A 54427-nucleotide genomic window follows, 5' to 3' on the forward strand; every position below is an offset into this window, starting at 1 on the left:
CCGAGATACACAAGGTGAATTGCCGCATAGCGGCAAGAGAGGGTGGTCTGGACCATGCTCCCGGAATTTATGAATTTGCTTCGCAAATTCTATTTTATGCGTGCTGCCGCACGAAGCGTAAAAATTATAATAATACTTTTTTGACAGCCTCCAAAGGACGAACCGTTGGTTCGTCCTTTTTTCTTGACTTTACCGGATAAAGTGGGTATCCTTAACATAAGAGTAAAGGAGGAAAAACCCATGCAGGTATTGGAAAACGAACGCTTTCGCGTGGAAATTAACGAATTCGGTGCCGAACTGACCCGCTTTACGAGCAAAAAGGACGGCACGGAGTACGTCTGGAAGGGCGATCCGGCGGCATGGAAGCGCCATGCGCCCATTCTGTTCCCAATCGTGGGACGGCTCAAGGATAAGACCTATACGGTGGACGGTAAGCCGTATGAGATCACGCAGCACGGCTTCGGGCGCGATTTGGAGTGGCAGGCACAGAAAATCAGCGGCACCTGTGCGGAATTCACGCTCACGCCGAGCGAGTACACGAAAAAGATGTATCCGTGGGATTTTATCTGCACCGTGCGCTATACTTTGGACGGAAATGCGCTGAAAAAGGAGCATATCGTCAAGAATACGAGCGATTCCGTGATGTATTACGAGGTTGGCGGCCATGACGCCTACACGCTCTGCTGGGAGGACGGCGAGAAGATAACCGACTACTATGTGGAGTTTGAGGGCACGGATGCGCTCAGCCGCATTGCAACCGACGAGAACGTCATGCTGACCGCCGACCGCGTTTCCGTTCCGCTGACCGACGGCAGGCTGCCGATTTCCCGCGAGCTGTTTGCAAACGATGCGGTCATGACCGAGGGTCTGCCGTTCCGCACAGCGACCATTGCCAGCAGCAAAAATCACCGCCGTGTGACGATGGACTTCACCGACTTCGACTATTTCGCAGTGTGGAGCCCGTACAAGGATTTCGAGGTGCCGTTCGTCTGCCTCGAGCCGTGGAGCACCCTGCCGGACGGCAATCACCTTGACCATGCCATCGAGCACAAGCAGGGCATCCGCAAGCTGAATCCAAACGAGAGCGAAACTCTGACGTTCACCACCATCATCGACGAGTAATGCACAGCCTGTGCATAAAAAAGAGGACTGCGTTTGCAGTCCTCTGAGGCTGTCGAAAAACTATCGTTTTCCGAGCAGCCTCTCGCTCGAAACCACGCTTTCGAGCGAATACTGAAGAAAAACCGCGTCCTGCGGACACATTTTTTCTTCCCTTGTATAATTCCCGAGGTACATGCCCCCGGGAATTATGAATTTGCTGTGCAAATTCTATTTTATGCGTGCTGCCGCACGAAAAGTAAAAACGATAGCTTGACTTTATCGACAGACTGAGAGGACTGCGTTGCAGTCCTCTTTGCTTTTACTCTGCGCTCGAAAGCATGAGCTTGATTCGATTTTCCTGGTTAATTTTCGACGCGCCCGGGTCGTAATCCACCGCGACGATATTCGCCTGCGGGTACACCTCGCGGATCTTTCGGATCATGCCCTTGCCCGCGATGTGGTTGGGCAGGCAGCCGAACGGCTGGGTGCACACAATATTGGTCACGCCCTCGCTGATGAGTTCGACCATTTCGGCGGGCAGCAGCCAGCCTTCGCCCATCTTGACGCCCTGACCGATAATGGCGTGCGACTTTTTGCGTACCTCGTCAAACGGCATCGGCGGACGGAAATGACCGTCCTTCTTCATCATTTTGATGATGTCGGCCTGCTTGCCGAGCACAAACTGGTATACCATCTTGTAGACGGCGGCCGTCTTGCCGTTGCGGCTGTACAGCTCGTGGTCGATGACCGAGTTGTAGATGCAGTACAGGCAGAAGTCCATCAGACCGGGCAGCACCGGCTCGCAGCCCTCGCTGAGCAGGAATTCTTCCAGACGGTTGTTGCCGAGCGGCGAGAACTTGACGTAGATCTCACCGACAATGCCGACCAGCTTTTTCTTCTGCGTTTTATCCAGCTTCAGCTTGCCGAACACGGTCAGCACGAACTGGAACAGGTGCTTTACCTCGCCGTAGCGCACCATGCGCTCGCCGGTGAAGCGCCCCGTGACCGCGTCCATGCAGATCTCAATCGCCTTGTCGGTCGAGCCGGGCACGACCTCGTACGGACGGCACTGGTTGGCGACCATCATGATCAGATCACCGATCAAAAGTGCATACGCCACCTGCACGAGCATGGTCTTGGTCAGCTTGAAGCCGGGGTTGCTCTCCAGACCGGAAAAGTTCAGCGAAATGACCGGAATAAAGCCGTAGCCGTTCTTTTCCAGTGCCTTGCGGAGCAGATGGATATAGTTGGAGGCACGGCAGCCGCCGCCGGTCTGCGGCAGGATGAGCGCGATCTTGTGGATGTCGTATTTACCGGATTCGATCGCGTCCATCAGCTGACCGATGACCAGCAGGGCGGGGTAGCAGGTGTCGTTATGTACGTTGCGCAGACCCTGCTCCGCGATATTCGGACCCTCGGTGTGCAGCAGCTCCATGTCGTAGCCGTAGTTTTTCATCAGGCGGCAGATGAGTCCGAGCTGCACGGGCAGCATGTTCGGCACCAGAATCTTATAGGTTTTTCGCATTTCCTCCGTGAACTGCGGGTAGGAATATGCGGGCGTTGCCTCAGGCGTTTTGCTGTTCTGCAAGCTTGCGTCCCTCCTCTACGGCGGCCAGCATACTGCGGATGCGGATTTTTGCCGCACCGAGGTTGCTGATCTCGTCGATTTTCAGCTGTGTGTAAATTTTGCCGCCGTTTTCGCAGATGGCGCGCATCTCGTCGGTCGTGATGGCGTCAATGCCGCAGCCGAAGGACACCAGCTGGATAAGCTGGGCGTTCTCCTTCTGGGTGACGTACTTGGCCGCGCCGTACATGCGCGAGTGGTACGTCCACTGGTTGAGCACATGTACCTCGGGTGCATCGGTCAGCTGCCAGACCGCATCCTCGGACACGATGACCAGACCGAACGACGCGATCAGCTGGTCGATGCCGTGGTTGATCTCCGGGTCAACGTGATACGGACGGCCTGCAATAACGGCAACGTCAAGGTCGTGCTCGTCCGCGTAGCGGATGGCGCGCTGACCCTCGATGCGAACGTCAATGTAGTATTCGTCCTGCGCCATGTATGCGTCCTCGACAGCGGCGATGACCTGCTTTTTCTTAAGCTGCGGGTACTTGCCGCAGAAATACTTAACGGCGTGCTTCGTGAAGTGCTTTTTGTCTGCAAGCTCAAAGTACGGCATCATAAAGTCGAAGTCCGCGAGTGCGGAGACGTTCGCCTTCAAAAGCTCCGGATAGTAGGCAACGACCGGACAGTTATAGTGGTTGGTCGCGCGTTCCTCATCGAGGTTGTAGGTCATGCACGGATAGAAGATCGCGTCCACGCCCTTTTCAAGCAGGTTCTCGATGTGGCCGTGCATCAGCTTTGCCGGATAGCAAACCGTGTCGGACGGGATGGAATGCTGTCCCTGCATGTACATATCGCGGGTGGAAACGTCGCTGAGGACGGTCTCGAAGCCGAGTTTGCGCAGGAATGCCGTCCAGAACGGCAGCAGCTCGAAGTTGTTCAGACCGAACGGCAGACCGATTTTTGCAATCGGGTTTGCAATGCCGGACGGCTCGCCGTAGCTTTTCAGCTTTTCCAGCTTCCATTTATAAAGGTTGGGCAGGTCGGCCTTTTTCGTGCCGCCGAGCGGACGCTCGCAGCGGTTGCCCGAAATGAAGCGGCGGCCGCCGCCGAAGTCGTTAATCGTCAGATTGCAGTGATTTTCGCACAGACCGCAGCGCGTGGAGCGCACGTTGTGCTCGAAGCCTGCGAGAATATCCGTGCCGATGAGCGTGGTGGTGTCGCGGCGGTTGTCCTTGGCGTGCAGTGCTGCGCCGTATGCGCCCATCAGACCCGAGATAGCCGGACGGGTCACGTCGCGGCCGATTTCCTGCTCGAACGAGCGCAGGATGGCGTCATTGAGGAACGTGCCGCCCTGTACAACGATGTGCTGACCGAGGTCGTCCGGCGAGTGGGCGCGGATGACCTTGTACAGCGCGTTCTTGACAACGGATACCGACAGACCGGCGGAAATCGCGTCAATGCCCGCGCCGTCCTTCTGCGCCTGCTTGACGGACGAGTTCATGAACACCGTGCAGCGCGAACCGAGGTCGATGGGGTGCTTTGCGAACAGACCGAGCTTGCAGAATTCCTCGATGGAGTAACCCATCGAGCGGGCGAACGTCTCGATGAACGAGCCGCAGCCGGACGAGCACGCCTCGTTGAGCGAGATATTGTCGATGCACTTGTTGCGGATTTTGAAGCACTTGATGTCCTGACCGCCAATGTCGATGATGAAATCAACATCCGGGCAGAAATGGCGCGCCGCGCGGAAGTGCGCGACTGTCTCGACCAGACCGAAATCCACGCCGAAGGCATTCTGGATGAGCGCTTCGCCGTAGCCGGTGACCGCCGAGGACACGATATGTACGCGGTCGCCGCACAGCTCGTACAGGCGGGTGAGCTGCTCGCGGATAACGTCCGCCGGATTGCCCTTGTTGGACTGGTAGTGGTGGAACAAAATCTGATCGTCCTCACCGATGAGCACCAGCTTGGTGGTGGTGGAGCCGCAGTCGATGCCGAGATATGCGTCGCCCTCGTACATGGTAACGTTCTGCGTCATGACATCGTGCATGGCGTGACGGTGCTTGAATTCCTCGTACTGCTGCTCATCCTCGAACAGCGGCGGCAGGTAGTTGGCAACGACCGGAGCGTCTGCCGCCTTTTCGAGCGCCGCGAGCAGCGAATCGACCGTGTAGGTCTTCTGCGTGCCGCCTGCGTACTCCGCCGCGCCCGCCGCGATGGCATACGGCGCGAGAGCCGGAAAGTGCGCGTGCGCATCGTCCAGCTTCAGCGTCTCCTGAAAGCGCTTCTGCAGACCCTTGAAGAAGAACAGCGGACCGCCGAGAAACAGCACATCGCCCTTGACCTCACGGCCCTGCGCCAGACCGGCAATGGTCTGGTTGACGACGGCCTGAAAGATGGACGCGGCTACGTCCTCCTTGCGGGCGCCCTCGTTGAGCAGCGGCTGAATATCCGACTTGGCAAATACGCCGCAGCGGGACGCGATAGTGTAGATGCGCTCCGCGCCCTGTGACAGTTCATCGAGCTCGGACGGCGTAACGTCCAGCAGGACCGCCATCTGGTCGATGAACGCGCCGGTGCCGCCCGCGCAGGAGCCGTTCATGCGCTCCTCCAGCTGACCGGTGAGGAAGACGATCTTCGCGTCCTCGCCGCCCAGCTCAATGACAACATCGGCCTGCGGAACGTGCACGCCTACCGCCTTGCGGGTGGCGAACACCTCCTGTACAAAATCAATATCTGCGGCTTTCGCCACGCCTAAACCGGCCGAGCCGGTGATGGAACAGCGGAGGGGCGTGTCCGTGCCGATGAGCTCGCGCGCCGCGCGCACCAGCTCGACCGCCTTTTCACGCACCTTGGAAAAATGCCGTTCGTAGTGCTTGTGGATAATCTCTCCATCGCGGACAACGACGATCTTGACGGTCGTTGAGCCGATGTCGATTCCAACATTTACATTCATAATACCCTTGATCTCTCCCATAACAAAACAGAGCGCCGTTCAGGCAATAATAAGGTATCGCCCTGGCGCAAAGTGAATGCGGGTAAGTGCTGCCGTGCGTCAGCCTGAGAAGGCCATATGATGTGATAAATATGCAGGGCAAATTCTTACCTCTATTACTATAACGGTGCAAGCGGAAAATGTCAATGCGGCGATTTTCTCCTTGGCCGCCGAAAATTCCCCTTGACAAAGCCGGAATTTTTATATAAAATATACGGCGTAAGTGAATACATATCCTTATCGAGAGCGGTGGAGGGAACGGCCCTGTGAAACCCGGCAACCTGCGTTGTTTTGCAACGTAAGGTGCCAAATCCGGCGTAAGAATACGAAAGATGAGGGAGCAAAACGAACTTTTCGCTCCCGCTGAGGAGCGTTTTTTAATGCTCTGAAAATGAACTGGAGAAAGGAACTGATACTTAATGGCACATCATTTTTTCACCTCGGAATCGGTTACGGAAGGCCATCCCGATAAAATCTGCGACCAGATCTCGGACGCGATTCTTAACGAGATTTTAACGCAGGATCCGTATGCCCGCGTAGCCTGTGAGACCACCTGCACCACCGGTATGGTTCAGGTAATGGGCGAGATTTCCACTTCCTGCTATGTGGATATCCCGAAGGTTGTCCGCGACACGGTTCGTGAGATCGGCTACGACCGCGCGAAGTACGGCTTTGACTGCGACACCTGCGCTGTCCTGACCGCCATCGACGAGCAGTCCGCCGACATTGCACTCGGCGTTGACAACTCCCTCGAGAGCAAGGAGGGCGCCTCTGAGGCTGACCTCGCCATCGGCGCGGGCGATCAGGGCATGATGTTCGGCTATGCGTGCGACGAGACCAAGGAGCTGATGCCGCTGCCGATCTCTCTGGCGCACAAGCTGGCAAAGCGTCTGACCGACGTTCGCAAGAACGGCACGTTCGACTATCTGCGTCCGGACGGCAAGAGCCAGGTTACCGTAGAGTATGACGAGGACAATCAGCCCGTCCGTGTGGATACGGTTGTTATTTCCACTCAGCACAGCCCGGAGGTGTCCCTCGCGCAGATCCGCGAGGACATGATCGAGCAGGTGGTAAAGAAGGTCATTCCGTCCCATCTGCTGGATGAGAATACCAAGTATTTCATCAACCCGACCGGCCGTTTCGTCATCGGCGGCCCGCACGGCGACTCCGGTCTGACCGGCCGTAAGATCATCGTGGACACCTACGGCGGCATCGGCCGTCACGGCGGCGGCGCGTTTTCCGGCAAGGACCCGACCAAGGTGGACCGCTCGGGCGCGTATGCGGCTCGCTGGGTTGCGAAGAACATTGTTGCGGCAGGTCTGGCAAAGCGCTGCGAGATTCAGCTGGCGTATGCCATCGGCGTTGCCGAGCCGGTTTCCATCATGGTAGAGACCTTCGGCACCGGCGTTGTTGGCGACGATGTGCTTGAGAAGGCCGTAGAGAAGGTGTTCGACCTGCGTCCGGCGGCGATTATCGAGCAGCTTGACCTGCGCAAGCCGATCTACAAGCAGCTGGCAGCCTACGGCCATATGGGCCGCGAGGAGCTTGGCGTCAAGTGGGAGAATACCGATAAGGTTGAGGCGCTGAAGGCAGCGGTGAACGGTTAATTTGCGCTGAAATTGCATAGAGAAAGGCTCTGGAGCATATCCGGAGCCTTTTTTGTATCTCAAATTTCGCGGCAGTTCGCGCACCCCGGAGAGTCGGTGCAGAAAAATTGGCTCACATATCGCGCGTGATTTGCTTGAATCGAATCAAAAACAGCGTTGTCGTCGTAGCTGCCGCCAGCAAATCCGCAACCGGCTCTGCGAGGAACACGGCGAACAGCTTATCCGCGAAAAAGTGCGGCAGGATGAGGATAAACGGTATCAGCAGGAAAACCTTGCGCTCAAGCGCAAGAAAAAGCGAGATTCTCGCCTCGCCGAGCGCCACAAACGACTGCTGAAATCCGGTCTGGAACGCATTGGTAAATCCGAGCGCAAAGTACACGCGCAGCGCCCAGACGGTGCGTTCGACCAGTTCCTCATCCGAGGTAAACAGGTGCACGACCGTGTGGGGGAACAGCTGCACAGCCGCCCAGATGGAGAACGCGAACACGAACGCCGCCGCGAGATTCAGCTGCACGACGCGCTTCATGCGGTCGGGCCGCTTCGCGCCGCAGGCGTAGCTGAGGATGGGCTGCGCGCCCTGCGCGAGTCCAGTCAGCGGCAGCTGCACCATTTGCGCCACCGAGGTCAGGATGGTCATTGCGCCGACCGCTGCATCGCCGCCGTACTTCTGCAGCGATACGTTGAACGCGATGGTGAGCAGGCTTTCTGTTGACTGCATGACAAACGGGGACGCGCCCAGACCGACTGCGGATGCCAGGACCGGTCGGTCAATACGGAAATACGCGCGTTTTAAGCGCAGAACCGTCTGCTTTCCGGTCAGAAACCGCAGAACCCATGCCGCAGACACCGCCTGCGAGATAATTGTCGCCACAGCCGCGCCGCGCACGCCCATTTTCAGCACGAAGATGAACAGCGGGTCAAGCACGGTGTTGAGCACCGCACCGATGACAACGGTTTTCATCGCAACCGACGAGCGGCCCTGCGCGGTGATGAAGCCGTTCAGACCCAATGACGTCATCACGAAAACCGTGCCGAGAACGTAGAGGTTGAGGTACTGCATCGCATACGGCAGGGTGTCGGCAGATGCGCCGAACAGTTTCAGTAATGGCGCCTGAAACAGCAGGAAAAGTGCTGTCAGCACGAGTGCAAGCGCCCAGAGCGCCGCCGTACACGTTCCGAGGATGCGTTCTGCGCGGTCGTGCTCCTTTGCGCCGAGCGCGATAGACGCCCGCGGTGCGCCGCCCATGCCGATGAGCGCCGCGAATGCGGAAATGAGCGTGATAACAGGGAAGGTGACGCCCATGCCGGTCAGCGCCAGCTTGCCCTCGAGCGGGATGCGTCCGATGTAAATACGGTCCACGATGCTGTACAGCAGATTGACCACCTGTGCCGTAATGGTCGGCAGCGCCAGCCGAAAGAGCAGCGGCCCTACGGGTGCTGTGCCGAGGGCCGCTGTCTGGTTATTCTGTTGTTCACTCATGCCTTGCTGTCCTCGCGGATGAGCACGCGGATGGCCTCCACGGCGGCCTTTACGCCGCGCTCGGTGGCGTCAGGCGGGATGGCGGGAGCGTCATCGTTGTCCGCGTTCCACAGCACGTTGAGCACCGCGCCGCACCGAACGTGCAGCACCTGCGCGACGATCATGAGCGCGGCTGTCTCCATCTCGCTGGTGAGCGCGCCTGCCGCCTTCCATGCCTTCCACTTGGCGGTCAGCTCGTCCGCGATGGGCATCTGAGCGGGACGGATCTCGCCGTAAAAGCTGTCCTTGGACTGGATTACGCCCGTGTGATACGGGTAGCCGAGCGCCTTGGCGGCTTCGTTCAGCGCGGAAACGACCGCGAAATCCGCAACAGCGGGGAACTCGATGGGGAGGTACTCGCGGCTCGTGCCCTCCTGCCGGATGGCGCCGGTGGCGATAACGATGTCGCCGCCCTTTACCTTGTCCACAATGCCGCCGGACGTGCCCACACGAATGAACGTGTCCGCGCCGCACTCGACCAGCTCCTCCATGGCAATGGCCGCCGACGGGCCGCCGATGCCGGTCGAGCACACGGCAACCGGAACGCCGTCCAGAGAGCCTGTCCACAGCGTGTACTCGCGGTTGTGCGCGATCTGCTTCGGGTCATCGAAATACTGCGCGATCTTCTCGCACCGCGCCGGGTCGCCGGGCAGAATGACGTACCGCCCGATATCGCCCTTTGTGATTTGAATGTGCATCTGCCTGCCGTCGATCAACATACGATTTCACCCTCCCGTTCTACGGTTCTGATGTTTTTCTCCGCCTTGCTGCGCGGCAGCATGACCTCATGCCCGCAGCCAAGGCATTTCAGCTTGAAATCCATACCGATACGCAGCACCTGCCACTGGTTGCAGCCGCACGGGTGCTGTTTTTTCATGGTAAGAATGTCGTTTACCTGTATATCCATTGGAATCACTTCCTCTACCTTTTTCTATCTAAACAGGGGATTGGGATTGTTAAATCCGCTCTAAAAGGCACACGCAGTGCGCGGCAATGCCTTGTTTGGAGCCGGTAAAGCCCAGTCCCTCCTCGGTGGTGGCCTTGACCGAAACCTGCTCGACCGCGCAGCCGATGGCGGCGGCAAGATTCTCGCGCATCTGCAGGATGTGCGGCGCGAGCTTGGGCGCCTGTGCGAGTACGGTCGCATCTAAATTGCCGAGCTGCCAGCCGCTTTCGCGCACGAGCGCGGCAACGTGCCGCAGCAGCGCGATGCTGTCCGCGCCCTTGTAGCGCGGGTCGGTATCCGGGAAATGCTTGCCGATGTCACCGAGCGCGAGTGCGCCGAGCAGGGAATCCATGACGGCGTGCGTGAGCACGTCCGCGTCCGAGTGCCCGTCCAGACCAAGCTCAAACGGAATGTTCACACCGCCGATGATGCACGGCCTGCCGGAGACCAGTCTGTGTACGTCGTAACCGTGTCCGATGCGCATATTACTTGTCCTCCCTTGTGAGGAGCGCTTCTGCAACGAGAATGTCCTCCGGCGTGGTGATTTTAATGTTCTGGTAGCTGCCGTGGGTCGCCTTGACGATGGTGCCGAGCGACTCGACAGCCGCGCAGTCATCGGTGAAGCTGTAGCCGCGCTCGGCAGCCGAGGTGAGCGCACGGCGGAGCAGGTCCTTGCGGAACACCTGTGGGGTCTGCACCGCGGCAAGCGTGTCGCGGGCGACATCGGCGGCGATATTGCCATCCTCGATGCGCTTGATGCTGTCCTTGACCGGAACGACCGGCGCGGCAGCGCCAAACTCAGCAGCGGTGGTAACCGCCTCGGTGATAACGGCCTCGGAGACGAGCGGGCGGGCGCCGTCGTGTACGGCAACGAGCACAGCGTTTTCCGGTGCGGCCGTGATGCCCGCGAGAACGGATTCCGTGCGGGTCTCGCCGCCGCGCGTTACCGTGCACAGCTTGTCAATGGAGAAGGCCTTCGCCAGCTCGGTGTAGGGCATAATGTCCTGCTCGCGGCAGACGAGCACGATATCGCGGATGGCGGCGCATTTCTGGAAGGCGGAAAGCGTGCGTGCGAGGACGGGTACGCCGTCAATCTCGAGCAGCAGCTTGTTTTCGCCGCCCATGCGGCGGGAGGAGCCTGCCGCAACGATTACAGCGCATACGGCGGGGAGATCAGGTTTTTTTCTGCGTTTTCCCAGCATAATTTTTCGGTCCTTTCTATAAAAGGCTCTGCCGAACAGCAAAGCCTTACAGTTGGTTTGAGCAGCAACAGCACAGGCTGTTTGTATGCTTCTATTTTACACGCTTTCGGCAGCTTTTACAAGAGGAACGCGGGTGGGAGAGGGTAACATTGTTGTCGGTGCAGCCGATTTTAGGTGTTGCGCGGCACTGTTATACTCCAGAGTACCTTCTCTTGCCCTTCGGGCAATTCACCTTGTGCCGCGCCTGCGCAGACTAAACCGCCTGTGTAGCAGTCAAGTAGCCGAAATGCGGAAAGGTGTTATACCGCGCGGAAGAAAAAATCCTCTGCCGTTCTCCTTTTCCGTGCTTACGCAGTCTACCATCTGCGCCCAAGGTAGGCTTACAAGGGAAAAGGGTGTTCAAAGAGGGTAGAAACCGCAGGTGTCTACCCTTTTTGCCCCCTGCCGTGGATACGGCAATTTCGTACCGCGATTGCCGCACTGACAAACGCCATCCACCCGCCGCCGCCTGCTCTCCACAGGAGGACACCGCCCGCAAGGAGGACGAGAACGGACACGCCCGCAATCCCGTTCAGCAGGCGTGTAAACCGTCCGTCCGCGAGGTGCCGGAGCGCCATGCCGCCGTCGAGCGGGGGCACGGGCAGCAGGTTGAACAGCCCGAGCAGCGCACTCGCGCCGGCAAGCCGGTACGCGCCGAGCGGGTTCGCCAGTGCGGTGAGCGCAAAGCTGGCCGCCGGTCCGGCGAGGCAGATGGCGGCGCGCGAAAACGGCGACGGCGGCAGGGAACATTTGAGCACAGCGCCGCAGGCGGTCAGGCACAGCCGGTGCACCGTGCCGCCGGACAGCCGAATGACGAAAAGGTGTCCGCACTCGTGTACAGCCGCCGCCAGCAGGAAAATGGGGAGCACGCCGCTCTCATCCGCGCACCAGAGCGCGGCCAGCAGCACAAGAAAGCCGTCGCGGACCTGAATCCGGCTCACAGCGCAAGATAGTCGGCAGGATCGAGCGCCGCGCCGTTGTGCCACAGCTCGAGGTGCAGGTGCGGACCGGTGGCGTTGCCGGTCTGGCCGACTTTGGCAATTTCCTGTCCGCAGGTGACGGTATCACCGACTTTGGCGGAAATGCTGCTGCAGTGCGCGTATAGGGTTGCAAAACCGTCCGCGTGGTCGACAATGATGTACAGGCCGTAGCCGGATTCACCGGTCTCGCGCACCGTGCCGTCCGCGAAGGCGGTGATGGGCGTGCCCTCGTCTGCGGCAAGGTCAAGCCCGTAGTGGAAGCCCGGCTGACCGGTGATGGGACTGAGCCTGCTGCCGAAAGAGGACGTCAGCGTGCCGGAAGTCGGCGTGGTGTGCTCGAACTCCAGCGGATAGACGGTCTGGTCAACCGTGTCGGGGAACAGGGTCTGGTCGCGGTCTAAAATATCGTCCGCACCGCCGGAGGATTCCGCGGGAACGGTATCTTCGGGCATGGCAGAGCCGCCGAATACCGCGAGAACATGGTCCGCGTTTGCCGCGCCGGAGAGGGCGGAAGCCGCCTTTTCGCGCACGGTCTGCGCGAAGGGGATGTCGGCGTACTTTATCACACCGGCAGCGAGAACCAGCGTTACGATGAATAGCAGTCCTTTTCCGTGGCGTTTTTCGGTCATGGGGTACCTCCTTGAAATGTTGCACAGATTGAATGAACACCGCAGGGCGAGGGCACCCCGCCCTACGAATATCTTATGAATAGCGAAGAAGGTCTATGATGTTCTCAGCGTGAGAAAAATTTTGCAGGCTCTCTCTGCAAAAACGGCGGCAAGATGGAAGTAATTTGCAGGAATCCTTGCAGGGCGGACAAGTGTTCTTGTGAGAAGATACAAAAAACGTAAAGTTACTCAAAAGATAATCAGTAGATTATCTGAAATTGTATTCTCAGCGCAAAAAAAGTGCGCCGAAATGCGGAAATGGTAGTATAATGTGAAGCATAATCCAAGACACCCGATAGGGTATGCCGATTCGGGGGAAACAAAGGAGAAGATTTCACCATGAAGAAAACACTCAGTATGCTTCTTGCCGGCGCTATGCTGGCTACGGCGCTGACCGGCTGCGGCGGTTCCGCTTCGAGCAGCTCCGATGCGCAGAACAGCGGCAACTCCGACAGCACCGCTTCCGGCACTGCCTTCAAGATTGGCGGCACCGGCCCGCTGACCGGCGCGGCTGCTATTTACGGCAACGCTGCAAAGAACGGCGCGCAGATCGCTGTTGACGAGATCAACGCTGAGGGCGGCGATATTCAGTTTGAGCTGAACTATCAGGACGATGAGCACGACGCCGAGAAGGCTGTCAACGCCTACAACACCCTGAAGGACTGGGGCATGCAGCTGTCTCTCGGCTCCGTAACCTCCAAGCCGTGCGAGGCTACCGCCGCTGAGAACTACAGCGACCGCATTTTCGCGCTGACCCCGTCCGCATCCTCCGTTGCAGTAACCGAGGGCAAGGACAACGTATTCCAGATGTGCTTTATGGACCCGAACCAGGGCACCGCATCCGCGCAGTACATTGCAGAGCAGAAGCTCGGCACCAAGATTGCGATCATCTGGAAGAACGATGACGTTTACTCCACCGGCATTCACGACAAGTTCGTAGAAGAGGCAAAGGCCAAGGGCCTCGAGGTCGTTTCCGACAAGACCTTCACCGATGCTTCCGCGAATGACTTCTCCGTTCAGCTGAACGATGCAAAGAGCAAGGGCGCTGACCTGGTATTCCTGCCGATGTACTATCAGCCGGCATCCCTGATCCTGACGCAGGCAAACAGCATGGGCTACAAGCCGAAGTTCTTCGGTGTAGACGGCATGGACGGCATTCTGACCATGGAAGGCTTTGATCCCAAGCTGGCTGAGGGCGTAATGCTGCTGACCCCGTTCAACGCAGACGCAACCGACGAAAAGACCGCTTCCTTCGTTAAGAAGTACAAGGAGCAGTTCGGTGAAACCCCGAACCAGTTCGCAGCCGACGCTTACGACTGTGTTTACGCTTACAAGCAGGCACTCGAGAATGCAGGCGCTACGCCGGATATGTCCGCTGAGGACCTGTGCGACAAGATGATCGAGCAGTTCACCTCCATGACCTTTGACGGTCTGACCGGCGAGGGCATGACCTGGGATGAGACCGGTGCCGTATCCAAGTCCCCGAAGGGCATGGTTATCGAGAACGGCGCTTACGTTGGTATGTAAGACCCTCTAAGGGGGACTCTGTCCCCCTTAGATACCAAAAAAGTTCCGTAGAAACTTTTTTGGATAACCCCCTCACCTTTGCACGGCAAAGGTGTCGCGCCGCGATGGCGCGGGCAGCGGTGTCCCGGACGGGCAAAGCTCGCCCGGGACATATTAAGAATGCAAGGGCGAGTGAAGGAGGTCTGGAAGCAGTCCTCCTTTACCGCTATTTATAAAAAGGTATACCTGTACCGCAGGGCGGGCTGTCCTGCGGAGAAGGTATCATCCACCGAAGGTTATGGGGTGGGGCGGTGGCTTGACCATTGCCGAACCACTGCCCCATTTCATAAACAAGAGAAACAAAGATTTGAGGTGTTCCAAACCATGAGCTTTTTGAATCATTTGATCAGCGGCATCAGTCTGGGCAGCATCTACGCCATCATCGCACTCGGCTACACGATGGTTTACGGCATTGCCAAAATGCTGAACTTCGCACACGGCGATGTTATCATGGTAGGCGGTTACATGTGCTTCTGCGCTACCACCTATCTCGGCTGGCCGGCGTGGATGGGCGTTGTGCTGGCAGTCATTGTCTGCACCGCGCTCGGTGTTGTTATTGAGAGACTTGCCTACAAGCCGCTGCGCATGGCGCCGTCGCTGGCGGTGCTGATCACGGCCATCGGCGTGTCGTACTTCCTGCAGAATGCGGCGCTGCTGATCTGGTCCTCCAACCCGAAGACCTTTACCTCGGTCGTTACCGGCGAGGCGCTCAGCCTGTTCGGCGGTCAGCTGCAGATCTCCAAGGTGACGCTCGTTGCCATTGCAGCCTGCCTTGTCATCATGGTCGCTCTGATGCTGTTCACCGGCAAGAGCAAGGTCGGCACGGCGATGCGTGCGGTTTCCGAGGACAAGGGCGCCGCGCAGCTGATGGGCATCAACGTCAACACGACCATTTCCATCACCTTTGCGATCGGCTCGGGTCTCGCAGCTATCGCGGGCGTGCTGCTGTGCTCCGCGTACCCGACCCTGATGCCGACCACCGGCTCTCTGCCGGGCATCAAGGCATTTACCGCTGCCGTATTCGGCGGCATCGGCTCGATTCCGGGCGCGTTCATCGGCGGCATTCTGCTCGGCATTATCGAGATCTTCGCCAAGGCGTACATTTCCACGCAGCTGTCGGACGCGATCGTGTTCGCAGTGCTCATCGTGGTGCTGCTGGTCAAGCCGGACGGCCTGCTCGGCAAGCATGTGAGCGAAAAGGTTTAAGGGGGCAGTCATATGAACAAGTTAAAATCCTATGCTGCGTCCAAGCGCGGACGTGACACGCTGCTGTGCTTCGGCATTGTCATCATTGCGTATATCATCGTGCAGTTTGCCATCGCAGGCGGCGGCATCTCCAGCCAGATCAAGGGTCTGCTCGTGCCGATCTGCTCGTATGTTGTCATGGCGATCTCGCTCAACCTGACCGTCGGCATCCTCGGCGAGCTGTCGCTCGGCCATGCGGGCTTTATGTCGGTCGGCGCGTTTGCGGGCATTGTCACCACCACCTGTCTGGCGGATGCGATTCCGCTTGCACCGCTGCGTCTGGCTGTTGCCATGGTCGTTGCCGGACTGTTTGCGGCGATTGCGGGTGTCATCGTCGGCGTGCCGGTACTGCGCCTCAAGGGCGACTACCTCGCCATCGTAACCCTCGCCTTCGGTGAGATCATCAAAAACATTGTAAACGTTATGTATCTCGGTCTGGATGATGCCGGTCTGCATTTCAGTCTGGTCAACCAGAATTTCCAGCTGGGCGACGGCGGCAAGATGATCATCAACGGCCCGATCGGCGTATCCGGCGTCACCAAGCTCTCCACCTTCACCTCGGGCGTTGTGCTCATCCTCGTTACGCTGTTCTTCGTGCTGAATTTTGTAAACAGCCGCACGGGACGTGCTGTCATGGCGGTCCGCGACAACAAGATCGCCGCTGACTCCATCGGCATCTCCACCTCGCACTACAAGCTGCTCGCGTTCGTGGTCTCCGCGGCGTTCGCAGGTATGGCGGGCACGCTGTACGCGATGAACTTCTCCACCGTTACGGCGGCAAAGTTTGACTTCAACACCTCCATTCTGGTGCTCGTATTCGTCGTTCTCGGCGGTCTGGGCAACATCTGGGGTTCGATTATCGCCGCAACGCTGCTGACGCTGCTGCCCGAGCTGCTGCGCGGCCTGAGCAACTACCGTATGCTCATCTACGCAATCCTGCTGATTGCAATGATGCTGTTCAACAACTCCTCCTTCAAGGTTCGCCTGCTGGAGAAGCGCGCAATGCGTCAGATGGAAAAGGCCGAAAAGGCCGGCGGCAAGAAGGAGGGTGCGTAAGCCATGGCAATGCTGGAAGTTACTTCGCTCGGCATTTCGTTCGGCGGTCTGCGTGCCGTTGACGAGCTGAGCATGAAAATCGAAAAGGGCGGTCTGGTCGGCCTCATCGGCCCGAACGGCGCAGGCAAGACCACCGCGTTCAATATGCTGACCGGCGTGTACCGCCCGACCGACGGCGGCATCCGTCTGGACGGACAGAACCTCATCGGCAAAAAGCCGCATGAAATCTGTAAACTGGGCGTTGCCCGCACGTTCCAGAACATCCGCCTGTTCTCGCAGCTGAGCGTGCTGGATAACGTAAAGACCGGTCTGCACAATCAGATCACCTACTCGTTCGCAGAGAGCATGTTCCACCTCGGCTCCTACCGCAAAAAGGAGAAGCAGATGGATGAAAAGGCGATGGAGCTGCTGCGCGTGTTCGATCTGGACGGTGTAGCCGACTACAAGGCGGCAAACCTGCCGTACGGCAAGCAGCGCAAGCTCGAGATCGCGCGTGCGCTCGCTACCAACCCCAAGCTGCTGCTGCTCGACGAGCCTGCCGCGGGCATGAACCCGAACGAGACCGAGGAGCTGATGGAGACGATCGAAATCGTCCGCAAGAGGTTCGGCGTAACCGTCCTGCTCATCGAGCATGACATGAAGCTGGTCTCCGGCATCTGCGAGTACCTGTATGTGCTCAACTTCGGCCGTCTGCTGGCTGAGGGCACGCCCAAGGAAGTGCTGAGCAATCCGGAAGTCGTTAAGGCATATCTGGGCGAATAAGAAAGGAGGAAACAAGTATGGCAATGTTGGAAGTAAAGGACATCAACGTGTATTACGGCCTTATCCATGCGCTGCGCGACGTTTCCTTCGAGGTAAACGAGGGTGAGGTCGTAGCGCTCATCGGCGCGAACGGCGCGGGCAAGACCACCACGCTGCACACCGTCACGGGTCTGCTGCCGTCGAAGGGCGGCACGGTGACGTTTGAGGGCAAGGACATTACGCACAAGCCGGGTCATGCCATCGTAAAGCTGGGCATGAGCCACGTTCCGGAGGGCCGCCGCGTGTTCGCGGGTCTGACGGTCGCGGAGAACCTGCGTATGGGCGCGTATACCCGCCCGAAGAATGAAATCCCGGAGTCGCTGAAAATGGTCTATGAGCGTTTTCCGCGTCTGGAGGAGCGTAAAAATCAGGCAGCCGGTACGCTGTCCGGCGGCGAGCAGCAAATGCTTGCGATGGGCCGCGCACTGATGAGCAAGCCGCGCATCCTGCTGCTCGATGAGCCGTCTATGGGTCTGTCGCCGCTGTTCGTAGGCGAGATCTTCAAGATCATCGAGGAAGTGTCCAAGGCAGGCACCACTGTCCTGCTGGTAGAGCAGAACGCAAAGAAGGCGCTGTCCATCGCGGACCGTGGCTACGTCCTCGAAACCGGCAAAATCGTCAAGACCGGCAAGGCGTCCGATCTGCTGAATGATGACTCTATTAAGAAGGCTTATCTGGGAGAATAAAGGTAATCCTTGCATCGCAGGGCGGGATGACCGCACCCCGCCCTGCGGAAAACGTGACCCATTGATAAAAGGGGGTAAAAACAATGAAACCATACGTTATCACCATCGCGCGCCAGTACGGTTCGGGCGGCAAGACGGTCGGCAAGATGCTGGCGGACAAGCTGGGCATTCCGTTCTACAACCGCGAGATCATCACCATGGCGAGTGAGGACAGCGGTGTAAACGCCATGCTGTTCTCGGACGAGCGTCTCAAGGGCGATTTCCTGACGCGCCTGCGCGCGCATTATCACGGCAACACGCCCGTGCCGAACGACTCGTCCAAGTCGTACCTCAAGGATGAGGCGCTGTTCGCCTATCAGGTGAAGATCATCCGCCGGCTGGCGGATCAGGGTCCGTGCGTTATGATCGGCCGCTGCGCCGACTATATTCTGGCAGGCCGACCGGATGTTGTGCGCGTGTTCGTCCATGCGGACAAGGATTTCTGTCTTGAGCAGGCCATGAAGGTAGACTCGCTGCCCGAGAACGAGGTCGAGAAGAAAATTGCCGAGATCGACGAGTACCGCGCCCGCTACTACAAGCACCACACCGGCCACGACTGGTATGATGCGCGGAATTATGATCTGTCGCTCAACAGCGGCGTGCTCGGCTTTGACGGCACGGTTGAAGAGATCATCAAGTATATGGAAGTGCGCGAGCAGTTTCAGAAGTAAATAGGGGAGAACCGTCTGTGAGAGCAGGCGGTTTTCTTTTTTGCGTTTGGCGGTTGAAAGGGGCTGCACAGGTTTAATCATTTTGAAAGGATTTACCGTAGGGTGCGCCAAGGTGAATTGCGGCAACGCCGCAAGAGAAGGTGCCCTGGGGTACGACTCGGCGCACCGCATGTAAATTCATTTTCGACGGATATCCCGTAGGGGAGCACATTGTGCTCCCACGCCACTGTTCAATGGGCGCGTGTGAATGGTAAATCCGCCGATGGTTCACACGCACGGACGCAACGGTAACGTCTGTTGTGGGCGAACACTGTTCGCCCCTACGGGATAACGTGTACAGACCGGATAGTAACGGTGCGCCGAGGTCGTACCCCAGGGCACCTTCTCTTGCCCTTTGGGCAATTCACCTTGTCGCACCCTACGGTTATATTTAATCGGTTCCGTTGTTGTTGGATTTGGACGCGCAATGCGCACCCTACGATGTCGTATGCCACGGCAGGAAAACGGTGCAGATTCGACCTGAAAAAACTTTTTCAAAAAAATTTGAAAAAAAGGGTTGACGAAACGGGGATTCTGTTATATACTAAACAAGTCGTCAGCGATGAGTCATCAAAAACGACAACAACTTAACAAGATGGAGAGTTGGCTGAGTGGTCGAAGGCGCACGATTGGAAATCGTGTAGGCGTGATGAGCGTCTCTAGGGTTCAAATCCCTAACTCTCCGCCAAAAGTGAGCTGAAATCGTACGGTTTCAGCTCTTTTTGTTTATCTGCGGCGTGGAAAAGTTGCAAGTAAATTTCTGACATACGCAGGGTAAAAATCGAAAATGGCACAAAAGTGGCACAACATTTATAGAGCATGTCCTCCGAATACGCGGAGGTTTTTTGATTTCCCGGAAAATATTTTTTTCGGAGTTGACCATTTGCGGTCAATTTTTTATCCGTTCCGGCGGTAGGGTAAAGGGAGGTGCTCACATGGGCAGAAACAGAAAAGTTGGATTGGACTGGTGGCCGCGCGACATCGGCCTGTACCGTGACCCGAAGCTGAGAGCCGCACGGCAGAAATTCGGCGTGCTCGGGCCGTATGTGTACGAATGCCTGCTCGACATTGCCTACGGCGACAAGGGCTACTACATCGCCTACAGCGGCGAGGGCCGCGAGGACACGCTGTGGCAGCTCCGCGAGTACACCGCCGGACTGGAAAACGTGACGATCGAAACACTGGCCGCCGTAGTCGATCAGCTGGTGGCAAGCGGCTTGTTCCATGCTGCATTATATGAACGCGGTTTTCTCACATCCAAAAGAATACAGATGGGGTATTTCATCGCAACCTTAGGACGAAATGCCCAGCAGATCAACTTTGACATTTGGCTGCTCTCCGAGGACGAAATGAGGGAGAAAAACCCAAGTGGCAAGGCTTTTATTCTGCGCTCCTTTATTTCTCGCCAAGAAAAGGGCATTTCTCGCCAAGAAATCGGTATTTCTCGCCAAGAAAGTACACAGAGCAGAGAAGAGCAGAGAACAGTAGAGCAGAGAACAGTAGAGGACAGTAGAGCAGAGCAGACCAGAGAAGAGAAAGCAGTTACGGCTGATTCTGGTCTGACGACCGAACTGGAAGAAAAACTGAATTGTAAGTTTGACCATAATTTCTGTCTGGAGCTGCGCAGGCTGCAGAACAAGGGGATGCAACGTGAGGTGTTCTTAGATACCGCCCGACAGACGGCTGAGAATGCACCGCGCAATCCGGCAGGGTATTTCCGCACGCTGCTGCAGAACTGCGAGCGTGACGGCATTCTCACCGCTGAGGATATGCAGAAACGGGCAAAGCCCGCACCGGCGCAGCCTGCAATCGGGCCGTCGAGCGAACAGCTGTCCGCGTTCGATCGGGAATGGTACGAGCGGGTCAAGCGGTACACAAGGGAGAAGGCGGTGCCGTCATAACCCTTTTCAACCGCGCCCGTGTCTGCTATAATGAGACAGACAAGAGAGGTGATTAGGATGGGCTACATTCGCCGTCCTGCGTATTACAAGGCATTCCGGTGCATCGGCTCGGACTGCACGGAAAACTGCTGTATCGGCTGGGAGATTGACGTAGACGAGGATTCCCTTGCGTACTACGAGACCGTTCCCGGCGATTTTGGCGAGCGTTTGCGCGCGAGCATTGCGCCTGCGGACGCGCAGACCGGGGAGCCGGCGCATTTTCGTCTGGACGCCGAGGAGCGGTGTCCGCTGCTGAACGACTGCAACCTGTGCGAAGTGCTGCTTCACTTAGGCGAGGACAAAATGGCGCAGATCTGCACCGACCACCCGCGGTATTACGAGTGGTTTTCGGATGGCCGCGAGGACGGTCTCGGCTTGTGCTGTGAGGCTGCCGCCGAATTGATACTCGCGCAGACCGGCGCACCGGCGTTTGACGTGACCGAGGCGGACGGCGTATCCGAAACCGGCACGGAGGCCGAAACCGAACTCGAGAACGTGCTGTTTTCCATGCGCGATGCGCTGTTCCGGCTGGCGTGCGAGGACGCGCCGTTCGATGACAAGGCCGACAGGCTCTACCGCACGGCAAAGGCGCAGCAGGAGCAGTACGACGACCTGCTGTTCCCGTTCCCCGAGGGGGAGGACGAGGATGCAGACGAGACGGACGAGGACACGGTTTCGTGGTCGCAGGCGTTCTGGCGGGAGAGCACGCTTACGAGCCTGCTCGAGCTGCTGCTCGGCTTTGAGATCAACAAGGACGACTGGCGCACGCTGCTGACCGGCGCAAAGGCGCGTCTGCCGGAGATTATCGCACGCAGAGAGGCGTTTTGGCAGGCGTATCAGGGCAAACGCCAGGAATACGATAACCTGCTGACGTACTTCCTGTACCGACACTTTATGAAGGCGCTCGGGGACGACGCCGTGCAGGACAAGGTGCAGCTGGCGCTCGTGAGCACGGCGGTCATTCAGCTGCTCGATGTGTACGAGTGGCTCACCAAGGGCGAGGTCACGCACTGGGCGCAGATCTGCATCTGCAAGGCGTACTCGCGCGAGATTGAGTATAACGAGGACAATACCGAGCAGCTTGCCGCGTTTTCCGTCCTTGACGAAATGGAATAAAACAGAACACCGCGGACTGGGGGGTCTGCGGTGTTTTTGTTTTTGCGGCGCTGAACCACAGCGGGGGAGTGCGGCACTTGCCACGGGGATGACGCCGTACCCACGGCAGTGGGCAAAAAGGAAGGGACACCTGCGGTTTCCCTTCCTCTTTGGACTCCTACCTTTCCCTAATATCACCCGTGAGCAGCTTGCCGCCATGCTGTACCGCTATGCCGGTGAGCCGGACGGCGCGGCGGACCTGTCTGCCTACACGGACGCAGGCTCGGTTTCCACGTATGCGGAAAAGGCGGTGCAGTGGTGCGTCAAGAACGGTATTCTGACCGGTAAAACGTCCTCGACACTCGCTCCCAAGGCTACGGCAACCCGCGCGGAGTGCGCGGAGTGCGCGGCAATGCTGCAGCGGTTCGCTGCACTCTGACTGTCGCGAAACTACAGTTTCGCCGACAAGTAGGAACGGACCGTGGGCCGTTCCAAAGTCGTCCGAAAGTTCCGCCCGTTGGTTGAAACTTTCTCCCTCCGGAAGTATAAAAATTTGCGCTATCCTTGCGCGGTTTCTTGACCGCGCTGCGCTGATACATGCTCCCCGTTTTTATGGATTGCAATGCAATCCTATTGAATGCGCGCTAACGCGCGAAGAGAACGAGAAAGCAACAGCCTGAACGAATGAAAGAGCACCGCAGTTTGCATTCTGCGGTGCTGTTTTTGTCCTTCAAAACATACGGAAGTCTACGCAGAACGGTAACAGTCGGTACACCGTTTCAACACACAGCAAATATAGTATAAGACTATACCACATAGCGGTATAGTCTCATATCAAAGGAAGGGAGGCGGCGGCATGCAGACGAGCATACAGGCAGTCCGCGCACGGACGGACGAGCCGTTTTTGGAGCGGTTCATTGAGGCACACGAGGCATTTGTTCTCCGGTGCGCGAGCAGGCATGCAGGCTTTGCGGTCACGCGAAGCGACGATGAATACTCGGTCGCGCTGCTGGCCTTCTACGAAGCCATCAAGGGCTACGACCCGGCAAGCGGGCCGTTCGGCGCGTATGCGTCGCTTGTGATTGGCAGACGCCTTGCCGACCATTACCGCAGTCAGCACCGGTTTGACGCGGAAACGCCGCTTGCCCCGCAGACGTTCGACGGCACGGTGGACTGCGAGAGCGCGGACGCCGCCATGCAGCAGGCGGTCGCGGAGCAGATGAGCGAAGCAAAGCCGGTCAGCGCACAGGACGAAATCGAGGCGGCAAACACGGTGTTTGAGAAGTATGGGTTCGCGTTTTATGATTTAGCGGCAAGCTCGCCCAAGTCGGACAAGACGCGCCGCAGCTGTGCCGTGGCGGTCGGCACGCTGCTGCATTCGCCGGTGCTGTTCGCGTCCATGCAGAGCGCGCACAGCCTGCCGATCAAGGCACTGGCGCAGCAGTGCGGCGTGTCCGCGCGGACGCTCACCCGTCACCGGGATTACATTGTAGCGGCGGCGCTGCTCATCGACGGCGATTACCCCATCCTCTGCACCTATCTGCAGACCATGCGCAAGGAGGCAGAGCAATGCGTGCGATAATTACGGATATTCGAGCGGGAAAGGCCGCCGCACTCGCGGAGGACGGCACGGTTCACCTTGTAGACGCGAAGAACAGAGCAGTCGGACAGGAGATTCGGATTCCGGCGAAGCACCGCAGACATTGGAAAAAGCCGCTGACCTGGGCGGCGTGTGTGGCTGTCCTGTGCGGCATGGCGACCACCGGCGTGTACGCCGCGTATGAGCCGTATGCCAGCGTCAGCGTCGTGGGCGGCACGGACAGCGTGGAGTACACGGTAAACCGGTTCGATCAGGTGCTCGGCACCCGCGTTTCCGGCAAGGAGCAGCCGCCGGACGGCAAAATTCCGCGGTTTGCACACATTGATAAGGCGGTGGAGCATACCGTCCGGCAGGAAGCAAAGGAAGGCGAGCGCGTCAGCATCACCGTGACCTCGCGCAGCAGCGGCCACGCCGAACGGCTCCGTGAGCATATTGACGATCGGTTTCGGCAGTCCGGCGATAAGAGAAACCCGCCTGAGGTGAGGGTGCAGCCGCCGCAGGACGCAGGGAACGCTCCGGGAGAGAGCCGGCAGAGTGAAAGCGCAGAGCAGGTATAAAAATGCTCCCGCGCTTGACTTTGCGCGGGAGTGTGGTATAATTTTATTAAAGGGAAACGCTGTGTACAGCGGTCAGACCTTACAACAAATCAAGGTTTTTTGGACGATGACCGTTTGGAGGCTACCCAAGCGGTCATCGCGCATTTATAAGGAACATGTACAGTACAATGACCGCACAGATAAAAAGCTCAAAGGCTTTCTTCCTCATGCGCAGCACCTTCTTCCGCCTACAGACCGTAGGGAAGAAGAAGATCTGACCGCCTGCAGTGATTGCTCACTGCGTGTGCAACAGCGTTTCCGTAAACTAAGTATATCACACAGGCGCAAAACCTGTCAATTTGCGGCTGACCTTACCCGGTCGGCCGCTTTTTGTGTGAAAATGCTTGCCTTTTGCATGGAAAATGCCGTATACTTGTATATACCGAATCCACACGCTAAGGAGCGAAACCTATGAATATCACCAAGGGCGATGTGCAGGAGCTGCGCCGCCGTTTGAAAAAGACCGAATGCACGTTCGGGCGTCTGTGCGGCTGCTACGTCAACAGCGGCAAGCAGATCGTGACAAAGTTCACCGAGCAGTTTTCCGAACTGGAAGAGGATGAATACTACAAGTACCTCGAGATCGCCAAAAAGACGTTCAGCGGCACGCTCGGCGCAAACCTGCTGGAACTGGAGTTTGACCGCAGCGACAGCGGCATCGAGCACCAGAAATACCTGCTGACGCTCAAGGACAGCAAGCTGGCGAACGAGGAGCTGCTTGACCGCCTGTACGAGCAGGTGATCGAGGAGTACAGCTACCCGGGCAACTACCTGATCGTGGTTTACCACGATGTGTACGACGTGCCGAGCAAGGCCACCTCGGGCGAGGACCAGGACGAGTCCACCGAGCTGTATGCGTACTGCGTGTGCGCGGTCTGCCCGGTCGAGCTGGCGAAGCCTGCGCTCGGCTATAAGGAGGACGAAAACCGCATCGGTGCGCGGGAGCGCGACTGGGTTGTCGGTCTGCCCGACCTCGGCTTTGTGTACCCGGCGTTTGCAAACCGCGGCAGCGATGTCAACGCCGTGATGTACTACGTCAAGACCGGCCGTCCCTCTCATCCGGAGTTCATCGAGAACGTGCTCGGCTGTGTCGCGCAGCGCACGGCTGCCGAGGACAAGCTGGCGTTCAAGAACGTGGTGCACGACGCCTTCGGTGAGGATGAGGAGCAGGCGGACGCGGCGTTCTTCCAGATGCAGAAGACCATCAGCGCGATGGTGGCCGAGCGGGAGGAGGACGAGAGTCTGCCGCCGGTCGAGCTGACCGCCGAGGCGGTTTCCGGTCTGGCGACCGAGGCCGAGGTGCCGGACGAGGTGCGCGCACAGATCGAGAAGTCGTATGAGCAGGTGTTCGGTGACCAGCCGCCGCAGGCGCATAACGTGCTGGACAGCCGTCTGGTCGAGGAGGGCACGGTCAAGGCGCATACCGCCGCCCTGGAGCAGAAGGTGGCAGTGCTGCAGCAGGAGCTGGCGCATCAGGCGGCAAACGCCGCCGACACGGACGAGGACGATGTTCCGTGGGAGACCGGCACGGTCATCGACGTGCGCATGCCGCAGGAGAGAGCCGTAAACGTCCATACCGAGGTCGTGGAAGGGCAGAAGTGCCTTGTCATTCCGCTTGCCGGGGATGAATCCGCGCGGATCAACGGCGTGGAAGTGGAGTAATTTATACATAGGGTGTACCGAAAGGTATGCCCTTTTCCTTTTACAGCACCGGCTGAGCGGGGGACGCGAACTGCGCAAGCGTGTTCGCCCTATCCGGGGCGGCTCCTTTTTAGCACAGACTGAGCGGGGTACTCGAACTGCGTTAGCGTGTTCGCCCCTGACGGGCGGGGAGTTTTTCGCTTGAAATCAAGCGAGGAGTTGCGCTCTGCGGAGCGCGGGGATTCGCCGCGCCCCGCGGCGGGGCAAGAGGGTAGACACCTACGGTTTCTACCCTCTTAACTCCCGTTTCCCTTTATTTCTTAGTCTGGCGCAGATTGCCGACATGTGACCGCTTCGAAATAGGGGAACGGCAGTCGGGTTACCACAGCATGTCTTTCTTCGCCTTTTCGCAGTTCACAGACAGTGTACTGCTACACAGACGGTTTCATCTGCGCAAGCGCGGCATGACAGTGCCGCGCAACTCTTTAACGTGTTATACCGCACGGCATCTACGGATTAGGCGTTTGATACTATTTATCCTCGCAGGTGCTGTCTATAATAACGCGCTAAAGGATCGCGCGGCACTGCTATGCCGCGCCTGCTGGAAGTAGCCGACCTGTGTAGCAGAACACTATCTGACCCTGCGAACAGGTTGCGAAAAACACGGAAGAAAAAATCCTCTGCCGTACTCCTTTTCGAAGCGGTCACATGTCGGCAATCTGCGCCAGACTATCCAAGGGAAAGGGGTGATTCACAAGAGGGTGGAAACCGTAGGTGTCTACCCTCTTGTGCCCCCGCCGGGTAGGCGCACTCCCCGCTGAGGTTCAGCGAAAAACTCCCCGCCCGGAAAGGGCGAACACGCTAACGCAGTTCGCGCACCCCGGCTTTCCGGTGCAGAAAAGGAGCCGCCCCGTCAGGGCGAACACGCTAACGCAGTTCGCGTGCCCCGGTCAGCCGATGCAGAAAAGGAGCCGCCCGTTAGGGGCGAACACGCTGACGCAGTTCGCGCACCCCGCTTAGCCGGTGCAGAAAAAGAGCCGCCCCGTCAGGGCGAACACGCTAACGCAGTTCGTGCACCCCGGTCAGTCGGTGCAGAAAATCCGGGAAATCCCGAAAAAATTTTCCCGCCCGAAAAGGCGGCAAAACGCCCATTCTCACGCTGAGAAAACGTCTATCCGAACGGTATAGTTAGCAAAACCTAACTGCCCGGGATTCAGCCGAAAATTTCTCTCGAAAAAGTGCTTGACATATTGGTTAGGATATGCTAACTTATATACATGGTTAGCCGAGGCTTACTGATACGCCCCGTTGACCGGCACGCTTCCTCACGGAACGGGAACGTGCTGAATAGTTATAAAAGAAACAGCTTCCTCTGTATTTTGCGCATCATTCCGAACAAAACCGTTAAGGTATTGCGCGGCTGAATGGCTAACCGCAGCCGCGCTGTTCGGGAAAAACGCATACCAAATGTACAGACCGGAAATACTGTAAACGGGAGGTGCATCAGCAATGCAAAATGGCTTGGATCGACTTTTAGCGACCTACTGCTCGCCCACGCTGGCGGGCATCAAACCGGCAAGTCTGGTGTCGTGCGACCGGAATTTATATCCCGATCTGCCGCAGCGATTAAAGGAATACCGCGATGCGTTCTCAGCGCGAGAAATTCACTTCGAGATCGTCTGCGCCTGCAGCGCACGCTTCCTCTTACTGGTATACAGCAAGCCGCAGCTTGAACGCCGCATGGCGGACCCGCAGGTGCAGCATGTGCTACGGCACTTTGCGTACCCGGTCGGTCAGCCGCTCGACGTACTGCTGCGCAATCTCAAGCGCCGCATCGCCATGTCCAAGGACTTTCCGCACGAGATCGGACTGTTCCTCGGATACCCGATTGAGGACGTTGTGGGCTTTATTCGATACGCCGGAAAGGGCTGCAAATTAAGCGGTCTCTGGAAGGTGTACGGCGATGCCGAAGCGGCATCCCGGCTGTTTGACCGCCTATCGCGGGTATGCCACGCCGTGACCAGACGCGTTGACAAGGGCGAAACCCTTTTCGAAGTGTTTGCAGCATAGCATAACTCGATAGAACTACAAATATAGAACAATACATGCGAAGGAGCAAAATCATCATGAGCAAAGCAGCAGTTATTTTCTGGAGCCAGACCGGCAACACCGAGCAGATGGCAAACGCGATTGCAGACGGCATCCGCGAGGGCGGCATGGAGGTTGACGTACTGAACGTTGCGGACACCACCCCGGCTGACGCTGTTAAGTACGCAAAGATCGCGCTCGGCTGCCCGGCTATGGGTGCCGAGGTTCTCGAGGAGACCGAGTTCGACCCGTTCTTCACCGAGCTGGAGAGCAAGATTTCCGGCCTGAAGGTTGCGCTGTTCGGCTCCTACGGCTGGGGCGACGGCCAGTGGATGCGTGACTGGGTACAGCGTACCAACGACGCAAACGCTGTCATCTACACCGATGAGGGCCTCATCATCAACGAAACCCCGGACGACGACGGCATCGCAAAGTGCAAGGAGTTCGGCAAGGGCTTCGCAGCATTCTAAATTAGATTTTCTCTTGCGGCGTGTGCATACCTGCGCGCAGCGCCGAAACAATTTCTTATGGTCGTAACCGATACGACGGTACCGGTTATGATACAAATATCCTTTCTTGTCCCGGGGGAAACCCCATGGCATACTGCCCGGTATGTCAAAACATAACATGAGCCCGCGGTCATCCGGAACAATGGCCGCGGGCTTCCTCCTATCTGCAGGATGCCCACAGTTAGCGACAGCATACTGCACAATTAGACACGGCAAACTCTGTGCAGATTAGTTAGCTTTGACAAACTTGCTTTTTCCGTATTGACACAAAAGGTTAGCTGGTGTAAACTTCAAATGATAAATAGGTTAGAGCGGTCTAACCTGATACAAAACACTTTTTTTCGCGCAGAGATTACAGAAAAGGAGAGGATTACCATTATGCCGCTTACGTTAATGGATGTTGGTGTAGAGACCACCGTAAAGACCATTCGAGGAAAAGACCAGACGAGAAAGTTCCTGCAGAATCTCGGCTTTGTCGAGGGCGCAAAGGTCACTGTTGTGTCTTCTCTGGCAGGCAACGTGATCGTAAACGTGAAGGATGCGCGCGTCGCAATCTCCGAGCAGATGGCTTCGCGCATTATGGTTTAATTGCAAAGGGGGCAAACGCAAATGAGCAATCTGAGAAACACGCCGGTCGGCTCCACCGTAACCGTCCGCAAGATTGAGGGCGAGGGTGCGACCCGCCGCCGCATCATGGATATGGGTATCACCCGCGGTGCGGAGATCTACGTCCGCAAGGTAGCGCCGCTGGGCGATCCGGTCGAGATTACCGTGCGCGGCTACGAGCTGTCGCTTCGCAAGGCAGACGCCGAGATGATTCTTGTAGACTAAAGCTGCTCATTTGCACCTTCCCTTGAGGAGAAAAACGGTGCGCCGGTGCTTGTCATAAGCGTCGGCGTACCGATATCCCCTGCAAAAAGGTGCAGAGCAAAAGCAAGTCACATAAACGCGTTAAAAATTTTTTTTACATAGGAGTTAGCGTTTGCTACTTCAAGAAAGGGGAAAAAACATGTCAATTCGTTTGGCACTTGCCGGCAACCCGAACTGCGGCAAGACCACGATGTTTAACGATCTGACCGGTGCGACCCAGTATGTCGGCAACTGGCCGGGTGTTACCGTGGAAAAGAAGGAAGGCAAGTTCAAGGGCGACAAGGAAGTCCTGATCACCGACCTGCCGGGTATCTACTCCCTCTCTCCGTACACGCTGGAGGAGGTCGTTGCGCGTGATTACCTCGTAAACGAGAAGCCGCAGGCCATCATGAACCTGGTGGACGCTTCCAACATCGAGCGCAACCTGTACCTGACCACCCAGCTGCTCGAGATGGGCATTCCGGTCGTTATCGCGCTGAACATGATGGATATCGTCAAGAAGCGCGGTGACGTGATCGACGTAAAGAAGCTGTCGCAGGAGCTCGGCGTGCCGGTCGTTGAGACCGCAGCCATCAAGGGCGAGGGCACCAAGGAGCTGGTCGAGGCTGCCAAGAAGGCGGCAAAGGCAGGCAATGCACCCGCAAAGCGTGCGTTCGAGGGTACCATCGAGAACGCTGTCACCGAGATCGAGAAGCTGATCGCGGATGTTACCGAGCCGGCGCAGCGCCGCTGGTTCGCTGTCAAGCTGTTCGAGCGCGACAGCAAGGTGCAGGCGCGCTTCACCCTCGGCAAGGACGTGCAGGACAAGATCGAGAAGCTCATCACCGCTGTTGAGGAGGAGCTTGACGATGACGCGGAGTCCATCATCACCGATGAACGCTATCAGTACATTGGCAAGCTGGTCAAGGACTGCGTAAAGAAGAAAAAGACCGGCCTGTCTACCTCGGATAAGATCGACCACATTGTTACCAACCGAATCCTCGCTCTGCCGATCTTCGCGCTGGTCATGTGGCTGGTCTACTACGTTTCCGTAACCACCGCGGGCGGCATCTTCACCGACTGGGCGAACGACGGTGTGTTCGGTGAGGGCTGGCATCTGTTCACCATCGGCGCTGCCGACTATGAGGAAGCAACCGCTGAGTACGACGACCAGATCACCCGCCGCGATGCATGGCTCGAGGCTGCTGACGAGGCCGGCATCGACACCGCTGCTCTGACCGAGGCGCTCGAGGCCGAGGAGGCTGACGAGACCGCCATCGCTGACGCAGCTGCTGCCATCGAGGCAGACCCGGCTGCTGCATCGGTTGTCGGCACTGCCGAGTTCGAGGACGAGGACTCCGGTGAGGTTACCACCGAGGACGTTACTCTTGCAACTTTCGAGGAGACCATGACCGCTGAGGAGCCGGACCCGGCTGATTTCGGTGTATGGGTGCCGGGTATTCCGGTGCTGCTGGAGAAGCTGTTCGCTTCCATGGGCGTTAACGAGGATGGCTGGGTTTACAGCCTGGTAATGGACGGTATCGTTGCCGGTGTCGGCGCGGTGCTGGGCTTCGTTCCGCAGATGCTCATCCTGTTCTTCTTCCTCGCTATCCTCGAGGACTGCGGTTACATGGCGCGTGTTGCATTCATCATGGACCGTATCTTCCGCAAGTTCGGTCTTTCGGGCAAGTCCTTCATCCCGATGCTGATCGGCTCCGGCTGCGGCGTACCGGCTGTCATGGCTTCCCGTACCATTGAGCAGGAGCGCGACCGCCGTATGACCATCATGACCACCTGCTTCGTACCGTGCGGCGCTAAGCTGCCGATCATCGCAATGTTCGCAGGTGCGTTCTTTGGCGGCTCCGGCACCATCGCATTCTCCGCTTACGTTCTGGGCGTGCTGTCCATCATCATCTCGGGCATCATGCTCAAGAAGTTCAAGATCTTCACCGGCGACCCGGCTCCGTTCGTCATGGAGCTGCCGAGCTACCACGTTCCGACCGCAGGCAACGTGTTCCGCTCCATGTGGGAGCGCGGCTCCTCCTTCATTAAGAAGGCAGGCACCGTTATCCTGCTGTCCACCATCTTTATGTGGTTCACCCTCGGCTACGGCTGGGAAGGCGGCGCGTTCTGCGCGGTATCCGATATCGACAACTCCATCATGGCGCGCATCGGCTCTGTAATCGCTCCGATCTTTACGCTGCCGGGCTTCGGTACCTGGAAATCCACCGTTGCCGCCATCTCCGGTCTGGTCGCAAAGGAGAATGTTGTCGCTACCTTCGGTCAGCTGTATCACTTCGTCGGCGAGGTTGCCGAGGACGGCTCCGAAATCTGGGGCGAGCTGGCTGCTGACTTCACGCAGGTCGGCGCGTATGCCTTCATGGCGTTCAACCTGCTGTGCGCACCGTGCTTCGCTGCAATGGGCGCCATCAAGCGTGAGATGAACAACGGCAAGTGGACCGCACTTGCAATCGGCTACATGTGTGCTTACGCTTACGTTGTATCCACCATCATTTATCAGATCGGCGGTCTGATCACCGGCGAGCTGACCTTCGGTGTCGGTACGGTCGTTGCCATCGCGTTCATCGCGCTGATCATCTTCCTGCTGTTCCGCAAGCCGGCCAAGGCTGACTCCACCGAGGGTCTGCGCCGCATGAGCGTGGACGCCAACTGATCCTTCCGTATTTGAAAGGAGGCTTTTACCATGAGTATTGGTGATGTAATTCTGGCTTTGATCGTAGTGGCTGTCGTGTTCTTTGCGGTTCGTTCGGTCTTCGTCAAGAAGTCCGGCGGCTGCGGCGGCGATTGCGCACATTGCGGCGGCAGCTGTCATCACACAGCGCCTCCGGACAAGAAAAAGTAAACACCTCTCTAAAACCGTCCCGCTTTGCGGGGCGGTTTTTTGCGTTAAGATCGTACGCTCGGACAGGGATTCGCAGGCAGAGCTTTTGCGGTGTGCCCGAACCGCGCAGGCGGTTCGCCGATTCTGGGCAAGGATTCCGCCGCTGCGGCGGCGGGAGCGTTTGCCGTACCCACGGCAGAGGGCAAAAAGGGTAGACACCTACGGTTTCTACCCTCTTTGAACACCCGTTTCCCTTGTAATCATAGCTTGGGTGCAGATGGTAGACTGCGTAAGCAGGAAAAGGGGAACGACAGAGGATTTTTACTACCGCGTGGTATAACACCTTTCCGCATTTCGGCTGCCGTACTGCTACATCCAATTTGGGTCTGCGCAGGCGCGGCATATCCGTGCCGCGCAACTCGTAAGTCTGGAGTTTGCGGACAGCACCTACGGATTAGGCGTTCGGTGCAATTTATCCTCGCAGGTCCTGTCCATCATAACGCGCTAACGAATTGCGCGGCACGGATATGCCGCGCCTGCGTGGAGTAAACCGCCTGTGTAGCAGTAACATAGCCGAAATGCAAATATGCGGATACCACGCGGAAGAAAAAATCCTCTGCCGTACTCCTTTTCCTGCTTACGAAGTCTACTATCTGCACCCAAGGTAGGCTTCCAAGGGAAACGGGTGTTCAAAGAGGGTAGAAACCGTAGGTGTCTACCCTTTTTGCCCACCGCCGTGGGTACGGCGCAAAACGCCCTTTGCCTTTCCCACTCGGCGTGCTATAATTGATACATAAAGGTGGCGAATGCGCGTGAAACAGCTGACCAAGAACCAACTGAAGATTCTCGCCATGGTGTGCATGACGCTCGATCATATCGGCGCGGCATTTTTTCCGCAGGCGGTGTGGCTGCGCGTAATCGGACGGCTGGCGTTTCCACTGTTCTCCTACTGCATTGCAGAGGGCTGCCGCTATACGCGGAACAAAGCCCGATACTTCGGCAGCGTGTTCGCGTGCGGCGCAGTGTGCGTTATCGCGTTCCTGTCGTTCGGCAGCTTCTACGGCAACGCGCTTATCACGCTGAGCCTGTCCATTCTGCTGCTGTACGGTATGGAGGCGTGGAAAAGCAGCGGAAAACTGCGCTTTCTGGCATTGACAGCCGCGCTTGCCGCCGTATTTTACCTGCTGTGCCGGACGGTCTACATCGACTACGGCTTCGCTGGCGTGCTGCTGCCGCTGTACGCGGAAATCGGGCGGCTATTCTGGGAGCGCGTGTTCGCCGGCATTCCGCCGGTCATCGGCGAGCGGCTCGGTTTTGCGATCGGTCTGCTGGCGCTTGCCGGTGTGATGGGCGGCTTGCAGCGCTTCTGCGTGCTGGCGATCTTCCCGATTTTGCTGCTCGGCAATGAGCGCGGTAAATGGAAAATGAAGCACTTTTTCTATATTTACTATCCCGCCCATCTGGCGCTCATCGGCGCGATGCGGATGGCGCTTGAAGCAGTGGCAGGATAAACGAAAATGTGGTATACTATATATAATGTATCAATGAGCGAGGAAAATACACATGAAAATCATGGTGATAGACGGCAACAGCATATTGAACCGCGCGTTCTACGGCATCCGGCAGCTGACCAACCACGAGGGACTGCCCACCAACGCGGTTTACGGCTTTCTGGCTACGCTGTTCAAACTGCAGGACGAGGAGCAGCCCGACCGCACCATCGTCTGCTTTGACGTGAAGGAGAAAACCTTCCGCCACCTCAAATTCGACACCTACAAGGCCACCCGCAAGGGCATGCCGGATGAACTGGCGGCGCAGCTGCCGATTACAAAGCAGGTGCTCGATGCCCTCGGTGTAACGCGCTGCGAAAAGGCGGGCTACGAGGCGGATGACCTGCTCGGCACGATCAGCCGCCGTGCGGACGAGCACGGCGACACCTGCGTGGTCGTAACCGGTGACCGAGACAGCCTGCAGCTGGTCGGCGGCGGCACGACCGTTATGCTGGTCTCCACCCGCATGGGGCAGACCACCTATCAGACCTACGACACCGCCGCTTTCCGCGAGAAATACGGCTTCGACCCGATTCGCCTGATTGATCTCAAGGCGCTCATGGGCGATTCGTCGGACAATATTCCGGGCGTGCCCGGTATCGGTGAAAAGACCGCCATGCAGCTGCTGCACGACTTCGGCACGCTCGAGGGCGTGTACGCGAATATCGACGACGAGCGCATCAAAAAGGGTGCGCGCACCAAGCTGCAGAACGGCGAGCAGTCCGCGAAGGACAGCTACTGGCTTGCCACCATCGACCGCAGCGTGCCGCTCGACCTCGATGTGGAGCACCTGCCCGCGCAGGACATCGACGAGACCGCGCTCTACGACCTGCTGACCCGGCTGGAGTTCAAGAACTTCATCAAGCGTTTTGACCTTTCGGGGGAGAGCGTGTCCGCACCGCGTCTGCCGGAGCTGAAAACAGAACGAGCCCAGAATGTGCTCGAAGCGTTCAACTTAATGGATTCGCTGACCGACTGCGACCGCGTGTACGCCATCGTGCCGGAAACCTTAGGTGCAGTTTGCCTGCTGGACGGCGACACGGCGCACATCCTGTTCGCGGAGGCGTTCGGTGACGCGTGGAACGACATTCTGTGCCGCCTGTTCGACGGCACGCTGTCCCTCGTGCTGCACGATGCGAAGGCCACCGTGCGGGCACTGCTGCAGCGCGGTATGGACCCGAAGGGCATCGTGTTTGACACCGCCATCGCAGCGTATCTGCTCGACCCGACCCAGTCCGGCTACGACCTGCCGCGCCTTGCGCTCGCGTACTGCAATGCCGAGCTGCCGGAGCTGGATCTGGACGATCCGGCGGCGGTTTCACTCCTCGGCGGTCAGGAGGACACCGAGAAGGCCGTGGCGCAGCATGTCGGTGCGCTGCGCGCCATTTACGCCGAGGCGGCTGACCGGATCGAGCAGTGCGGCATGAGAAAGCTGTACTATGAAATCGAGCTGCCGCTTCTGCGCGTGCTGGCTGAGATGGAAGCGGCGGGCTGTGCAGTTGAGCCGGACGAGCTGCGTGCCTTCGGTGACAAGCTGGACGTGCGTATCCGCGACCTGACCGAGCAGATTTATCATGACGCGGACGGCGAGTTCAACATCAACAGTCCCAAGCAGTTGGGTGAGGTGCTGTTCGAGAAACTCGGCCTGCACGCCCCGAAAAAGACAAAAACAGGCTATTCCACCAACGTTGAGGTGCTTGAGCGTATCGCGGAGGACCACCCGATCGTGCCGCGCATCCTTGAGTACCGCAAGCTGACCAAGCTGAAAAGCACCTACGTTGAGGGACTTCTCAAGGTCATCAGCCCGGTGGACGGACGCATTCACACGCATTTTCAGCAGACCGTGACCGCCACCGGACGTCTGTCCTCGACCGACCCGAACCTGCAGAATATTCCGGTCCGCACCGAGCTTGGCCGCGAACTGCGCCGCATGTTTGTCGCACCGGACGAAAATCACGTCCTGATCGACGCGGATTATTCGCAGATTGAGCTGCGCGTGCTCGCGCATATCTCGCAGGACGAGCACATGATCGAAGCCTTCAAGCACGGGCAGGATATTCACGCCGCGACGGCTGCCAAGGTCTACCATGTGCCGCTTGAGGAGGTCACGCCGCAGATGCGCTCCTCGTGCAAGGCGGTCAACTTCGGCATCGTGTACGGCATCTCGGATTTCTCGCTCGCGCAGGACATCGGCGTGACGCGCAAAGAGGCGGGCGAGTTTATCAAGACCTACCTTGACACCTATCCGGGCGTTAAAAAATATATGGAGGACATCAAGCAGACCGGCAGGGAGCAGGGCTACGTTACGACCCTGTTCGGCCGCCGCCGCGCGCTGCCCGAACTGAAGAGCAAGAACTTCAATATGCGCTCGTTCGGTGAGCGTGTTGCGATGAATACCCCGATTCAGGGCACCGCCGCGGATATCATCAAAATCGCCATGGTACGCGTCCGCGATCGCCTGCTGAGAGACGGTCTGCAGAGCCGATTGATTCTCCAGGTGCATGACGAACTCATCCTCGAGGCACCAAAGGACGAGCAGGAAACCGCTATGCACCTGCTCACCGAGGAGATGGAGAACGCATTCCGGATGGATGCTCCGCTCGTGGCAGAGGCCAAGGCGGGGCACAGCTGGTACGATGCGAAATAATTTGCTGCCCCGCCCTACGAAACAGATTCCGAATTAGAGAAGGGATAAAATGGACACCATAATTTTTCTTTGCACCGGCAACACCTGCCGTTCCCCGATGGCGGAAGGCTTATTCCGCGCACATAACGGCGAGGAAAAGACCGGTTTAACGGCGGCTTCTGCCGGATTATACACCGAAAACGGCCTTCCGGCTTCCGCGAACGCGGTTGCCGCAGCCGGAGAACGCGGCGCGGATATTTCGGCGCACCGTTCGCAGCAGCTGACCGCCGAGATGGCGCGCGGCGCGAAGTATCTGGTCTGCATGACCGGCTCGCACTACGACCGCCTGTGCGAACTGTTCCCGGACTGCGCGGACAAGATTTTCACACTGCTGCCCGAGGACATTTCCGACCCGTTCGGCGGCGATCTCGCCACCTACCGCCGGTCTGCCGCCGAGATCGACAAGGGCGTGCAGGCGGTCATCGAGAGCCTGAGCCGATGAACATTGTCGTGATGCAGGAGCGCCATCTCGCGGCGCTGGCGGAGATCGAGCGCGCGTGCTTTCACGCGCCGTGGAGCGAGAACATGCTGCGCGAGGAGCTGGGCAAGGGCATCTTTCTCGTAGCGGAGCAGGACGGCAGAACGGCGGGTTACGTCGGCTGCCAGACTGTGCTCGATGAGGGGTATATTACCAATGTTGCCGTGTCGCCCGACTTCCGGCGGCAGGGCATCGCGCGGGCGCTGATTGCCGAGCTGACAGCGAAAGCCGGAGAAAACAAGCTGGCGTTTGTGACGCTCGAGGTGCGCGAGAGCAATGCACCGGCGATAGCGCTCTACACCGGAGCCGGATTTGCGCCGGTCGGAAAACGGAAGAATTTTTACAGCAATCCCACAGAAAATGCGGTTTTAATGACGATTTCACTGGTTTGAAGGAGGATTTTGCCATGCTGGAGCTTCGCTTTGTTGACGCGGAAAACAGGGATTTTCACGACCTGACCGCCAAGCTGGACGAGTATTATTTCATGCTCGTCGGTGAGGTGGAGAAGCGCTACGCCAAGTACAACCTGCCGCATCTGTTTGACTGCCGCATCGTCGCGTACGAGGACGGCAAGCCCGCAGGCTGCGGCGCGTGGAAGAAGGTCGACGAGGGGATATTCGAGGTCAAGCGCATTTACATCGCGCCGGAGTTCCGCCGAAAGGGCGTTGCGGGCGCGGTCATTGCGGCGCTCGAGCAGGACGCGGCAAAGCACGGCTTCACCAAGGCCATCCTCGAGACCGCCCGCACGACCGAGGATTCGGCGGCGCTGTACACCAAGCTCGGCTATCGCGTCATTCCGTACTACGGCAGTCCGGCGGGCGCGGAAAACTGCCTGTGCTTTGAGAAAAATTTAGGAGATTAACCATGAAAATACTTGCAATCGAGTCCTCGTGCGATGAAACGGCGGCAGCCGTCATCGAGGACGGACGAAAAATCCTGTCGAGCGTGGTGGACACGCAGATTGCCACGCACGCGCTGTACGGCGGCGTTGTTCCGGAAATCGCGTCTCGGCGGCACATGGAGGCGGTCGTGCGCGTGACCGAGCAGGCGCTCAAGGACGCGGAAATGGACAAGCACGACGTGGACGCGGTTGCCGCGACCTGCGCGCCCGGACTGATCGGTGCGCTGCTCGTCGGCGCGAACTTCGGCAAGTCGCTGGCGTTTGCGATGAACAAGCCGTTCATTCCGGTGCACCACATCCGAGGACACATTGCGGCTACTTATCTGGCGTATCCGGAGCTGAAACCGCCGTTTTTGACACTGATCGCGTCCGGCGGTCACAGCGAGATCGTGATGGTGAAAAGCTACACCGAGTTTGAAATCCTCGGCGGCACACGCGACGATGCAGCAGGCGAGGCGTTCGATAAAGTTGCCCGCGTGCTCGGTGTCGGCTATCCGGGCGGCCCGAAGATCGACAAGCTGGCGCAGGACGCCGACCCGAAAATGTACAAGCTGCCGGATTCGCACATCAAGGATGCGCCGCTGGATTTCTCCTTCTCGGGACTCAAAACGGCGGTCATCAATCTGGCGCACAACGCCGAGCAGAAGGGCGAAACCATCGACCGGAACGGTCTTGCGGCCTCGTTCTGCGCGGCTGTCGTACATACGCTCGTGCCGCGGCTCGAGATGGCCGTCAAGCAGACGCATGCGCGGCGCGTTGTGTGTGCGGGCGGCGTGGCAGCCAATTCCTTCCTGCGGGCGGCCCTGCAGGAGATGGCAAAGCGTGAGCACGTCCAGCTGTTTATGCCGCCGCTGCAGCTGTGCGGCGATAACGCCGCCATGATCGGCAGTCAGGCGTATTATGAGTATCAGGCGGGCACCCGCGGCAAAACCCTGCAGAATGCGTACGCCACCGCGGATATCGGAAAGAATATCTGCGATTGAGATGAATTGAGAATGCACTTCGTCTGCATAGCAAAACCCCGGCCTTGTCGCTTGACAAAGCCGGGGCTGCTCGGGTATAATATACCCAAGAGGACACTGTTCAGCAGTCAGACCCTCGCACCATAATTAGATTATGATGACCGTTCGGGGTTCAGACGAGCGGTCATCGCGCTTTTATACAGAAGATGTACAGCAGGATTACTGCACATACGAAAAGCTGAAATGCCTTATCTGTTAATAAGCCGCCTTTTGGGGCGGTTTTTTGCATTTTATGACAGAAAAAAGACGGATACATGCGTCCGTCTCTTGCAGCAAAAAATAAAAACCGTCTGAAAAGACGGTTGGAGGCTGTCGAAAAACTATCGTTTTTCGAGCAGCCTCTCGATCGAAACCACGCTTTCGATCGAATGCTGAAGAAAAACCGCGTCCTCCGGACACATTTTTTCTTCTCTTGTATAAAAACCGAGGTACACGCCCCCGGTTTTTATGAATTTGCTGCGCAAATTCTATTTTATGCGTGCTGTCGCACGAAGCACAAAATAGAAATCTGACTTTTTCGACAAGCTGAAACCGCCTGAAAAGACGGTTGATTGACACAATATGACACACATGCTATAATCAAAGTGCAAACGGTGAAAAAAGGTTGTTCCTCCCTCGATAAAAAGGGAGGTGATCTGGATGTCAATTTCCGAAACGCTGCTGTTGTTTCAGTTGATCACCACGATCGTCTTTGGTATCTTAGGATACATAAAGAAATAACCGCCCCGTAACCGGAGCGGCGTTTCCTCAAACACTTAACTATGGGGAACGACCGCCCGTTACCAGCAGGCCGCCGTTTGTACTTAAGATTATAGCGCAGAGTCCCGGCTTTGTCAAGCGACAAGGCCGGGACTCTGTTGTTTACGCGTCATAGGAAATCAGTCCAAGCTGCATTTTCCAGTCGATGACGCGCACGGCGGAAGCGTGAATCTGCGACTCGGGAATCGTGCCGTCCTGTACGGCAGCAAGCACGGCGTTATACTGGGTCACGAAATCCGACGAGGTGAGCATATCATTGCCCGCCTGTACGGCAAGCACCGCCGCGTTTTCGCCGCCGGTGTAATCGCGGATGGCGTCCATGATCAGGTCGTCTGTCAGGATTACGCCGTCAAAGCCGAGTTCCTCGCGGAGAATGCGGTGCACCTCGGCTGAGAGCGACGCCGGCCGGTCGGCGTCCATGCAGTTTACCACATTGTGGCTGACGAGAACCGACTGCGCCCCGCTCTCAATGCCCGCCTGAAACGGCAGGAAATCCGACTGCCGGAAGGTGTCCATCGGCCGCTCGTCAATGGCGATGCCGGTGTGCGTGTCCGCGTTATTGCCGTAGCCGGGGAAGTGCTTGAGCACCATGCCGGTCTTGTCGCTGACCATTTGCGTGACCACTGTGCGGACGTATGCGCCGGTCTGCTCGGCGTCTTTGCCGAAGCTGCGCGCGTAAATGAAATCGCTCGGGTCGGTCGAAACGTCGCACACGGGCGCAAAATTAACATTGATACCCAAATCGCGCAGCAGCGCGTCCTTCTCGGCGGTGTCGCTCGTGATGCGGTCAAAGCCGCCCTCGCGGTACAGCGCCTGCGGTGACTGGAATTTCGTGCCGCGCAGATTCGGGTTGGAGCTGACGCGCACGACCGTGCCGCCTTCCTCGTCCGCGCCGATGAGCATGGGCGTTTTTGCGGCATTCTGGTAGGCTGCGATGGTATTTGCGACGGATTCTTTGGTCTGGCCGTCAAAATCGCGCGCAAACAGCAGATAACCGCCGATGTCGTACTGCGCCGTCAGCGCCGCCGCATCGGTCTCCGGACAGCGCACAAAGAACATCTGCGCGACCTGCTCCTCGAGCGTCAAGCCGTCCGCATACTGCTCCGCCGCCGTCCGGCGGACCTCCTCCGGCGTGGGTTCCGGCTCGGGCTGCTCGACGGTCGGCGCGGACGGCGTTTCGTCCTTTGCGGCGGTGTCCGTGCTGCCGCAGGCCGTCAGTCCGGTGCAGAGCAGACCCAGCAGCAGCGCAAGCATTCGTTTTTTCATGTGTATCACCTCGTTTGCCTACATTATACAAGAGAGCAGGGGAGTTGTAAAGCATAGGGTGAATGTGGTAATATTACAAGGTGGGAGTTTGAAGGCAGGAGGATGCGTGAGAGCGGAGAGCGTGTCACTCGTCAATTATCTGCACCTGTGCAGCCGCAGGGGCGAACCGTGTCCGCCCACAAAACGGAAATCCCTAATCCTGTCATTTGTTCTACACAAGAAAGGATGTTCACTATGAACATAACCATACTCTATCCGCACAAACGGAAAACCAAATCGTCCACCTACGGCATTGCACAGATGGTGATTGGCAAGCTGCTTTCGGGCGGCACGCTGCACGAATTTTATCTGCCGCAGGACATGCCGCATGTCTGCGCGGGCTGCTACGCATGCATGAACGGCCGCGAGGACAAGTGCGGCGGGCACGAATACATGCAGAAGCTCATCGCCGCGATTGCCGACTCCGAGCTGATCATTTTCTGTGCGCCGACCTACGTTTACCACATTCCGGGGCAGGTCAAGACCCTGCTCGACCACTTTGCGTACCGCTGGCTGGTGCACCGTCCCGACCTGTCGCTGATGCGCAGGCAGGCGCTCATCATCACGACCGCGGCGGGCGGCGGCATGAAATCCACCGTCCGGGATTTGCGCGACAGCATGAACTACTGGGGCGTTGGCCGCACGCACGTTATCACGCAGGCCGTCTGGGGCTATGACTGGAGCAGCATGCCCGAGAATTTCATGCGCAAAATCGAGCAAAAGGTGGAGAAAACGGTTTCTGCCATTCGGAAAAATGCCGGAAATGTCACGCCGTGCGCGAAGGTCAAGGGATTGTTTTATATGTACCGCCTGTTCCATAAAAAGCGCAAAATGAATCCCGTTGACGACGAATACTGGTATCAAAAAGGCTATGTGACGGGGAAACCGTGGAAAAGAGGACGATAATGGCAACCACAAAAGAATTTCTTGCGGAAATATTAGACCGTCTGTCCGGACTGGACGGCGTAACGCATCGAGCCATGATGGGGGAGTACATACTCTATTATAACGGCAAAATCGTCGGCGGAATTTATGATAACCGCCTGCTGGTCAAACCGGTCAAAGCTGCGATAAGCTGCCTTCCGGATGCGCCTTATGAATTTCCGTACGACGGCGCAAAACCCATGCTGCGGGTGACGAAAACCGACGATGCCGCCCTCCTGCAGAAGCTGCTGCGTGCCATGTATGACGAACTTCCGGCACCGAAATCCAAAAAGAAAAAGCAATAAGGAGTGAAAAACATGCACACCATCGGACGTTTTGCACCCAGTCCGAGCGGCCGCATGCATCTCGGCAACGTGCTGTGCGCGCTGCTGGCATGGCTGAGTGCGCGGCAGCAGAACGGCGAATTTCTGCTGCGGATTGAGGATCTGGACGAAATGCGCTGTCCGCGCAGCTTCGCGGAGCTTATCATCGACGACCTGCGGTGGCTGGAGTTGGACTGGGACGGCGAAATCCCGTATCAGTCCGAGCGCACGGCTGTTTATGAGAAATACGAGGCGATTCTGCGCGAAAAAGGTCTGCTGTACCCGTGCTTCTGCTCGAGAGCGGCCCTGCACGCCGCAAGCGCGCCGCACCTGTCGGACGGCAGGGTGGTCTACGCCGGAACCTGCCGCGATTTAACACCCGAGCAGGTGGCCGAAAAGCGCAGAAAGCGTGCGCCTGCAACGCGCGTGCGCGTGCCCGAGCGAACCATCACGTTCACGGACGGCGTGTACGGCGAGTACACCGAAACGCTCACCGAGGAGTGCGGCGACTTCATCATCCGGCGGTCGGACGGCGTGTTCGCGTACCAGCTGGCGGTCGTGGTGGATGACGGTCTGTCCGGCGTGACCGAGGTCGTGCGCGGGCACGATCTCATCGGCAGTACGCCGCGCCAGATCTGGCTGTATGAGCTGTTCGGCTTCACGCCGCCCAGGTTTATCCATATCCCGCTGCTGTGCGACCATGACGGACGCCGTCTGTCCAAGCGGGATGAGGACCTCGACCTCGGCCTTCTGCGGGAGAAATTCACACCCGAGCAGGTCATCGGCGCACTCGCCTGCGCCGCGGGACTGACCGACACCGCAGAGCCGGTCTCCGCGAAGGAGCTCGTCAAAGCGTTTTCGTGGGAGAAGATTCCGAAGCACGAGCTTTATTTGCCGAATGTGTTTCGAGATATCGAGAAGAATTGAGAATGGAAAATGGAGAATGGAAAATTACCGTAAGGGTTTTCCGTTCTCCATTTTTGGTTTATTGGGTGTTATTTCTTATATCCTTTGCACGATTTATGCCGTAGGGTGCGATAAGGTAAAGTCTAACATCAATTATAATTCGCAGGTGCTGTCCGTAACAACGCGCAAACGAGTTGCGCGACACAGACATGTCGCGCCTGCGGAGATGAAACCGCATGTGTAGCAGAACGGTATCTGACATTGCGAATAGGTTGCGAAAGACACGGAAGAAAAAATCCTCTGCCGTTTCCCATGTCGAAGCGGTCACATATAGGAAATCTGCGCCAGATTAGGAAGCAAGGGAAAGGTAGGAGTTCAAAGAGGAAGGGAAACCGCAGGTGTCCCTTCCTTTTTGCCCACCGCCGTGGGTACGGCGTCGTCCCCGCGGCGGGCGCCGCAACGTCTCCGCCGTCCGCAGACGGCGAATCCCCACCGCTGAATCTCAGCGAAAAACACCCCGCCCGTTAGGGGCGAACCCGCCTGCGGCAGTTCGTGTGCCCCGGTCAGCCGGTGCAGGAAAAGGAGCCGCCCATTAGGGCGAACCCGCCTGCGGCAGTTCGAGTGCCCCGGTCAGCCGGTGCAGGAAAAGGAGCCGCCCGTTAGGGGCGAACCCGCCTGCGGCAGTTCGCACACCCCGCAGGGGCGGTGCAGAAAAATTTCAGCAAAGGCTATTGACAAATCTGTATACTTGTATTATTATCATAATACAATAAAACGAAAGGAGAGAGCTTATGCAATGGGAATTGCGGGGGGATCGTCCGATCTATCAACAGCTTGTGGAAAAGCTGACCGAGCAGATCGTCAGCGGACAGCTTGCGGCGGGTGAAAAGGTACCACCGGTGCGCGAGCTGGCGGCTCAGGCGGGTGTCAACCCGAACACCATGCAGCGCGCGCTTGCGGAAATGGAGCGCGAGGGCCTGATGTTCACCAACCGCACGAGCGGACGCTATGTAACGGAGGACAGAGAAATGATTGGTAAGGTAAGAGAGCAGATCGCAGGAGAACGCATCACGGAGTTTCTGTCCGGCATGAGCCAGCTTGGCTTCACCGAGCAGGACATTGTGGCGCTTCTGGAGAAACGCAGTGGGGAGGAGAAAAACAATGGATAACAACGAACTGGTTATCTGTCAGGGATTGACAAAAAACTACGGTAAAAAGACCGCGCTCAATAATCTGAATCTGACGCTCGGCCGCGGACAGTTTATCGGTCTGCTCGGCCCGAACGGCTCAGGCAAAACAACGACTATCAAGCTGCTGAACGGTCTGCTGCAGCCGACAAGCGGCTCGGTGCTCATTGACGGTCAGGCGCCGGGCACCTACACGCACAGCATCATCAGCTATCTGCCCGACAAAAACTATCTCAACGATGCGATGAAGGTCAACGACCTGATTTCGTTCTTTGCGGATTTTTACACGGATTTTGACCGCGTAAAGGCAACCGATATGCTGGATTCGCTGCAGATCGACCCGCTGAACCGCCTGAAAACGCTCAGCAAGGGCAATCAGGAGAAGGTGCAGCTCATTCTCACCATGAGCCGAAAAGCGCAGCTGTATGTGCTCGATGAGCCGATCGCGGGTGTTGATCCGGCGGCGCGCGACTACATTCTGAGCACCATTCTCTCGAATTACAGCGAGGACGCGTCCGTTCTGCTGTCCACGCACCTCATCGCGGATGTGGAGCGTGTGCTCGATGAGGTCATTTTCCTCAAGGAAGGCGCGATGGTGCTGCACGATACGGTTGACCATATCCGCGAGGAACACGGAAAATCGGTTGACGCACTGTTCCGGGAGGTGTTTGCATGTTAAAGCTGCTGAAATATGAGTGGAAAGCCTGTGCGCGTATCTGTCTGCCGCTGTACGGCGTGCTGATTCTCATGTCGTTCGTCACGCACCTGCTGTACAGTATCCCGCAGAACAGCACGTTCGGCTTTATGCTGCCGGCCATCAGCTCCATGCTGTATATGGGCGTGATGATGGCGGCATTTGTGGTAACGGCTGTCATTCTCATCCAGCGTTTTTACAAAAACCTGCTCGGCAGTGAGGGCTACCTCATGTTCACCCTGCCGGTCACGGTTTCGCAGCACCTGTTCAGCAAGACTATCATCGCGGTGGTTATGATCGCGCTGAGCGGCATCGCGGCGTTCCTCAGCATCGGCATTTTTGCCGATATGTCCTTCGGCACCCTGTTTGTCGATATGATAAAGGGTGTGGCGCGGAGCGGCGGCCTGCTGTTCGGGCTGGAGCTGCTCGTGCTGGCGGTGCTCGGCATTGCAGACATGGCGCTGGACCTTTACCTGTGCATCGCGCTCGGCCATCTGGCGAGCAAGCACCGCCTGCTGATGTCGGTCGTGTGGTACGTTGTTCTTTCTACCGCCCTGCAGGTTCTCCTGCTTATGGTGATGATGGGCGCGGGCAATGCCATGCCGGAGGCGCTTGCCGATGCGATAGTACGCTGGCTTGACAGCACCATGCAGACCATCACGCCGATGGATGCGGCGCATCTGATGCTGCGGTGCTGCTGCGTGTTCGCACTCATCGGCGATGCGGTGTATTTCCTTGTGACACGCTGGATTCTCACGCACAAGCTCAATCTCGAATAACAGAAAAAGGATACACACTTGTGTATCCTTTTTCTCTTGCCTGAACGGTATATCTCTGGTATGATGGAGGTAGTAAAAGGGAGGTGTGTCCTGTGAAATGTCAGCACTGTGGTATCCATTTTGACGACGAGGAACGCGTATGTCCGATGTGCGGCGCACGCGCGGGCAGCAAGGGCCGCATGACGAGACCCGAGCCGAAATGGCGCGGCAAGCCGCGTGAGACCTATACCGAATATCATCCGACGATAGAGAACAGCAGCTCGGCGAAAACGGCTAAGAGCAAGTCGCGTCCCATCAAGGATAAGCCGAAGAAAAAACGCGCAAAGGGTGCGGTGATTGCGATAATTGTTATCGCTCTGCTGCAGTTTGTGCCGACGCTGATCGCGTTCGTGGTGGATGATCTGGTGCCGGAAATCGAGAGCAGCTTCGGAAATTCCCCCGCGCCGGATTACGGTTCGGATTACAGCTATGCGGCGCAGGATCTCAGCAGCATTCTCGGCACGGACAGCGGCATGGTGATCGATAACAGCGACACCTTCCGTCTGCACTACGACCAGTCGAATGATGAATGGGCGATTCTGTATACCTCGGCGGACGGCGGCACGTTCAAGAGCACAGCCGACGCGTGGTGTCTGTACGATGACCCCGACGAGTATTACTATCCGGAGGCGTATCCGTCCGATCAGTACGATATGTACACGGTTGCGTTCACGCTGTACGATACCGAGGCGGTAGGGAGCCTGCCGGACTGGTGTCAATCCATAGCTGATAGCGGCGATGATATTTGGCTGAATTTGTATGTCAGCAAAACCGACGATACACTGCTCATCGAGGATATGGATGGGATTGGCCTGTTCGGCACAGCAGACCCGGTTCCGTATTATCGGGCACAGAATATGTGATTTTGTAAAAAAGCGTGAAAAACAACAGCCCCGGTTCCGTCACTTGACAAAACCGGGGCGCCGCGCTATGATATAGCTACAAACGGCGGCTCACTGTACCGAGCCGCCGTTCCTAATAGCTGAAGTATTTGAGGAAATGCCGCTCCGGTCTACGGGGCGGTTTTTGTGTTTTACGGGAGAATTTTGTGCATATGCAAAAGAAAAGGGCAGACCCAATGAGCGAGATGATTCAGTGCCGGAGATGCGACCACAAATAAATTGAAATTGATGATGAAAAATAGAGAATTACCGCTTTCCGGAAATTCTCGCAATGGTTTCCGCCACATTTTCCTGATGCACTTTTGCCGGACGGAACCGCACGGCTGCAAAATTGAGGTTGATCAGCGGACCCAGTCCGACGGCGGAAATAATGGTGCCGACACCGACCGGACCGCCGAGAAAGAAGCCGATGACCGTTACGAGCACATCCACGACCGCGCGGCACGCACCGGCCGACCGCCCGAACTTACGCGCGAGCGCGACCATCAGCGCGTCACGGGGGCCGCTGCCGAGCGCGCTTTTCATGTACAGCCAGGTGCCGAGCGCAAGCAGCTCCAGACCGCCGATGAGCATGGCAATGCCGCTCACCAATCCGTGCATCTGCGGGATGAGGTGCGCCGCCTGAATCGCGTCGATTATGACCGCGCAGCCCGCAATGTTGATGATCGTGCCTAAGCCGAAGCTCTCACCGAAGAACACGGCCGTGAGGATGGCTGCCGCGCCTGCGATCGCAGACGCCGTGCCGTAGGTCATGCCGGTTCGCAGCGACATGCCCTGCTGCAGCACGCTCCACGGCTCGAGTCCGACATTCGCCTGCAGCATCATCGCAATGCCGATCGCACTGACCGCAACACCCAGGATCAGCCAGAACAACCGGTGGATGTACTCTCGAAACATAATGTATACCTCCTGTGAGCAATTTAGCAGATAAAAAAGTGAAACGGCAGAACCGCGAGCATTCCGCTCGGATTCTGCCGTTTTTGTCATTTGCATTGTGAAAATGTTATTCCGAAGCGGAATTGCTGTCGTCCTTTTTAATCTGGGAAAGATAGCGGTACACACTGGCCTGCGAGCAGTGCAGCGCGTCGGCCACATCCTTGACCGCGCCCTTGAGCAGGAAAATGCCGCCGCTTTCGAGCGAGGCGATGATCTGCATCCGTTCATCGGGCGTGAGACGGTCGGCGGTCACGCCGAGGCGGATGAGCTCACGGCCGACCGCATCGCCTGCCACCGCGTCGATCGAGTTGTGGAAACTCTCGGTGGTTGCCGGAACCGCTCGCGGGAACGGATCACCGGGCTCGGCCTGCTGCGGTGCGATATGGTCGTCGATAAAAATATCCGGATGACACAGCCGCAGCACGTTTTCGCTGGCGGCCAGATACCGGCTGTCGTCAAAGTTGATGCACAGCATGCCGACCAGCTTGCCGTTGTGCTTGATGAACATTGTGCTCGAGCGCAGCGTCTTGCCCTCGGCAGAAAGGCCGCAGTAGTGCAGACGGTAGTCCTGCGTTTCGTAGCTTTTGTCCATCAGGATTTTGAGCGCCACATTGGTAAGCGGTGCACCGATCTCTCGGCCGCTGATGTGATTGTTGGCGATGGCTACTATGGAGCGATTTTTGTCGGTCATATCATGCAGAGCAACCTCATAATCCGGTCCAAGTGCCTGTCCGAGAAATTCTGTCAGCTTGATGTAGTGCTGCAACAGCGGATTAGCCATTTGCCCACCCCGTTTCAAAGAATTTTCTTTGCAGTGCCTTTGATTGCATGGCATTGCCTTTTTATTGGTTTACTCTAATATTATTATAGCTTAACAATGATAAGTTTGTCAAAAAATAAACGCAGATAATTTCTCACAACAAAAATAAAAAGTTATTATGCAAAATAACTAAAATGAGGATAAAGTGCATAAAAAACGAATGAAAAACCAGTAAACCATACAAAACTTGTTAAAATAATTGACAAGGCATAAAAACTATGTTAAATTTATATCAAGGAATGAGACACAGACTGATAAAAAATTACAAAACTGCAGAAAGAGGAATGCAAAGAGATGAGGAGTAGAGAAAGGGAGACTGCCATGAATTCTGATTTTCGAGACAAGCTCTCCAACGCCGCAACAGCGGTTGAGATCACCCTTGGCATGGTGATCCTGATCGCGTGCATCGTGTCCGGTATCGGCATGGTCGCTATGACCGATATGAACAAGCTGTTCGGTGATCCGGCGTATCTGCAGGCGCGCATGAGCTCGGCCTGCCTGATCATCATCGGCATCGAGCTGATCAAGATGATCACCAGCTACACCATCGACTCGGTGGTTGACGTTATGCTCCTCGCCATCGCGCGTCAGATGATCGTCGAGCATACCTCGCCGATCGAGAACCTGATCGCCGTGCTGTCGATCGGCATCCTGTTCGTGATCCGGAAGTATCTGTATATTTCGCGTCTGGACCGCCGCCGCAGCAAGAAGGAGATCGAGGAGGACATCCGCGCAGAGGTTCTCGGCGTGGAAAACCGTAACGAGCCGAAAAAGCCGGAACCGCCCGAGATTGGCTCATTGATTTGACATAAGGAAAATGCATATCACCTGAAAACCGCAGCGCCCGAGAGGGCGCTGCGGTTTTTCGTTGGAAAGGCTGCAGATAAATTGCTTCAGTTATTCACAATATCAGAAAAAGCTTATAGGCTTGAACCCGCGTTTCACGCACACTTTCGCTATGTTGGCAGGCTTGCAAGCGATTTGCTGCGATTCACATAACAGCGTAAATAGTACGCATACTATACCGATAAATCGTTTTCTGAATGATATTACTGCTTCTTACGTTGCAAATTTGCCTTACGCCCCAAACCGCATCTGCAGCCGCAGTCTGTCGGCAATCATCGAGATAAATTCGCTATTGGTAGGTTTGCCCTTGACGCCCGAAACCGTGTAGCCGAAGTAATTCTGCAGGGTTTCGATGTCACCGCGGTCCCACGCGACCTCAATCGCGTGCCGGATGGCGCGCTCCACGCGGGAGGAGGTCGTCTTGAACTTTTTAGCAATCGACGGGTACAGCACCTTGGTGATGGCGCTGACCGATTCGATATCCTCGACCGCCATCATGATGGCCTCGCGCAGATACTGGTAGCCCTTGATGTGCGCCGGCACGCCCACCTGGTGAATCACCTCGGTCACGCGGAGCTCAAGCGCCATGCTTTCCTCGGCCTTGACCGCGCGCAGCTGACCGGTCCGCCACAGGCGAAGCCGCTCGCAGACCGCCTGCGGCTCCATCGGCTTGCGCAGGAACAGATCCACGCCGAGCGCCGCGCATTCCGCGCCGATCTGCGGGCTTGCAAACGCCGAGAATACCATCACCGCCGGATGCGGTCCGTCCTGCTCGTGCAGGCGGCTGAGCACGCTCATGCCGTCCATCACCGGCAGCATCAATTCAATGATAAGTACATCCGGACGCAGTTCATTGACTGCGGAAAGTGCCTTTTCACCGTTTTCCGCAATGCCGACCAGCTCAAAATCGTCCGCACTGTCCAGTACCGCCGACATACGCGCGCAAAATTCGGTGTCGTCGTCTGCAAGTAAAACTCTAATTTTCTCATCCATATGTCATAACCAGCTTTCCGATAAAGTTTATCTCTTTTTCTTGGCAATAGATTACCATATACTACCATAACTTGCAAGACCTTTTGTAAAAATATGGACAGAAAATTGCAGACAGAATTCGACAAAATCTGTCGATTTACCCGAAACGACCGGTCAGACCGACCGCTTTTGCAATTCCCGCATATTTTCAAAATTCCCCGGAAATAGACAAAATGCAAGCAAAACTGCGGTTTTCGACAACAAAACAGTGGCGATTAACCCAAAAAGAAAGGGCGCACAATGTGCGCCCCCAGTCTGTCGATAAAGTCAATCTATCGTTTTTACTTTTCGTGCGGCAGCACGCATAAAATAGAATTTGCACAGCAAATTCATAATTCCCGGGGGCGTGGCCCAGGCCACCCTCTCTTGCCGCTATGCGGCAATTCACCTTGTGTACCTCGGGAATTATACAAGGGACGAAAAATTGTGCCCGTAGGGCGCGGCTTTTCGTCAAGATTCGATTGAAAGCGTGGTTTCAATCGAGAGGCTGCTCGAAAAACGGAGTTTTTCGACAGCCTCAGGGCGCACAATGTGCGCCCCTGCGGAAATGGTAAGCCGTTGCAAAACGCCTGCCTGTGCGAATTCTCCGCTCTTTCTGTCAGCTTGCCGCCAGCATTTTCTCCATCGAAATGCCATACCCTTCCATCGGATTATCGACCAGCACATGCGTTACCGCGCCGATCAGCTTGCCGTTCTGCAGGATCGGACTGCCGCTCATGCCCTGCACGATGCCGCCGGTTTTCTCCGCAAGCTGCGAATCGGTCACGCGGAGCATCATGCTGCGCCCGTATTCGTCGTTCGCCGGATAGAGCTTGACGATCTGGACAGAATAACGCTGCACGCTGTCACCGTCCACGTTGGACAGGATTTCCGCGTCACCGACTTTGATTTCGTCTGCCGACGCGACCGGCACGCACTGCAGCTCGCTGTACAGCGAATCGTCCGTTATGGTGCCGAAAATGCCGCTTTCTGTGTTCTGCGCCACGGTTCCGAGCGGTTTTTCAGTCGAAAATTCGCCCTGCAGCGATCCCGGTTCACCCGCCTTGCCGCGCTGCACGCTGCTCACCGTCGAGTGAATGATCGTGCCCTCCTGCAGCGGCAGCAGCACGCCGGTCTCGCTGTCGCAGATGCCGTGACCGAGCGAGCCGAACGCGCCGGTCTGCGGGTCAACGTAGGTCAGCGTGCCGATTCCTGCCAGACTGTCGCGCGCGAGCACGCCGATGCGGTACGCACCGGCTTTGTCCCTGCACGGCGTCACCGTAACGCTTTTCTCCGCGTCTCCGCGCTCGAGCGTCAGCTTGATCGGCTGTCCCGCCGAGAGCGCGACCTGCTTCTGCAGATCATCGTTCGAGTGCAGCGCGGTCTCACCGGCCTTGCACAGCACATCGCCTTCCTGCACGCCTGCCTCCTTCGCAGGGGAGTGCGTGCCGTCTGCGCCCTGCACCTCGGTCAGCTGCACGATGAGCACGCCCTCCGCCTGCATTTTGATGCCGACCGTGTGCCCGATCGGGATGACCTCGGCGATTTTTGCCGCCTGCGCGGAAACTGTCACCGCAAACAGCAGGAACAGGGCAAGCGCCGTGCGTTTTGCGTGATTTTTTTGCATTTTTTCACCTCCGCTATTACTATGCCGCACGGAGCATGAAAACAACGCTGAGAACCTTTTCTATTCTTCCGGACATTTGGCGGCGCGGAAATTCTCTGGGTACGGAAAGGTTTTCCGGGAACGCAAAACGGCAGTTTCTCTGCGAAAAATGAGAGAAACTGCCGCAATTAGCAATCATTTATTCTGCTTTTGCAGGTGCACGATGACTGAGGAACGATGCTACCGCACGGGTGAGCACGCCGCCGACCGCACAGCCGACGATGATCTCGATCAGACCCTGTACGCCGACCAGTGCAACCACGAAGGACAGCGGGTTAGCCACGCCGAGAGAGGCAACGCGCTCCTGAATGTAGTCGGTCTTGTAGAACACCAGAACAATGTAACCCATGAAGAAAATGGTATTCAGCAGCGGCGCGGACATTGCACCGACGAAATAGCTCCAGCTCTTCTTGTGGTCCATGCGGCGCAGCACGCGGAACAGCAGGCCGACGCACCAGCCCATCAGCACGCGCATGACAACGCACAGAACGAAGGTGTTGATCGGGCTGATCTGGAAGAACATGCCGGTCATACCGCCGCCTGCAAGCGCATCCTTAAAGCTGACACAGCCGAACACGCCGCCGAGAATCGCACCGGCGGTCGGGCCCATGGTCATCGCGCCGACAGCGATCGGCACGGTCAGGAACGACATGTACAGCGGACCAACCGGCACGCTGCCCAGACCCATCAGCTTCATCACGACCTCGATCGCCGCAAGCAGCGCCAGCTGCGCGAGATACCGTACGTTGGTAGTTTTGTTATTCATTTGTAATTCCTCCTGCTGCCGTCCCGATAGAGTACAGCGCAATACAATTTGTGTTTGGTCAGCGAGATTTGTTCACTGCCAAATCTCTTTCAACCCCGATTTTTCTTCCAAATCAGGTGCAGACCATCGAGCACAAGGCTTTCATCGTACTCGAACGGGATACGCAGATAGGGAGTGACGAGCGGCGCAAGCTCTCCGGTGAGCACCACATACGGCGTTTCGCCGAGCGCCTCCGCAAAGCGTTCGACCATGCCGTCCACGAGCGACGCCGCGCCGTAAACCGCGCCGACGCGCATGGCATCGACCGTGTTCCGGGCGAGAATGCCCTCGTCCTTGGCGTCGATAGCGACTGCCGGAAGCTGCGCCGCCTGCTCGCGGAGCGCGAGCAGACTCAGCTGCACGCCCGCCGTGATGGCCGAGCCGACCAGTGCACCGGACCCATCGAGCGCGGTGAACGTGGTCGCGGTGCCGAGCGTAACCGCCACGCACGGCAGCTTTCCCTTGGCACGGGCGGCCACCGCAGCGGCTACGCGGTCCGAGCCGACCTGCCGCGGCTGCTCGGAGCGGATGTTGAGTCCGGTCTTGACGCCGCTTGATACCTCGATGACATCGCGGATGCCGAGCAGGCGCAGCGCACCCTCGAGCACGCCGACCATGCTCGGAACGACCGAGCTGACAATACCGCCGTGGATGCGGCGCACGTTCACGCCGTACAGCAAAAGCACCTGCTGCAGCTTGCAGGCGTAGTCATCGCGCGTCAGCTTGGGCTCGGTTGCGATGGAGGCAGAAAAAACCTGTCCGTCCTCCTCATAGCCGCCGAGCAAAACGCGGCTGTTTCCTGCATTGACTGCAATCAGCATGGTGTGTCTCCTTTTCTGCATAGTTTATCACTATTATAAGACATTGAAAACCGTATTGCAAGGGGAGAGGTACACATTTCTGTCTTATTTCGGCAGCATGATCGGTGCGGAGAGCAACGCCCACAGCGCCGCGTATTTCGGGCAGATCTGTCCTTGAACGTTGCCGAATTCATGCGAGTAATCCCACACGCGCAGCCGGAAATGCCGGTTGACCGTGCAGCCGACCACATATTCCGCGGCCGTGATGCACGCCGCGCCGCACAAGCAGCGGGAGAGCGGGTTTTCCTCGTGTACGCGCCGCCGCAGCTGCCGCAGACCGACCAGAACCGCACCGCCGGTCAGCGCCATCGTCCAGTGGGTGCGTCCGCGCCAGAGAAGCTCAAGCGCGGCGTAACCGACCGCACCCAGCGCAAAGACTGCGGGAGTTTGCAGTTTCATTTTCATCACCGCATTTATTTTGCCCGGAATGGCTGGATTTACGCAAGGGTGGAGTAATTGAGAATGGAGAATGAGCGTGGAGATTTGACATTTTCCATTCTCAATTTGGCATACGCGCAAAATAAAAAGGAGAGAGCACAGCGCTCTCTCCTTGAATACGGCAAAGGGATCAGTCCTCACTTTTACCTTTTGTGTTGATATAAGCCTATCCGCCAATCCCTCCGTCGATTTGACGGAACTTTAAGCATTGGAAAAGGAGCAAGGTGGGTTTTAACCTTGCTCCTATCGGTCAGAATATGCTATTCAGTTCAACAAACTGGAAGTTGTCTGATTAGCAATTATCTTTTGCAATTTATAACTGCATCAAAAAGAATACCAGTACACTCGAGAGTATTGTTACTGTCCCCATTATGATAAACATCATGGAAGTAAAACTTTTTGAAATTGGTCTATCAACATAACACTTTTTAGGATTGTTTGGATTATAATAAACTGTCATCTTACTGTTGATAGGCCACAACTGCTCCGCAAATTGACGCAAATTTGCAATAGCTCCAGTTTTTACATGTAGCCATCCTTTTTCATCTTCATAGACTTCTGATTTCATCGGTACAGGTACTCCTGATAGTTGCGTTGTTATAATTCCTCGAAATTTTTTCTTTGCTTTATAACAAGTTCCATTCACAAAGTACTCAACGATTGGGTACACTCTTCCATTTCCAGGAAACCCATATTGTTT

General features: G+C 57.2%; 53 protein-coding genes, 1 tRNA gene and 1 riboswitch. Of the genes, 36 read left to right on the top strand and 18 right to left on the bottom strand.

Annotated features, from left to right (window positions below):
• The coding region (locus tag ACWVX6_RS07130) for a hypothetical protein (protein ID WP_455152758.1) at positions 1-200 on the top strand (200 nt) is incomplete at its 5' end.
• 40 nt (positions 201-240) lie between these two features.
• Positions 241-1122, top strand: a complete 882-nt coding sequence (locus ACWVX6_RS07135; protein ID WP_455152759.1) for an aldose 1-epimerase family protein — start codon at positions 241-243, stop codon at positions 1120-1122.
• A gap of 298 nt (positions 1123-1420) precedes the next feature.
• Here the strand turns inward: ACWVX6_RS07135 and ACWVX6_RS07140 are convergent, their stop codons facing one another.
• Positions 1421-2689: a 2-hydroxyglutaryl-CoA dehydratase gene (locus ACWVX6_RS07140; protein ID WP_455152760.1), complete on the bottom strand. Its 1269-nt coding sequence runs from the start codon at positions 2687-2689 to the stop codon at positions 1421-1423.
• Entirely contained in the window at positions 2667-5627 is a 2961-nt protein-coding gene (locus tag ACWVX6_RS07145) for an acyl-CoA dehydratase activase (RefSeq protein ID WP_455152761.1), read from the bottom strand. The genes ACWVX6_RS07140 and ACWVX6_RS07145 overlap by 23 nt, the downstream gene beginning before the upstream one ends.
• Positions 5628-5900: 273 nt before the next feature.
• A riboswitch (SAM riboswitch) is annotated at positions 5901-6005 on the top strand.
• A gap of 80 nt (positions 6006-6085) precedes the next feature.
• Between ACWVX6_RS07145 and metK the strand changes: the two genes are divergently transcribed.
• Positions 6086-7273 (top strand): methionine adenosyltransferase, encoded by a 1188-nt coding sequence (metK, locus tag ACWVX6_RS07150; protein WP_386027641.1) that lies wholly within the window; start codon positions 6086-6088, stop codon positions 7271-7273.
• A 112-nt stretch (positions 7274-7385) separates the two neighbouring features.
• Here metK and ACWVX6_RS07155 read toward each other — a convergent pair whose 3' ends face one another.
• The 7 genes from ACWVX6_RS07155 to ACWVX6_RS07185 form a co-directional block, all read right to left on the bottom strand.
• Entirely contained in the window at positions 7386-8753 is a 1368-nt protein-coding gene (locus ACWVX6_RS07155) for an MATE family efflux transporter (RefSeq protein WP_455152762.1), read from the bottom strand.
• Positions 8750-9511 (bottom strand): uridine phosphorylase, encoded by a 762-nt coding sequence (gene udp, locus ACWVX6_RS07160; protein ID WP_455152763.1) that lies wholly within the window; start codon positions 9509-9511, stop codon positions 8750-8752. Before udp ends, ACWVX6_RS07155 begins: the two co-directional genes overlap by 4 nt.
• A complete protein-coding gene (locus ACWVX6_RS07165) occupies positions 9505-9699 on the bottom strand; it encodes a DUF951 domain-containing protein (protein ID WP_455152764.1) in 195 nt (64 codons plus the stop codon). The genes udp and ACWVX6_RS07165 overlap by 7 nt, the downstream gene beginning before the upstream one ends.
• Before the next feature lie 49 nt (positions 9700-9748).
• Entirely contained in the window at positions 9749-10222 is a 474-nt protein-coding gene (ispF, locus tag ACWVX6_RS07170; protein WP_117751979.1) for a 2-C-methyl-D-erythritol 2,4-cyclodiphosphate synthase, read from the bottom strand.
• A gap of 1 nt (position 10223) precedes the next feature.
• Positions 10224-10940 (bottom strand): 2-C-methyl-D-erythritol 4-phosphate cytidylyltransferase, encoded by a 717-nt coding sequence (gene ispD / locus ACWVX6_RS07175; protein WP_455152765.1) that lies wholly within the window; start codon positions 10938-10940, stop codon positions 10224-10226.
• 425 nt (positions 10941-11365) lie between these two features.
• The gene (locus ACWVX6_RS07180; RefSeq protein WP_455152766.1) at positions 11366-11920 is read right to left on the bottom strand and encodes a site-2 protease family protein; all 555 of its coding nucleotides are present in this window, start codon (positions 11918-11920) and stop codon (positions 11366-11368) included.
• Positions 11917-12588, bottom strand: a complete 672-nt coding sequence (locus ACWVX6_RS07185) for a M23 family metallopeptidase (RefSeq protein ID WP_455152767.1) — start codon at positions 12586-12588, stop codon at positions 11917-11919. The genes ACWVX6_RS07180 and ACWVX6_RS07185 overlap by 4 nt, the downstream gene beginning before the upstream one ends.
• Before the next feature lie 378 nt (positions 12589-12966).
• Between ACWVX6_RS07185 and ACWVX6_RS07190 the strand changes: the two genes are divergently transcribed.
• The 25 genes from ACWVX6_RS07190 (at position 12967) to tsaD (ending at position 38488) form a co-directional block, all read left to right on the top strand.
• Positions 12967-14154 carry an ABC transporter substrate-binding protein gene (locus tag ACWVX6_RS07190; protein ID WP_455152768.1) on the top strand — a complete coding sequence of 396 codons (1188 nt, stop codon included), beginning with the start codon at positions 12967-12969 and terminating at the stop codon, positions 14152-14154.
• 363 nt (positions 14155-14517) lie between these two features.
• The gene (locus ACWVX6_RS07195) at positions 14518-15399 is read left to right on the top strand and encodes a branched-chain amino acid ABC transporter permease (RefSeq protein WP_455152769.1); all 882 of its coding nucleotides are present in this window, start codon (positions 14518-14520) and stop codon (positions 15397-15399) included.
• A 12-nt stretch (positions 15400-15411) separates the two neighbouring features.
• Positions 15412-16494, top strand: a complete 1083-nt coding sequence (locus ACWVX6_RS07200) for a branched-chain amino acid ABC transporter permease (protein WP_455152770.1) — start codon at positions 15412-15414, stop codon at positions 16492-16494.
• A 3-nt stretch (positions 16495-16497) separates the two neighbouring features.
• Positions 16498-17256: an ABC transporter ATP-binding protein gene (locus ACWVX6_RS07205; protein WP_110435077.1), complete on the top strand. Its 759-nt coding sequence runs from the start codon at positions 16498-16500 to the stop codon at positions 17254-17256.
• A gap of 17 nt (positions 17257-17273) precedes the next feature.
• Complete coding sequence (locus ACWVX6_RS07210; RefSeq protein ID WP_118285663.1) at positions 17274-17981, top strand: ABC transporter ATP-binding protein; 708 nt, start codon at positions 17274-17276, stop codon at positions 17979-17981.
• 83 nt (positions 17982-18064) lie between these two features.
• Entirely contained in the window at positions 18065-18691 is a 627-nt protein-coding gene (locus ACWVX6_RS07215; protein ID WP_118564008.1) for a cytidylate kinase-like family protein, read from the top strand.
• 636 nt (positions 18692-19327) lie between these two features.
• Positions 19328-19418 (top strand) — tRNA-Ser (locus ACWVX6_RS07220).
• A gap of 247 nt (positions 19419-19665) precedes the next feature.
• Positions 19666-20631, top strand: coding sequence for a DUF4373 domain-containing protein (locus tag ACWVX6_RS07225; protein WP_455152771.1), 966 nt, complete (start codon positions 19666-19668; stop codon positions 20629-20631).
• 57 nt (positions 20632-20688) lie between these two features.
• Positions 20689-21786: a flagellin lysine-N-methylase gene (gene fliB, locus ACWVX6_RS07230; protein ID WP_455152772.1), complete on the top strand. Its 1098-nt coding sequence runs from the start codon at positions 20689-20691 to the stop codon at positions 21784-21786.
• A gap of 196 nt (positions 21787-21982) precedes the next feature.
• Positions 21983-22204 (top strand): S-layer homology domain-containing protein, encoded by a 222-nt coding sequence (locus ACWVX6_RS07235; protein ID WP_455152773.1) that lies wholly within the window; start codon positions 21983-21985, stop codon positions 22202-22204.
• Between the two features lie 417 nt (positions 22205-22621).
• Positions 22622-23347, top strand: a complete 726-nt coding sequence (locus tag ACWVX6_RS07240; protein ID WP_455152774.1) for a sigma factor — start codon at positions 22622-22624, stop codon at positions 23345-23347.
• Positions 23335-23922 carry a hypothetical protein gene (locus ACWVX6_RS07245; RefSeq protein ID WP_455152775.1) on the top strand — a complete coding sequence of 196 codons (588 nt, stop codon included), beginning with the start codon at positions 23335-23337 and terminating at the stop codon, positions 23920-23922. Before ACWVX6_RS07240 ends, ACWVX6_RS07245 begins: the two co-directional genes overlap by 13 nt.
• 450 nt (positions 23923-24372) lie before the next feature.
• Entirely contained in the window at positions 24373-25623 is a 1251-nt protein-coding gene (locus tag ACWVX6_RS07250; protein WP_118478484.1) for a DUF4317 domain-containing protein, read from the top strand.
• 1488 nt (positions 25624-27111) lie between these two features.
• Entirely contained in the window at positions 27112-27672 is a 561-nt protein-coding gene (locus ACWVX6_RS07255; protein ID WP_455152776.1) for a DUF3793 family protein, read from the top strand.
• Between the two features lie 56 nt (positions 27673-27728).
• Positions 27729-28160 carry a flavodoxin gene (locus ACWVX6_RS07260; protein ID WP_227109984.1) on the top strand — a complete coding sequence of 144 codons (432 nt, stop codon included), beginning with the start codon at positions 27729-27731 and terminating at the stop codon, positions 28158-28160.
• A 417-nt stretch (positions 28161-28577) separates the two neighbouring features.
• A complete protein-coding gene (locus ACWVX6_RS07265; RefSeq protein WP_188885631.1) occupies positions 28578-28787 on the top strand; it encodes a FeoA family protein in 210 nt (69 codons plus the stop codon).
• A 21-nt stretch (positions 28788-28808) separates the two neighbouring features.
• A complete protein-coding gene (locus ACWVX6_RS07270) occupies positions 28809-29030 on the top strand; it encodes a FeoA family protein (RefSeq protein ID WP_186968835.1) in 222 nt (73 codons plus the stop codon).
• Between the two features lie 178 nt (positions 29031-29208).
• A complete protein-coding gene (gene feoB, locus ACWVX6_RS07275) occupies positions 29209-31722 on the top strand; it encodes a ferrous iron transporter B (RefSeq protein ID WP_455152777.1) in 2514 nt (837 codons plus the stop codon).
• Between the two features lie 30 nt (positions 31723-31752).
• Positions 31753-31911, top strand: coding sequence for a FeoB-associated Cys-rich membrane protein (locus tag ACWVX6_RS07280; protein WP_243022106.1), 159 nt, complete (start codon positions 31753-31755; stop codon positions 31909-31911).
• A 791-nt stretch (positions 31912-32702) separates the two neighbouring features.
• A complete protein-coding gene (locus ACWVX6_RS07285; RefSeq protein WP_455152778.1) occupies positions 32703-33401 on the top strand; it encodes a TraX family protein in 699 nt (232 codons plus the stop codon).
• Positions 33402-33453: 52 nt separating this feature from the next.
• Positions 33454-36087, top strand: a complete 2634-nt coding sequence (gene polA / locus ACWVX6_RS07290; RefSeq protein WP_455152779.1) for a DNA polymerase I — start codon at positions 33454-33456, stop codon at positions 36085-36087.
• Positions 36088-36136: 49 nt separating this feature from the next.
• Positions 36137-36568 carry a low molecular weight protein arginine phosphatase gene (locus ACWVX6_RS07295; RefSeq protein ID WP_455152780.1) on the top strand — a complete coding sequence of 144 codons (432 nt, stop codon included), beginning with the start codon at positions 36137-36139 and terminating at the stop codon, positions 36566-36568.
• Positions 36565-36996 (top strand): ribosomal protein S18-alanine N-acetyltransferase, encoded by a 432-nt coding sequence (gene rimI, locus ACWVX6_RS07300; RefSeq protein ID WP_455152781.1) that lies wholly within the window; start codon positions 36565-36567, stop codon positions 36994-36996. The genes ACWVX6_RS07295 and rimI overlap by 4 nt, the downstream gene beginning before the upstream one ends.
• Positions 36997-37010: 14 nt before the next feature.
• Positions 37011-37466: a GNAT family N-acetyltransferase gene (locus ACWVX6_RS07305; RefSeq protein ID WP_455152782.1), complete on the top strand. Its 456-nt coding sequence runs from the start codon at positions 37011-37013 to the stop codon at positions 37464-37466.
• Between the two features lie 2 nt (positions 37467-37468).
• Positions 37469-38488 (top strand): tRNA (adenosine(37)-N6)-threonylcarbamoyltransferase complex transferase subunit TsaD, encoded by a 1020-nt coding sequence (tsaD, locus tag ACWVX6_RS07310; RefSeq protein ID WP_455152783.1) that lies wholly within the window; start codon positions 37469-37471, stop codon positions 38486-38488.
• 900 nt (positions 38489-39388) lie between these two features.
• On the opposite strand, the gene ACWVX6_RS07315 is transcribed toward tsaD, so the two are convergent.
• On the bottom strand, positions 39389-40552 hold the full coding sequence (locus tag ACWVX6_RS07315) for a glycoside hydrolase family 3 protein (RefSeq protein WP_455152784.1): 1164 nt from the start codon (positions 40550-40552) through the stop codon (positions 39389-39391).
• Between the two features lie 234 nt (positions 40553-40786).
• Here ACWVX6_RS07315 and ACWVX6_RS07320 point away from each other — a divergent pair, with 234 nt between their 5' ends.
• The 7 genes from ACWVX6_RS07320 to ACWVX6_RS07350 all read left to right on the top strand — a co-directional run bounded on the left by ACWVX6_RS07320 (position 40787) and on the right by ACWVX6_RS07350 (position 46306).
• On the top strand, positions 40787-41497 hold the full coding sequence (locus ACWVX6_RS07320) for a flavodoxin family protein (protein ID WP_455152785.1): 711 nt from the start codon (positions 40787-40789) through the stop codon (positions 41495-41497).
• On the top strand, positions 41497-41820 hold the full coding sequence (locus ACWVX6_RS07325) for a TfoX/Sxy family protein (protein ID WP_417415834.1): 324 nt from the start codon (positions 41497-41499) through the stop codon (positions 41818-41820). Before ACWVX6_RS07320 ends, ACWVX6_RS07325 begins: the two co-directional genes overlap by 1 nt.
• A 12-nt stretch (positions 41821-41832) precedes the next feature.
• Positions 41833-42765: a tRNA glutamyl-Q(34) synthetase GluQRS gene (gluQRS, locus tag ACWVX6_RS07330; RefSeq protein ID WP_455152786.1), complete on the top strand. Its 933-nt coding sequence runs from the start codon at positions 41833-41835 to the stop codon at positions 42763-42765.
• A gap of 770 nt (positions 42766-43535) precedes the next feature.
• Entirely contained in the window at positions 43536-43913 is a 378-nt protein-coding gene (locus ACWVX6_RS07335; RefSeq protein ID WP_117492165.1) for a GntR family transcriptional regulator, read from the top strand.
• Positions 43906-44610, top strand: coding sequence for an ABC transporter ATP-binding protein (locus ACWVX6_RS07340; RefSeq protein WP_119215100.1), 705 nt, complete (start codon positions 43906-43908; stop codon positions 44608-44610). Before ACWVX6_RS07335 ends, ACWVX6_RS07340 begins: the two co-directional genes overlap by 8 nt.
• Positions 44604-45404 carry a hypothetical protein gene (locus tag ACWVX6_RS07345; RefSeq protein ID WP_455152787.1) on the top strand — a complete coding sequence of 267 codons (801 nt, stop codon included), beginning with the start codon at positions 44604-44606 and terminating at the stop codon, positions 45402-45404. Before ACWVX6_RS07340 ends, ACWVX6_RS07345 begins: the two co-directional genes overlap by 7 nt.
• Positions 45405-45496: 92 nt before the next feature.
• Entirely contained in the window at positions 45497-46306 is an 810-nt protein-coding gene (locus ACWVX6_RS07350) for a hypothetical protein (RefSeq protein WP_455152788.1), read from the top strand.
• Positions 46307-46591: 285 nt separating this feature from the next.
• Here ACWVX6_RS07350 and ACWVX6_RS07355 read toward each other — a convergent pair whose 3' ends face one another.
• Both ACWVX6_RS07355 and ACWVX6_RS07360 read right to left on the bottom strand, forming a co-directional pair.
• Entirely contained in the window at positions 46592-47242 is a 651-nt protein-coding gene (locus ACWVX6_RS07355) for a YczE/YyaS/YitT family protein (protein ID WP_455152789.1), read from the bottom strand.
• Between the two features lie 106 nt (positions 47243-47348).
• Positions 47349-48062: a helix-turn-helix transcriptional regulator gene (locus tag ACWVX6_RS07360; RefSeq protein WP_117492159.1), complete on the bottom strand. Its 714-nt coding sequence runs from the start codon at positions 48060-48062 to the stop codon at positions 47349-47351.
• A 360-nt stretch (positions 48063-48422) separates the two neighbouring features.
• On the opposite strand from ACWVX6_RS07360, the gene ACWVX6_RS07365 reads away from it, so the two are divergent.
• Positions 48423-48908, top strand: coding sequence for a phosphate-starvation-inducible PsiE family protein (locus tag ACWVX6_RS07365; protein WP_110435046.1), 486 nt, complete (start codon positions 48423-48425; stop codon positions 48906-48908).
• 270 nt (positions 48909-49178) lie between these two features.
• Here ACWVX6_RS07365 and spo0A read toward each other — a convergent pair whose 3' ends face one another.
• The 6 genes from spo0A to ACWVX6_RS07395 all read right to left on the bottom strand — a co-directional run.
• Positions 49179-49940 carry a sporulation transcription factor Spo0A gene (gene spo0A / locus ACWVX6_RS07370; RefSeq protein WP_117492157.1) on the bottom strand — a complete coding sequence of 254 codons (762 nt, stop codon included), beginning with the start codon at positions 49938-49940 and terminating at the stop codon, positions 49179-49181.
• A gap of 637 nt (positions 49941-50577) precedes the next feature.
• Positions 50578-51585, bottom strand: a complete 1008-nt coding sequence (gene spoIVB, locus ACWVX6_RS07375; RefSeq protein ID WP_455152790.1) for a SpoIVB peptidase — start codon at positions 51583-51585, stop codon at positions 50578-50580.
• Positions 51586-51763: 178 nt separating this feature from the next.
• Positions 51764-52390: an ECF transporter S component gene (locus ACWVX6_RS07380; RefSeq protein ID WP_455152791.1), complete on the bottom strand. Its 627-nt coding sequence runs from the start codon at positions 52388-52390 to the stop codon at positions 51764-51766.
• A gap of 89 nt (positions 52391-52479) precedes the next feature.
• Positions 52480-53250, bottom strand: a complete 771-nt coding sequence (locus ACWVX6_RS07385; RefSeq protein ID WP_158574677.1) for a type III pantothenate kinase — start codon at positions 53248-53250, stop codon at positions 52480-52482.
• 84 nt (positions 53251-53334) lie between these two features.
• Positions 53335-53688 (bottom strand): putative ABC transporter permease, encoded by a 354-nt coding sequence (locus ACWVX6_RS07390; protein WP_119194899.1) that lies wholly within the window; start codon positions 53686-53688, stop codon positions 53335-53337.
• A gap of 352 nt (positions 53689-54040) precedes the next feature.
• On the bottom strand, positions 54041-54427 hold a 387-nt coding region (locus ACWVX6_RS07395), incomplete at its 5' end, for a DUF3592 domain-containing protein (RefSeq protein ID WP_455152792.1).

This window comes from Butyricicoccus sp. (assembly GCF_977037065.1).

What these genes read in the sequence shown, in the direction of transcription:
- ACWVX6_RS07135 (WP_455152759.1), top strand. Translation starts at nt 241, where the DNA reads ATGCAGGTATTGGAAAACGAACGCTTTCGCGTGGAAATTAACGAATTC.
- ACWVX6_RS07145 (WP_455152761.1), bottom strand. Translation starts at nt 5,627, where the DNA reads ATGAATGTAAATGTTGGAATCGACATCGGCTCAACGACCGTCAAGATC.
- metK (WP_386027641.1), top strand. Translation starts at nt 6,086, where the DNA reads ATGGCACATCATTTTTTCACCTCGGAATCGGTTACGGAAGGCCATCCC.
- ACWVX6_RS07155 (WP_455152762.1), bottom strand. Translation starts at nt 8,753, where the DNA reads ATGAGTGAACAACAGAATAACCAGACAGCGGCCCTCGGCACAGCACCC.
- udp (WP_455152763.1), bottom strand. Translation starts at nt 9,511, where the DNA reads ATGTTGATCGACGGCAGGCAGATGCACATTCAAATCACAAAGGGCGAT.
- ACWVX6_RS07165 (WP_455152764.1), bottom strand. Translation starts at nt 9,699, where the DNA reads ATGGATATACAGGTAAACGACATTCTTACCATGAAAAAACAGCACCCG.
- ispF (WP_117751979.1), bottom strand. Translation starts at nt 10,222, where the DNA reads ATGCGCATCGGACACGGTTACGACGTACACAGACTGGTCTCCGGCAGG.
- ispD (WP_455152765.1), bottom strand. Translation starts at nt 10,940, where the DNA reads ATGCTGGGAAAACGCAGAAAAAAACCTGATCTCCCCGCCGTATGCGCT.
- ACWVX6_RS07185 (WP_455152767.1), bottom strand. Translation starts at nt 12,588, where the DNA reads ATGACCGAAAAACGCCACGGAAAAGGACTGCTATTCATCGTAACGCTG.
- ACWVX6_RS07190 (WP_455152768.1), top strand. Translation starts at nt 12,967, where the DNA reads ATGAAGAAAACACTCAGTATGCTTCTTGCCGGCGCTATGCTGGCTACG.
- ACWVX6_RS07195 (WP_455152769.1), top strand. Translation starts at nt 14,518, where the DNA reads ATGAGCTTTTTGAATCATTTGATCAGCGGCATCAGTCTGGGCAGCATC.
- ACWVX6_RS07200 (WP_455152770.1), top strand. Translation starts at nt 15,412, where the DNA reads ATGAACAAGTTAAAATCCTATGCTGCGTCCAAGCGCGGACGTGACACG.
- ACWVX6_RS07205 (WP_110435077.1), top strand. Translation starts at nt 16,498, where the DNA reads ATGGCAATGCTGGAAGTTACTTCGCTCGGCATTTCGTTCGGCGGTCTG.
- ACWVX6_RS07210 (WP_118285663.1), top strand. Translation starts at nt 17,274, where the DNA reads ATGGCAATGTTGGAAGTAAAGGACATCAACGTGTATTACGGCCTTATC.
- ACWVX6_RS07215 (WP_118564008.1), top strand. Translation starts at nt 18,065, where the DNA reads ATGAAACCATACGTTATCACCATCGCGCGCCAGTACGGTTCGGGCGGC.
- ACWVX6_RS07225 (WP_455152771.1), top strand. Translation starts at nt 19,666, where the DNA reads ATGGGCAGAAACAGAAAAGTTGGATTGGACTGGTGGCCGCGCGACATC.
- fliB (WP_455152772.1), top strand. Translation starts at nt 20,689, where the DNA reads ATGGGCTACATTCGCCGTCCTGCGTATTACAAGGCATTCCGGTGCATC.
- ACWVX6_RS07235 (WP_455152773.1), top strand. Translation starts at nt 21,983, where the DNA reads ATGCTGTACCGCTATGCCGGTGAGCCGGACGGCGCGGCGGACCTGTCT.
- ACWVX6_RS07240 (WP_455152774.1), top strand. Translation starts at nt 22,622, where the DNA reads ATGCAGACGAGCATACAGGCAGTCCGCGCACGGACGGACGAGCCGTTT.
- ACWVX6_RS07245 (WP_455152775.1), top strand. Translation starts at nt 23,335, where the DNA reads ATGCGTGCGATAATTACGGATATTCGAGCGGGAAAGGCCGCCGCACTC.
- ACWVX6_RS07250 (WP_118478484.1), top strand. Translation starts at nt 24,373, where the DNA reads ATGAATATCACCAAGGGCGATGTGCAGGAGCTGCGCCGCCGTTTGAAA.
- ACWVX6_RS07255 (WP_455152776.1), top strand. Translation starts at nt 27,112, where the DNA reads ATGCAAAATGGCTTGGATCGACTTTTAGCGACCTACTGCTCGCCCACG.
- ACWVX6_RS07260 (WP_227109984.1), top strand. Translation starts at nt 27,729, where the DNA reads ATGAGCAAAGCAGCAGTTATTTTCTGGAGCCAGACCGGCAACACCGAG.
- ACWVX6_RS07265 (WP_188885631.1), top strand. Translation starts at nt 28,578, where the DNA reads ATGCCGCTTACGTTAATGGATGTTGGTGTAGAGACCACCGTAAAGACC.
- ACWVX6_RS07270 (WP_186968835.1), top strand. Translation starts at nt 28,809, where the DNA reads ATGAGCAATCTGAGAAACACGCCGGTCGGCTCCACCGTAACCGTCCGC.
- feoB (WP_455152777.1), top strand. Translation starts at nt 29,209, where the DNA reads ATGTCAATTCGTTTGGCACTTGCCGGCAACCCGAACTGCGGCAAGACC.
- ACWVX6_RS07280 (WP_243022106.1), top strand. Translation starts at nt 31,753, where the DNA reads ATGAGTATTGGTGATGTAATTCTGGCTTTGATCGTAGTGGCTGTCGTG.
- polA (WP_455152779.1), top strand. Translation starts at nt 33,454, where the DNA reads ATGAAAATCATGGTGATAGACGGCAACAGCATATTGAACCGCGCGTTC.
- ACWVX6_RS07295 (WP_455152780.1), top strand. Translation starts at nt 36,137, where the DNA reads ATGGACACCATAATTTTTCTTTGCACCGGCAACACCTGCCGTTCCCCG.
- rimI (WP_455152781.1), top strand. Translation starts at nt 36,565, where the DNA reads ATGAACATTGTCGTGATGCAGGAGCGCCATCTCGCGGCGCTGGCGGAG.
- ACWVX6_RS07305 (WP_455152782.1), top strand. Translation starts at nt 37,011, where the DNA reads ATGCTGGAGCTTCGCTTTGTTGACGCGGAAAACAGGGATTTTCACGAC.
- tsaD (WP_455152783.1), top strand. Translation starts at nt 37,469, where the DNA reads ATGAAAATACTTGCAATCGAGTCCTCGTGCGATGAAACGGCGGCAGCC.
- ACWVX6_RS07315 (WP_455152784.1), bottom strand. Translation starts at nt 40,552, where the DNA reads ATGAAAAAACGAATGCTTGCGCTGCTGCTGGGTCTGCTCTGCACCGGA.
- ACWVX6_RS07320 (WP_455152785.1), top strand. Translation starts at nt 40,787, where the DNA reads ATGAACATAACCATACTCTATCCGCACAAACGGAAAACCAAATCGTCC.
- ACWVX6_RS07325 (WP_417415834.1), top strand. Translation starts at nt 41,497, where the DNA reads ATGGCAACCACAAAAGAATTTCTTGCGGAAATATTAGACCGTCTGTCC.
- gluQRS (WP_455152786.1), top strand. Translation starts at nt 41,833, where the DNA reads ATGCACACCATCGGACGTTTTGCACCCAGTCCGAGCGGCCGCATGCAT.
- ACWVX6_RS07335 (WP_117492165.1), top strand. Translation starts at nt 43,536, where the DNA reads ATGCAATGGGAATTGCGGGGGGATCGTCCGATCTATCAACAGCTTGTG.
- ACWVX6_RS07340 (WP_119215100.1), top strand. Translation starts at nt 43,906, where the DNA reads ATGGATAACAACGAACTGGTTATCTGTCAGGGATTGACAAAAAACTAC.
- ACWVX6_RS07345 (WP_455152787.1), top strand. Translation starts at nt 44,604, where the DNA reads ATGTTAAAGCTGCTGAAATATGAGTGGAAAGCCTGTGCGCGTATCTGT.
- ACWVX6_RS07355 (WP_455152789.1), bottom strand. Translation starts at nt 47,242, where the DNA reads ATGTTTCGAGAGTACATCCACCGGTTGTTCTGGCTGATCCTGGGTGTT.
- ACWVX6_RS07360 (WP_117492159.1), bottom strand. Translation starts at nt 48,062, where the DNA reads ATGGCTAATCCGCTGTTGCAGCACTACATCAAGCTGACAGAATTTCTC.
- ACWVX6_RS07365 (WP_110435046.1), top strand. Translation starts at nt 48,423, where the DNA reads ATGAATTCTGATTTTCGAGACAAGCTCTCCAACGCCGCAACAGCGGTT.
- spo0A (WP_117492157.1), bottom strand. Translation starts at nt 49,940, where the DNA reads ATGGATGAGAAAATTAGAGTTTTACTTGCAGACGACGACACCGAATTT.
- spoIVB (WP_455152790.1), bottom strand. Translation starts at nt 51,585, where the DNA reads ATGCAAAAAAATCACGCAAAACGCACGGCGCTTGCCCTGTTCCTGCTG.
- ACWVX6_RS07380 (WP_455152791.1), bottom strand. Translation starts at nt 52,390, where the DNA reads ATGAATAACAAAACTACCAACGTACGGTATCTCGCGCAGCTGGCGCTG.
- ACWVX6_RS07385 (WP_158574677.1), bottom strand. Translation starts at nt 53,250, where the DNA reads ATGCTGATTGCAGTCAATGCAGGAAACAGCCGCGTTTTGCTCGGCGGC.
- ACWVX6_RS07390 (WP_119194899.1), bottom strand. Translation starts at nt 53,688, where the DNA reads ATGAAACTGCAAACTCCCGCAGTCTTTGCGCTGGGTGCGGTCGGTTAC.